This window comes from Burkholderia sp. IT-111MI5, assembly GCF_949752865.1.
Taxonomy (GTDB): Bacteria; Pseudomonadota; Gammaproteobacteria; order Burkholderiales; family Burkholderiaceae; genus Burkholderia; species Burkholderia pyrrocinia_C.
Window position 1 is genome coordinate 57,145 of sequence record NZ_CATKIF010000073.1, and the last position, 57,671, is coordinate 114,815.

The 57,671-nt window shown below is 66.6% G+C and carries 44 protein-coding genes and 1 pseudogene (1 of these 45 running past the window's edge); 19 read left to right on the forward strand and 26 right to left on the reverse strand.

What is annotated here, in order from left to right; genetic code table 11:
* Window positions 1-178 precede the first annotated feature (178 nt).
* The 3 genes from ACM6JT_RS34735 to ACM6JT_RS34745 all read left to right on the forward strand — a co-directional run bounded on the left by ACM6JT_RS34735 (window position 179) and on the right by ACM6JT_RS34745 (window position 4,316).
* Window positions 179-1,372: a porin gene (locus ACM6JT_RS34735; RefSeq protein ID WP_105390240.1), complete on the forward strand. Its 1,194-nt coding sequence runs from the start codon at window positions 179-181 to the stop codon at window positions 1,370-1,372.
* A 100-nt stretch (window positions 1,373-1,472) separates the two neighbouring features.
* Entirely contained in the window at window positions 1,473-1,904 is a 432-nt protein-coding gene (locus tag ACM6JT_RS34740; protein ID WP_414858167.1) for a GFA family protein, read from the forward strand.
* 486 nt (window positions 1,905-2,390) lie between these two features.
* Complete coding sequence (locus tag ACM6JT_RS34745) at window positions 2,391-4,316, forward strand: SMP-30/gluconolaconase/LRE-like region family protein (protein WP_414858168.1); 1,926 nt, start codon at window positions 2,391-2,393, stop codon at window positions 4,314-4,316.
* A gap of 34 nt (window positions 4,317-4,350) precedes the next feature.
* On the opposite strand, the gene ACM6JT_RS34750 is transcribed toward ACM6JT_RS34745, so the two are convergent.
* The 6 genes from ACM6JT_RS34750 to ACM6JT_RS34775 all read right to left on the reverse strand — a co-directional run bounded on the left by ACM6JT_RS34750 (window position 4,351) and on the right by ACM6JT_RS34775 (window position 10,976).
* Window positions 4,351-5,301, reverse strand: coding sequence for a c-type cytochrome (locus ACM6JT_RS34750; RefSeq protein WP_414858169.1), 951 nt, complete (start codon window positions 5,299-5,301; stop codon window positions 4,351-4,353).
* On the reverse strand, window positions 5,298-5,975 hold the full coding sequence (locus tag ACM6JT_RS34755; protein WP_414858258.1) for a c-type cytochrome: 678 nt from the start codon (window positions 5,973-5,975) through the stop codon (window positions 5,298-5,300). Before ACM6JT_RS34755 ends, ACM6JT_RS34750 begins: the two co-directional genes overlap by 4 nt.
* A gap of 66 nt (window positions 5,976-6,041) precedes the next feature.
* Entirely contained in the window at window positions 6,042-7,097 is a 1,056-nt protein-coding gene (locus tag ACM6JT_RS34760) for a substrate-binding domain-containing protein (RefSeq protein ID WP_414858170.1), read from the reverse strand.
* Between the two features lie 8 nt (window positions 7,098-7,105).
* Window positions 7,106-7,897 (reverse strand): transcriptional initiation protein Tat, encoded by a 792-nt coding sequence (locus ACM6JT_RS34765; protein WP_034180882.1) that lies wholly within the window; start codon window positions 7,895-7,897, stop codon window positions 7,106-7,108.
* A 208-nt stretch (window positions 7,898-8,105) separates the two neighbouring features.
* Window positions 8,106-9,380, reverse strand: coding sequence for an MFS transporter (locus ACM6JT_RS34770; protein ID WP_034180881.1), 1,275 nt, complete (start codon window positions 9,378-9,380; stop codon window positions 8,106-8,108).
* Between the two features lie 129 nt (window positions 9,381-9,509).
* Entirely contained in the window at window positions 9,510-10,976 is a 1,467-nt protein-coding gene (locus tag ACM6JT_RS34775; protein WP_414858171.1) for a mannitol dehydrogenase family protein, read from the reverse strand.
* A 158-nt stretch (window positions 10,977-11,134) separates the two neighbouring features.
* Between ACM6JT_RS34775 and ACM6JT_RS34780 the strand changes: the two genes are divergently transcribed.
* The 5 genes from ACM6JT_RS34780 (at window position 11,135) to ACM6JT_RS34800 (ending at window position 16,667) form a co-directional block, all read left to right on the forward strand.
* Complete coding sequence (locus tag ACM6JT_RS34780; RefSeq protein ID WP_414858172.1) at window positions 11,135-11,863, forward strand: GntR family transcriptional regulator; 729 nt, start codon at window positions 11,135-11,137, stop codon at window positions 11,861-11,863.
* A gap of 21 nt (window positions 11,864-11,884) precedes the next feature.
* Entirely contained in the window at window positions 11,885-13,093 is a 1,209-nt protein-coding gene (manD, locus tag ACM6JT_RS34785) for a D-mannonate dehydratase ManD (protein WP_414858173.1), read from the forward strand.
* A gap of 29 nt (window positions 13,094-13,122) precedes the next feature.
* Window positions 13,123-14,154: a Zn-dependent oxidoreductase gene (locus ACM6JT_RS34790; RefSeq protein ID WP_414858174.1), complete on the forward strand. Its 1,032-nt coding sequence runs from the start codon at window positions 13,123-13,125 to the stop codon at window positions 14,152-14,154.
* 82 nt (window positions 14,155-14,236) lie between these two features.
* A complete protein-coding gene (gene yiaK / locus ACM6JT_RS34795) occupies window positions 14,237-15,253 on the forward strand; it encodes a 3-dehydro-L-gulonate 2-dehydrogenase (RefSeq protein WP_414858175.1) in 1,017 nt (338 codons plus the stop codon).
* Between the two features lie 124 nt (window positions 15,254-15,377).
* Complete coding sequence (locus ACM6JT_RS34800; protein WP_414858176.1) at window positions 15,378-16,667, forward strand: MFS transporter; 1,290 nt, start codon at window positions 15,378-15,380, stop codon at window positions 16,665-16,667.
* 36 nt (window positions 16,668-16,703) lie between these two features.
* Here ACM6JT_RS34800 and ACM6JT_RS34805 read toward each other — a convergent pair whose 3' ends face one another.
* The gene (locus ACM6JT_RS34805) at window positions 16,704-18,893 is read right to left on the reverse strand and encodes a TonB-dependent siderophore receptor (RefSeq protein WP_414858177.1); all 2,190 of its coding nucleotides are present in this window, start codon (window positions 18,891-18,893) and stop codon (window positions 16,704-16,706) included.
* Window positions 18,894-19,305: 412 nt separating this feature from the next.
* Here ACM6JT_RS34805 and ACM6JT_RS34810 point away from each other — a divergent pair, with 412 nt between their 5' ends.
* Window positions 19,306-19,752 carry a hypothetical protein gene (locus ACM6JT_RS34810; protein ID WP_105390255.1) on the forward strand — a complete coding sequence of 149 codons (447 nt, stop codon included), beginning with the start codon at window positions 19,306-19,308 and terminating at the stop codon, window positions 19,750-19,752.
* A 20-nt stretch (window positions 19,753-19,772) separates the two neighbouring features.
* Here the strand turns inward: ACM6JT_RS34810 and ACM6JT_RS34815 are convergent, their stop codons facing one another.
* The 5 genes from ACM6JT_RS34815 to ACM6JT_RS34835 form a co-directional block, all read right to left on the reverse strand.
* Window positions 19,773-20,867 carry a porin gene (locus tag ACM6JT_RS34815; protein WP_034180873.1) on the reverse strand — a complete coding sequence of 365 codons (1,095 nt, stop codon included), beginning with the start codon at window positions 20,865-20,867 and terminating at the stop codon, window positions 19,773-19,775.
* A gap of 101 nt (window positions 20,868-20,968) precedes the next feature.
* Window positions 20,969-22,312, reverse strand: a complete 1,344-nt coding sequence (locus tag ACM6JT_RS34820) for an MFS transporter (protein WP_414858178.1) — start codon at window positions 22,310-22,312, stop codon at window positions 20,969-20,971.
* Window positions 22,313-22,468: 156 nt separating this feature from the next.
* The gene (locus ACM6JT_RS34825) at window positions 22,469-23,530 is read right to left on the reverse strand and encodes an aromatic ring-hydroxylating dioxygenase subunit alpha (RefSeq protein ID WP_034180871.1); all 1,062 of its coding nucleotides are present in this window, start codon (window positions 23,528-23,530) and stop codon (window positions 22,469-22,471) included.
* 48 nt (window positions 23,531-23,578) lie between these two features.
* A complete protein-coding gene (locus ACM6JT_RS34830; protein WP_034180870.1) occupies window positions 23,579-24,544 on the reverse strand; it encodes a PDR/VanB family oxidoreductase in 966 nt (321 codons plus the stop codon).
* Entirely contained in the window at window positions 24,541-25,620 is a 1,080-nt protein-coding gene (locus tag ACM6JT_RS34835; protein ID WP_414858259.1) for a Rieske 2Fe-2S domain-containing protein, read from the reverse strand. Before ACM6JT_RS34835 ends, ACM6JT_RS34830 begins: the two co-directional genes overlap by 4 nt.
* 198 nt (window positions 25,621-25,818) lie before the next feature.
* Here ACM6JT_RS34835 and ACM6JT_RS34840 point away from each other — a divergent pair, with 198 nt between their 5' ends.
* Window positions 25,819-26,304 (forward strand): MarR family winged helix-turn-helix transcriptional regulator, encoded by a 486-nt coding sequence (locus ACM6JT_RS34840; protein WP_414858179.1) that lies wholly within the window; start codon window positions 25,819-25,821, stop codon window positions 26,302-26,304.
* 72 nt (window positions 26,305-26,376) lie between these two features.
* On the opposite strand, the gene ACM6JT_RS34845 is transcribed toward ACM6JT_RS34840, so the two are convergent.
* Window positions 26,377-27,123: a TetR/AcrR family transcriptional regulator gene (locus ACM6JT_RS34845; protein ID WP_034180868.1), complete on the reverse strand. Its 747-nt coding sequence runs from the start codon at window positions 27,121-27,123 to the stop codon at window positions 26,377-26,379.
* Between the two features lie 170 nt (window positions 27,124-27,293).
* Here ACM6JT_RS34845 and ACM6JT_RS34850 point away from each other — a divergent pair, with 170 nt between their 5' ends.
* From ACM6JT_RS34850 to ACM6JT_RS34875, 6 genes are all read left to right on the forward strand, one after another.
* On the forward strand, window positions 27,294-28,475 hold the full coding sequence (locus ACM6JT_RS34850) for an isovaleryl-CoA dehydrogenase (RefSeq protein ID WP_034180867.1): 1,182 nt from the start codon (window positions 27,294-27,296) through the stop codon (window positions 28,473-28,475).
* A 31-nt stretch (window positions 28,476-28,506) separates the two neighbouring features.
* A complete protein-coding gene (locus ACM6JT_RS34855; protein WP_217590197.1) occupies window positions 28,507-30,114 on the forward strand; it encodes a carboxyl transferase domain-containing protein in 1,608 nt (535 codons plus the stop codon).
* 15 nt (window positions 30,115-30,129) lie between these two features.
* Window positions 30,130-30,915 carry an enoyl-CoA hydratase/isomerase family protein gene (locus ACM6JT_RS34860; RefSeq protein ID WP_034180865.1) on the forward strand — a complete coding sequence of 262 codons (786 nt, stop codon included), beginning with the start codon at window positions 30,130-30,132 and terminating at the stop codon, window positions 30,913-30,915.
* Window positions 30,916-30,954: 39 nt separating this feature from the next.
* Window positions 30,955-32,952 carry an acetyl/propionyl/methylcrotonyl-CoA carboxylase subunit alpha gene (locus ACM6JT_RS34865; protein ID WP_414858180.1) on the forward strand — a complete coding sequence of 666 codons (1,998 nt, stop codon included), beginning with the start codon at window positions 30,955-30,957 and terminating at the stop codon, window positions 32,950-32,952.
* Between the two features lie 322 nt (window positions 32,953-33,274).
* Window positions 33,275-33,478 carry a hypothetical protein gene (locus tag ACM6JT_RS34870; RefSeq protein ID WP_034180863.1) on the forward strand — a complete coding sequence of 68 codons (204 nt, stop codon included), beginning with the start codon at window positions 33,275-33,277 and terminating at the stop codon, window positions 33,476-33,478.
* A gap of 42 nt (window positions 33,479-33,520) precedes the next feature.
* Window positions 33,521-35,635: a phosphocholine-specific phospholipase C gene (locus ACM6JT_RS34875; protein WP_217590198.1), complete on the forward strand. Its 2,115-nt coding sequence runs from the start codon at window positions 33,521-33,523 to the stop codon at window positions 35,633-35,635.
* A gap of 84 nt (window positions 35,636-35,719) precedes the next feature.
* On the opposite strand, the pseudogene ACM6JT_RS34880 reads toward ACM6JT_RS34875, so the two are convergent.
* Window positions 35,720-35,912, reverse strand: a pseudogene (locus ACM6JT_RS34880) (galactosyl transferase GMA12/MNN10 domain protein); the annotation flags it as partial.
* A gap of 181 nt (window positions 35,913-36,093) precedes the next feature.
* On the opposite strand from ACM6JT_RS34880, the gene ACM6JT_RS34885 reads away from it, so the two are divergent.
* Window positions 36,094-37,236 carry a DUF2827 domain-containing protein gene (locus ACM6JT_RS34885; RefSeq protein WP_034180854.1) on the forward strand — a complete coding sequence of 381 codons (1,143 nt, stop codon included), beginning with the start codon at window positions 36,094-36,096 and terminating at the stop codon, window positions 37,234-37,236.
* A gap of 415 nt (window positions 37,237-37,651) precedes the next feature.
* Here the strand turns inward: ACM6JT_RS34885 and ACM6JT_RS34890 are convergent, their stop codons facing one another.
* Window positions 37,652-38,107, reverse strand: a complete 456-nt coding sequence (locus ACM6JT_RS34890) for a hypothetical protein (RefSeq protein ID WP_414858263.1) — start codon at window positions 38,105-38,107, stop codon at window positions 37,652-37,654.
* Between ACM6JT_RS34890 and ACM6JT_RS34895 the strand changes: the two genes are divergently transcribed.
* Together ACM6JT_RS34895 and ACM6JT_RS34900 are read left to right on the forward strand one after the other, a co-directional pair.
* A complete protein-coding gene (locus ACM6JT_RS34895) occupies window positions 38,021-38,824 on the forward strand; it encodes an EAL domain-containing protein (protein ID WP_034180853.1) in 804 nt (267 codons plus the stop codon). The two genes, ACM6JT_RS34890 and ACM6JT_RS34895, sit on opposite strands and share 87 nt — an antisense overlap.
* A gap of 92 nt (window positions 38,825-38,916) precedes the next feature.
* A complete protein-coding gene (locus ACM6JT_RS34900) occupies window positions 38,917-39,333 on the forward strand; it encodes a hypothetical protein (RefSeq protein WP_034180852.1) in 417 nt (138 codons plus the stop codon).
* 174 nt (window positions 39,334-39,507) lie between these two features.
* Here ACM6JT_RS34900 and ACM6JT_RS34905 read toward each other — a convergent pair whose 3' ends face one another.
* The 11 genes from ACM6JT_RS34905 to ACM6JT_RS34955 form a co-directional block, all read right to left on the reverse strand.
* Complete coding sequence (locus ACM6JT_RS34905; RefSeq protein ID WP_414858181.1) at window positions 39,508-41,481, reverse strand: FkbM family methyltransferase; 1,974 nt, start codon at window positions 41,479-41,481, stop codon at window positions 39,508-39,510.
* Window positions 41,482-41,504: 23 nt separating this feature from the next.
* Window positions 41,505-42,641 (reverse strand): DUF2827 family protein, encoded by a 1,137-nt coding sequence (locus ACM6JT_RS34910; protein WP_034180850.1) that lies wholly within the window; start codon window positions 42,639-42,641, stop codon window positions 41,505-41,507.
* Window positions 42,642-42,671: 30 nt separating this feature from the next.
* The gene (locus ACM6JT_RS34915; RefSeq protein WP_414858182.1) at window positions 42,672-43,139 is read right to left on the reverse strand and encodes a DUF4019 domain-containing protein; all 468 of its coding nucleotides are present in this window, start codon (window positions 43,137-43,139) and stop codon (window positions 42,672-42,674) included.
* Between the two features lie 25 nt (window positions 43,140-43,164).
* Entirely contained in the window at window positions 43,165-44,319 is a 1,155-nt protein-coding gene (locus ACM6JT_RS34920; RefSeq protein ID WP_105390268.1) for a DUF2827 domain-containing protein, read from the reverse strand.
* A 14-nt stretch (window positions 44,320-44,333) separates the two neighbouring features.
* Window positions 44,334-45,479, reverse strand: coding sequence for a DUF2827 domain-containing protein (locus ACM6JT_RS34925; protein ID WP_105390269.1), 1,146 nt, complete (start codon window positions 45,477-45,479; stop codon window positions 44,334-44,336).
* A 392-nt stretch (window positions 45,480-45,871) separates the two neighbouring features.
* Complete coding sequence (locus ACM6JT_RS34930; protein WP_407971969.1) at window positions 45,872-46,540, reverse strand: OmpA family protein; 669 nt, start codon at window positions 46,538-46,540, stop codon at window positions 45,872-45,874.
* A gap of 108 nt (window positions 46,541-46,648) precedes the next feature.
* Window positions 46,649-53,884, reverse strand: a complete 7,236-nt coding sequence (locus ACM6JT_RS34935) for an ESPR-type extended signal peptide-containing protein (protein ID WP_414858260.1) — start codon at window positions 53,882-53,884, stop codon at window positions 46,649-46,651.
* Window positions 53,885-54,938: 1,054 nt separating this feature from the next.
* Window positions 54,939-55,841 carry a hypothetical protein gene (locus tag ACM6JT_RS34940; RefSeq protein WP_034180844.1) on the reverse strand — a complete coding sequence of 301 codons (903 nt, stop codon included), beginning with the start codon at window positions 55,839-55,841 and terminating at the stop codon, window positions 54,939-54,941.
* Between the two features lie 95 nt (window positions 55,842-55,936).
* A complete protein-coding gene (locus ACM6JT_RS34945) occupies window positions 55,937-56,155 on the reverse strand; it encodes a hypothetical protein (protein WP_034180843.1) in 219 nt (72 codons plus the stop codon).
* Between the two features lie 263 nt (window positions 56,156-56,418).
* Complete coding sequence (locus ACM6JT_RS34950) at window positions 56,419-57,069, reverse strand: NADPH-dependent FMN reductase (protein WP_034180842.1); 651 nt, start codon at window positions 57,067-57,069, stop codon at window positions 56,419-56,421.
* Between the two features lie 311 nt (window positions 57,070-57,380).
* Window positions 57,381-57,671: the 3' portion of an NIPSNAP family protein gene (locus ACM6JT_RS34955; RefSeq protein WP_034180841.1), read on the reverse strand. Its footprint extends 15 nt past the window's final position; only the last 291 of its 306 coding nucleotides appear in the window; the start codon falls outside the window, past its right edge; it ends in the stop codon at window positions 57,381-57,383.

The following is a 57,671-nucleotide window of genomic DNA, read 5'->3' on the forward strand; positions in this document are numbered from 1 at the left end:
ATTATTGCGCTTTAGTCTGGGACCGGTTCCAACTACCATGGCGGCCGCAGCGGGCCTGCCCGCCGCGACGCCGCGCGCGGACGCCGCCGGCCTCGCACTGCCGGCGGATCTCGCCGCCCGCGCGCTACTCGCAACATCAAGCCAGAACAACGGGTTCACCGCCCGGAGACACAGAACCATGAACAAGCAACTGATCGCAGCACCGCTGCTGCTCTCGCTCGCGGGCATCGCTTCCGCGCAAAGCTCCGTCACGCTGTACGGCATCGTCGACGCGGGCGTGACCTATCGCAGCAACGAACGGGTCGGCTCGGCCGGCGCGTACACCGGGCATTCGAGCGTCGGGCTCACGACCGGCAACCTGTCCGGCAGCCGCTGGGGCATCAAGGGTTCCGAGGATCTCGGCGGCGGGATGCGCGCGCTGTTCGTCCTCGAGAACGGTTTCGACATCGCCAACGGCACGTCGGGCCAGGGCGGCCGCCAGTTCGGCCGGCAGGCGTTCGTCGGCATCGGCAGCGACCGCTACGGCTCGGTCACGCTCGGCCGGCAGTACACGTCGCTCGACGACTTCGTGAGCCCGGTCGGCCCGTCGTCGTTCATCGGCGGGTTCGGCGCACACCCGGGCGACATCGACGATCTCGACCAGACCGCGCGCGTCGACAGCTCGATCAAGTACACGAGCGCCAACTACGCGGGCTTCACGTTCGGCGCGCTGTACGGCTTCGGCGGCCAGCCGGGCAGCATGAAGCAGCGCAACACGTGGAGCGTCGGCGCGGCATACGCGGCGGGCCCGCTGCGCGTCGGCGTCGGCTACGAGCGCTCGGACAACAGCAAGACGGGCGCGACCGACCCGACGACGGGCAAATGGCAGAGCACCGACGACGGCCTGTTCAACTCGTCGATCAACGAAGGCTATGCGAGCGCGCAGTCGCAGCAGGTCATCGCGACGGGTGCGACGTACGACTTCGGCCCGGCCGTCGTCGGCGTGAACTACAGCAACGTGCAGTACCGCAGCGGCGACCGTTCGCTGTTCGCCGGCCACGCGACGTTCAACGTCGCGGGCGTGTTCACGCGCTGGAACGTGCGGCCGCAGACGCAACTGTTCGCCGGCTACAGCTATACGCGCGGCAGCGATGTCGATGGCGTCGACGACCGCGCGCAGTATCACAACGTCACGCTCGGCGCCGTCTACGACCTGTCGAAGCGCACCAGCGTGTACCTGCTCGGCGCGTACCAGCATGCATCGGGCATGACGCTCGATGCGCTCGGCCGGCCGGTGGCCGCGACCGCGTCGGTGTCAGACAAGGCGAATGGCCATTCATCGGACTCGCGGTCGCAGGCGATCGTCAGCCTCGGGCTGCGCCAGAAGTTCTGACGCGCAGCATTCGTTGCGGCCGCAACGTCGTTCGCAGCCGGTGCGGGCGACGTTGCACGCTGGCTCCTATACTGTCGCCTCTGTTCTTCGAGGAGACGACATGACCCGAACGCTTTCTGCGCGCTGCCTGTGCGGTGCCGTCACCGTCACGCTGCGCGGCGAGCCGGCGGCGCGCGCGAACTGCCATTGCGCGACTTGCCGCGATTTCTACGGCACGCCGATGCTGTCCGCGACCGCGTGGCCGCCGGAGCAGGTTGCCGTCGACGGCACCGGCGCAACGTTCCCGCACCCGTCGAAGTCGATGTCGCGCACATGGTGCGTGTCGTGTGGCGAGATCGTGTCCGGAACGAACCGGTTCGGCATGCGAGTCGTGCCGAACAGCCTGACCGCGCGTGCGCACGGCGGGCAACTGCCGGACGACCTGCAGCCGACGATGCACCTGTTCTATCGGCAGCGCGTGATCGACGTCATCGATGCGCTGCCGAAATACCTCGACGGCTGGGACGGCCCGACGCTCGACAACGCGAACTGAACGATCGCGACCGCGTGCCGGCACGGCCGACGCGCGGCTTGTTCCGCCGCATCCTTCTTCAGCTTTCCTTTCTTTCTTCCGCCCGCCCTTCCTCCCGCCGCGTTCGCGGCACGCCCGATACGCCAGTTTGCGAAACGCCGATTGCGCCGGATAATATTTTTTCTCTTTCATTTTAATTTCGATTTGTAATCATCGAGCCTCTTTCCGGCGAAATGAAATGGCAATGCGGGCATGTCAGAAAAAATGACGCATTCGCATTGGGCGACCCGGAAGAAAATGCCGGGGAAAGGCGCCGAAATCGCGCTGCCGGCGGGTCGTTTCGGTACGGCGAGCGGGTTTGACCATCATTGACGAAAAAGCGCCGGACGGCATAAAGCACGCGGTGAATAATTCGGGATGGCGACGAATGCGCTTTTGCCTGAATCACCAATATTTCATGCGTCGCGATTTACAGTGTCGACACACGATCGTCCGGGAGTATTATTCATGTCAATGAAACAAATTCGCGCGGCATTGCTGGGAATGTGCATCGCCGTGCTGGCGCCCGCGAGTCCCGCGCAGGCGCAATACTCGACGGACTGGCTCGCGAACACGTTCGGCACGCTGGCCGCGCACGTGGGCAACGGCGCGCGCTCGATGTGGGTTGCGCCCGAGGGCGTGATCTACACGGCGTCGCGCTGGGACGAGAACGCGGGCGGCGTCGCGATCTACCAGAACGGGCAGCCGCTCGGCACGATCGGCATCCACGACGAATTCCAGGGCGGCGCGATCACCGGCAATTCGTCGTCGCTGTTCGTCGCGCTCGGCTACAACCGCACCTTCGGCAGCGGCTCGGTGGGCCGCTACAACCGCGGCACGAACCAGCGCGACCTGCGCATCCCGGTCAGTGTGTGGACGGGCGTCCAGTACGCGGACGTGATCACGGGCCTCGCGACGGCCGGCAACCTGCTGTACGTGAGCGACTTCTACGGCAACCGCGTGCGCGTCTATACGACCGACGGCGTGTGGCAGCGCGACATCGGCGTATCGGGGCCGGGCGCGCTGGCGCTCGACGCCGCCGGCAACCTGTGGGTCGCGCGCAAGAGCGCGGGCGTCGTCGCGCAGTTCAGCGCGACCGGCGCGGCGATGAACACGATCCAGATGGCGGCCGGCGCGCGGCCGGCGTCGCTGTACTTCGATGCGTCGATGGGCCAGCTGATGGTGGGCGATGAAGGGCCCGACATGAACATCAAGGTCTACAGCGGGCTCCTCGGCCTGCCGATGCAGGTCGGCACGTTCGGCGTGCAGGGCGGTTATCTCGACACGACGACGGGCATCAAGGGGCAGGTCGGCGACAAGCGCTTCACGCGCGTCGCCGCGCTCGGCAAGGATTCGGCCGGCAACCTGTACGTGCTGAACAACGCATGGGGCGGCGGCTGGGATCTCGGCCGCAACGGCAGCACCGACCTGCATTCGTACAGCCCGACGGGCGTGCTGCAATGGAAGCTGCAGGCGCTGAACTTCGAGGGGATCGCCGCGCCCGATCCGGTGACGGACGGCGCGTTCTTCTACAGCGGCAACAACGTGTACACGGGTTCGGCGGGCGGCACGTTCGTCGCGAACACGGTCGACCCGTTCACCTATCCGAAGGACCCGCGCCTCGACATGAAAGACTATCAGCGCGGCCAGCACTTCGGCCAGCTCGTGATGGTCGGCGGCAAACGGATTCTCGTCGCGACGGGCCAGAATCCGGGCAACTTCAACTTCTATTACTTCAACACGGCGAGCGGCTATATCGCGATTCCGGCCGGCTCGCTCCCGGGCAAGCCGTTCAACACGACGCTGCAGGTGACGGCCGGTTTCGCGATCGACGACAACGGCGACGTGTGGGCAGGGCTGGACGGATCCAACGCGATTTCCCGCTACCCGATGACGGGCTTCGACGCGACCGGCAAGCCGTCATGGGGCAAGCCGACGACCACGCCCGTGCCGAGCACCGTGTCGCCTGTCACGCGAATCATCTACCAGGCGGACAGCGACACGATGATCCTCGCGCAGGGCCTCGCGGGCAATTGGGACTGGACCGCGATGAACGGACACATCGAGGTCTATCACGGCTGGAAGAACGGCAACACGAGCGCGCCGAATCCGGTGATCAACCTGACGAGCGCGAACCCGAAATCGATCGCGGCGGCCGGCCACTACCTGTTCGTCGGCTACGTGCACACGGTGCCGAACATCGACGTGTTCGACCTGAACACCGGTGCGCTCGTCACCACGCTGACGAATTCGAACACGTCGGCGATGGACGTCGGCAACGACGTCGACTCGATGTACGGCGTGCGTGCATACCTGCGCTCGACCGGCGAGTACGTGATTACCAAGGACAACTACAACGGGACGAGCATCGTCGTGTATCGCTGGCGTCCGTGACCGCGCCGGCCGAGCTGGCCGGTGCGGCCTGGCGTCATGGTGCGCCGAGCACGCGGCCGTTCACGCCGAGCCCGTACATCGAGTCGGGCGAATCGTGGAACTTCGCGCGCGTGTCCTGCACGGAGCCGGTGAAGCGCGGGTCCTGCGGACGTTCGTGGCTGTCCATGAAGGTTGCGACATCCCACGCTTCCTGATCGGTCAGCGTGCCGCCGAGCCCGAGCGGCATGTTGGCCTTGATGAAGCCGGCCGCGTTGCGGATGTCGCCCATCCCCGCGCCCCAGTTGAACGAACGCGCGCCCCACAGCGCCGGGAAGGCCGGCTTGCCGCCGCTCGACTGCCCCTGGCCGTCCGCGCCGTGGCACAGCGCGCAGTGCTGCGTGTAGACGGCGGCGCCGCGCGCGTAGTCGGCTTTTTGCGCGGGCGGCGGCAGTTTCAGGAAGCCTTGCCCCGGCAGCTTCGTGCCGATCGGCGCGCCCTTCGCGAGCCAGTACGAATAGGTTTCGAGCGCGACGAGGATCGGGTCGCCGGCCGGCGGCGCCTTGCCGTTCATGCTGTATTGGAAACACCCCTGCAGGCGTTCGGCGAACGTGTTTACGTGCCCGTTCTTGCTGCGGTAGGCCGGATACAGCAGGTACGCGGCCCACATCGGGCTCGAATCGGGCCGGCGGCCCGCGTCGAGGTGGCAGCTCGCGCAGGTCAGCTTGTTGCCGACGTACTTGCCCGCGAACTCGGGCGTGTGCAGGAAGATCTGCTCGCCGAGCTTCACGGTCTTGCCGAAGCCGTCGGCGGGCATCGCGGATTCGGCGGGCGGCGTGAACGGCTTGACCGCTGTCGCCGCGGTTGTGGCCGGTGCCGGTGTGGCCATGGGTGCGGAAGCGGCGGCCGGCGCGTCCTGCGGCGCCGCCGCGAACGCGAGCGCGGGCATCCAGGCCGCACCGAGCAGTGCGGTGCGTGCGCGGCGGATCAGCGTCGTGCGGTCGATCATCGCTGGTCTCCTTGTGCGGCGCCGCCGCGCGCGTAGTAAGCGGCCACCGCGTCGATGTCGGTATCGGACAGCTTGCCGGCGATCATCGGCATCAGCGCCATCGGCCCGGGCGGGCGCGTGCCGTGTTTCCAGCCGTTCAACTGGCCGGCGATATACGCGGCAGGCTGCCCCGCGAGCGGCGGAAACGCGGTGCCGACGCCGAGGCCGCCGGGGCCGTGGCACTGCGCGCATGCGGGAAGGCCCTGCGACCAGCGCCCGCGCGTCGCGAGCCACGCGCCGGTGTTCGCGGCATCGATCGACGTGTCGTCGGCGGTGAAGACGCCGGCCGGTGCGGGCAGGCTCGCGAAGTACGCGGATACCGCGTCGCGTTCGTGCGGCGTCAGCAGTTTCGACAGCGGCTGCATGACGGGATTCTGGCGGCTGCCGTCCGCGAACGCGGCAAGCTGCGCGGACAGATACACGGCGTTCGTGCCCGCGAGGCGCGGGAAGCCGGCCGCTGGGTTGCCTTCGCCCTGGCTGCCACGGCAGCCGATGCACGCGGCGACGCCCGTCGCCGAGCCTTGTGTCGCGAGCGTCTTGCCGAGCGTCGCGTCGTCCGCGTGCGCGTGGCCGGCCAGCAGTGCCGCTGCGGCAAGCAGCAGCGGTGCGATCTGGCGTCGCCGTGTGTCGACCATATCGTTCACGTGTCCCCTCCTTGTTGTATGTCGCGTGCGCGCCGCCATGCGGTCGGGCCTTTGCCGTCAGCCTGCGTCGGGCCGGTCCTGCCCCGGCGCGAGGTGCTGCACCGGGGTTGTCGCATCGTAGCGGCCGAAGCCGTAGTGCTGGAAAATCCGGAACGCTTCCGGCGACCGGATGAACGCGAGCCACGCGCGCGCGGCTTCCGGATGCGGCGCGTCCTTCACCATCGCGCCCGCATAGATCGCCGTCGTATTCTGCGCGGCCGGAATGTCGATGTGCATCAGCGGATGCCCGACCTGCTCCTGGAACGCCGCTTCGGATTGCCACAGCACGCCGGCGTCCGCGCGCCCCTGCATCAGGAACAGCGCGGTTTCCCGATGGTGGATGTGCGTGAGCTCGGTCGTGCCGGCGCGCACCTTGTCGTCATAGACGGTGCGCGCGAGCGCGTCGCCGCCGGCCTTCGCGAGCGACGCGTGGATCTGCCGCGCGACGCCCTCGAATTCCGGGTTCGGCATCGCGAGCTTCACGTCGGGCCGCGCGAGATCGTTCAGCGACGCGATGCGCTTCGGATTGCCCGCGCGCACCATGATCGTCAACTGGTTCGTCACGTACGGCACGGCGGGGCCCGCGAGCGTGCCGTCCGCGATCAACCCGTCGATCTTGCCGAGCCCCGCGAAATACGCGTCGGGCCTGACCGTCCACGTCATGTTGCCGACGGTGATCGTGCCGCCCGCGTGGATCTGCTTCACGAGCAGGCCGGGCGGGATCGTTTCCCAGTAGATGCGGCCGCGGTATTCGGGATGGTCTTCCTCGAACTTCGCGACGAGCGGCGCCATCGCGAAGAAGTAGTTGCCGCCGACGAACAGCACGAGCTTCGGCGCGGTGAGGTCGCCGTGGAAATCGGCGAGCACGTCGACCTGCGGCACCGTGAATTCGAGGCCACGATGAATCGCGTCGTTGTTGCGGCCGTCCTGCCAGGGCGGAAAGATGGTCGTGGCGGTGGCGGTGGCGGTGGCGGCGAGCGAAAGCGCGGACGCGCAGCACAGCCACGCGGCCAGCGCGGCGCGCAGCGTGCGCCGCCGGCGGCGCGACGGCGATTGCGAGTGGATCGAGGTCATCGTGGAGCTCATTTCGCGTACGTGAAACCGGCCTGCTGCAGCTCGGGCAGCGTTCCGACCGCGCCCGGCGTGACGATCGCCGACGGGATCACGTGGTTGGTCAGGTCGGCGGCGAGCGCGTCGAGCGGCAGCTTGTCGGGATTCGCGTTCGCGCCGTCGAGCCGTTCCGCGAGTTCCCAGATCGCGTTGTGGCACGACAGGAATACGACGCCGCGCTGCCGCAGCGCGGCGATGCTGTTGTCGTGCGACGAGAAGGCGCCGTCGGGCAACGCGTGATCCTGCGCGCCCTTCGATTGCGCGGGCTTCGCGTCGAGCAGCGTGTTGGCCGGGAAGGCGGCGCCGGCCAGTTTCGCGAGGCCATATTTGTCCCACGCGGCCTGGTCGAACAGCGCGAGATGCGCGCTGCCGTGCGTGGCCGACACGACGAGGAAATCCGGATGGCCGTACGACCAGATCTGCGCGTTCAGCGAATTGCGCATCAGGTTCAGCCACGGGCCGCCGAGCTCGGTGTTGTCCCACACCTGCTTCGGGCCGCCGCGATAGCCGATCACTTCGGCGAGCGCCGCGTGATCCCACTGGTCGGGGCGATCGAGGATCATCGGCACCGTCTTGAAGTCGCGCCGTCTGGGCACGGCCGCGAGGCGGCGCGTGAGGTCGGCGAGGCGCGCCGCGGCGCCGGGCAGCAGCGCGCCGGTTTCGGGCGCCGCCGCTTGAACGTGGCGCGTGGCCGCGAGCAGTGCGGTGCCGGCCGCGAGGCCGAGTGTCTTGAGCGCGCCTCGGCGCGCATGCCGGTCGGACATGGCTTATCTCCCGGGATCGTTTTTGTGGGGGCGTGTCGCGTTGCCGTGCAGCGGCGCAGCGTCGCCATCGCGTAGCCAGTCTAGGGGCGCGCGATCGATCCCGGAAATCGCGATATCGGATGGGAGATATTCGGGGGTCCGATGATTGGGCGGGAGGGGGCGACGCCGGCTGAAGCGGCGTCGCGTTGCGAATGTCGCGCGGCGGGCGTCAGTGCGCCGCCCGTTCGCGCAGGACTTCCGACGGCCGGCTGTTGCGCACGAATACGGCTGCCAGTACGGCGCCCGTCAGCGCGATCGCGCCGGCCAGCACGAATGCGGCCGCGAACGAGCCGCTGCGTTCGACGATGAGGCCGGTCACAGCCGGCCCGATCACGCCCGACAGGCTGCCCATGCAATGCAGGAAGCCGCTCACGCCGCCGACGCGCGCCGGGTGCACGACATCCTGCACGATCGCCCAGTAGATCGCGCCGGTGACGTACAGGAAGAACAGCGACACGGACATCAGCGCGACCGCGCCTTGCGTCGACTGCACGGTGCCCGCGATCGCGACGCATGCGCCCGCTCCGAGCAGGCAGGTGACGAGCACGATCCGGCGCGACAGCAGCAGGTTGCCGGTGAGCCGGTAGAGCGCGTCCGAGATCGCGCCGCCGCATGCCAGGCCGACCGTGCCGACGAGCCAGGGCACGACGGTGGCGATGCTCATCTCCTTGATGTTCAGGTGATGCGCGCGCACGAGATAGCTCGGGAACCAGCTCAGGAAGAAGAACAGCACGTAGTTGTAGCTGAAGAACGCGACCGCGGTTGCGAGGATGCGCGGCTGGCGCACGTAGTGCGACAGCGTGCGCGCGGGCGCCGATGCGTCGTCGTCACCCGCGCGGGCGGCGGCAGGCACGTTCGGCGCGTCGTTCACCGGCGTGGCCGGACGGTCCGACGTCGACGCCATCCATAGCACGACCCACGCGAGCCCGATCGCGCAGACGATCCAGAATGCCGGCCGCCAGCCGAACTGCGCGGCCAGCAGGCCGACGATCGGCCCCGCGATCGCGCCGCCGAGCGGCGAGCCCGCACTGAGCAGCCCCATCGCGGTCGCGGCGCCATCGCGCGGCAGCCAGTTGTTGACCATCTTGTTCGCGGCCGAGCACAGCGGGCCTTCGGCCATGCCGAACAGCAGCCGTACGATCAGCAGGCTCACGAAGCCGACGGTCAGCGCGGTCATCCCGCAGAAGATCGACCAGAGCCCGACCGCCAGCACGTACACGAGCTTCGGCCCGAGCCGGTCGGACGCGAGCCCGCCGATGAAATTGAACAGCGCGTAGCCGACGAAGAACGTGCTGAACACGATGCCCATCTGCGCGGCGTCGATGCCGAGATCGGTCTGCACGATCGGCGCGACGATCGACAGCGCGACGCGGTCGAGATAGTTGATGCCATACACGATGAACAGCAGGAATACCGTGAACCATGCCTGCGACTTCTGCTTCATGTCTGTCTCCTTCGTGCCGGTGGGCCGGCCGTCATGTCTTTTCCATCGTTCGCCGCGTCGACACCGACATCGGCGGGCAGGGGCGTCACGCGGTTCGCGTCGGCGACGGCCAACCGGCCGTGCGGGCGGTCAGCGTGCGTGCAGCGGTGCGAGCAATGCGTCGGTGCCGTGCGCGCGCAGCGTCGACAGATGCGCGCCGACGCGCGCGACCAGCGCGTCGGGCCATGCGACCGGGCCGGCGAGCGCGGGACTGGCGAGCGCCGCACGCACCGCGCCGTTCGCGTCGCCGGCCGCGCCGAGCGTCGCGGCGAGCGCGGCCGCGCCCGGGTCGCTGATCGTCAGCGGCCGGCCGCAAGCGTCGCGCGCGGTGGTCAGGTAGTACAGCCAGAGCGCAAGCGCACGCTCCAGATACGGGCGCTCGACGCCCGCCGCAGCGCTTTCGGCGAGCGCGGGCAGCCAGCGCAGCGGCACCTTCTGCGTGCCGTCCATCGCGATCTGTTCGGTGCGGTGCGCGAGCGTCGGATTCCGGTAGCGCCGCACGAGCGTCGCGCAATAGTCGTGCGCGTCGAAGCCGGACGGCACGTCGACGGTCGCGAGCAGGTCGTGCGTCATCACGCCGTCGACGAACGCCGCGATCGCCGGATCGGCCATCGCCTCGGACACGGTCGCGCGGCCGCGCAACTGCCCTGCATACGCGATCGCCGAATGCGAGCCGTTCAGCAGTCGCAGCTTCATCGTTTCGTACGGCCGCACGTCGGCGACGAGGCGTGCGCCGGCGTCTTCCCAGCGCGGGCGCGGGCCGGCGAAGCGATCTTCGATCACCCATTGCGAGAACGGTTCGCAGACGATCGCGGCCGCGTCGCGCGCGCCGAGATGCGCTTGCGCCCAGTCGAGCGACTCGGGCGTGGCAGCAGGCACGATCCGGTCGACCATGCTGTTCGGGAACGCGACGTCGTCGCGGATGCGCCGCACAAGCGCGCCGTCGTCGATGCATGTCGCGTAGTCGAGCAGCAGCGCGCGCAGCGTGTCGCCGTTCGACGTCATGTTGTCGCAGCAGACGACGGTGAGCGGCGCGCCGGCCGGCCGCTGCCGGAGGCCGGCGGCGATCACGCCGAGCGCGGTGCGCGGCGTGTCGGGCGCGGCGAGGTCTGCGCGGATCGCGGGATCGTCGTCATCGAGGCCGCCGCCGGGCCGGCGGCAATAGCCTTTCTCGGTCACGGTCAGGCTGACGATCGACACGCGCGGATCGGCGATCAGCGCGAGCAGCGCGGGCAGCGATTCCGGCGCGAACAGCGCGTCGTGCACGGCGCCGACGATCCGGGTGCACGCGCCGTCGCCGTCGCGTTCGGTCACCGTGTACAGGTGGTCCTGCGCGGCGAGCAGGTCGACGGTATGGCGCCGCCGCAGCTCGACGCCGACGATCCCCCAGCGCAGGTCGCCCTGTTCGAGCACCGTTTCCGTATGGATCGCCTGATGCGCGCGGTGGAATGCGCCGAGGCCGAGATGGACGATGCCCGTGCGGACCGCGTGCCGGTCATAGCGGGGGCGGCGCGTGCCGGGCGGCGCGGTGCGCAGGAAGTCGGGTGCGGGTGGCATGACGATCGGTAACGGGTTGTACCATGGTAGATATCGGAGTGAGTGAAGGTTATTGCGGGTTTTTGCGAGAAGTTATTGGTGTAAACGCCAGTTCGATCAATTTCTTTGTGTTGTGTACCATGGTAGCTATCGAAATCGAGTCGGATGCATCGGCAAACATGAGCGAAACGGCAGCATTTGAGGAAGACGTCGTCGTCACGGCGTTGCATGGGTTCTCGCTGGACGAGAGCCGGTCTTATACGGAGCAGGTGCACGCGCTGCTGCGCCACGCGATCGTGCGGGGCGCGCTGCCGCCGCATACCGCGCTGTCGGAGGCCGTGATCTCGACGACGATCAAGGTCAGCCGCACGCCCGTGCGCGAGGCGTTCGCGCAACTGGCCGACGAGCGGCTCGTGCAGATCCACCGGAAGGTCGGCACGTTCGTCGCGCCGATTCCGGTGTCGATCCTCGAGGAAGGGCGGTTCGCGCGCAGCACGCTCGAATGCGCGAACCACGTCGAGCTCGCGCAGAAAATCACGGCGGAACAACTCGCGGAGCTGTCGCGGATCATCGACGCGCAGCGCGCCGCGGTGGCCGCGCACGATGTCGAGGCCTTCTTCGAACTGGACGAAGCGATGCACGGCCGGATGTTCGCGTTCGCGGGCCGGCCGCACGTGTGGGAAATGCTGCAGCCGATGAAGCGCCAGTTCGACCGCGTGCGCTGGCTGCTGCTCGACCGCGTCGAGGATCATGCGCGCCGCGCGCTGCAGGAGCACGAGCAGATCCTCGCGCATATCGCGTCGCGCAACATGGCGCTGCTCGGCGCATCGGTCGCGACGCACGTCGACCGGATCGGCTCGCATCTGCCGGACGTGCGCAGCCGCGCGCCTCATTACTTTGTCGACTGAATCGCCCGCTGGAGGAGCGCAGTGAAAATCGAACGCTTGCAGACCATCGTCACGTGTCCGGGCCGGAACTTCGTGACGGTGAAGATCGTGACCGACGAAGGCGTCTACGGTCTCGGCGACGCGACGCTCAACGGGCGCGAGCTCGCGGTGCGCGCGTACCTGGAAGACCATGTATTTCCCTGCCTCGTCGGCCGCGACCCGCGCAACATCGAGGACATCTGGCAATACCTGTATCGCGGCGCGTACTGGCGGCGCGGGCCCGTGACGATGACGGCGATCGCCGCAATCGACATGGCGTTGTGGGACATCAAGGGCAAGCTCGCGGGCATGCCTGTCTACCAGCTGCTCGGCGGCAAGAGCCGCGACGGCCTGATGGTGTACGGCCACGCGAACGGGCGCGATCACGAGGAAGCGGTCGATGCGGTGCGTGCGCATATCGAGGAAGGCTTTCGCGCGATCCGCGTGCAGTCGGGCGTGCCGGGGCTCGACAAGGTGTACGGCGTCGGCAAGACCGCGGGCGCGTACGAACCCGCCGAAAAGGGCCTGCCGCCTGAAGAGCCGTGGGATACCGCGCTCTACCTGCGCCATACGCCGGACCTGTTCCGCAAGGTGCGCGACGCGGTCGGCGATGCGCCGCACCTGCTGCACGACGCCCATCACCGGCTTACGCCGATCGAGGCCGCGCGGCTCGGCCGCGATCTCGAGCCGCATCGTCTCTTCTGGCTGGAAGACGCGACGCCCGCCGAGAACCAGGACGCATTCCGCCTGATCCGCCAGCACACGACGACACCGCTCGCGGTCGGCGAAGTGTTCAACTCGATCTGGGATTGCAAGGACCTGATCCGCGATCAGCTGATCGACTACATCCGCGCGACGATCGTGCACGCGGGCGGGATCACGCACGTGCGCCGCATCGCCGACTACGCGGCGATGTACCAGGTGCGCACGGGCTTTCATGGTGCGACCGACCTGTCGCCCGTCTGCATGGCGGCGGCCGTGAACTTCGGGCTGTGGGCGCCGAACTTCGGCATCCAGGAACTGATGCCGCACAGCCCGCTAACTGATGAAGTGTTTCCGCACAGCTATCGGTTCGAGGACGGTTATCTCGTGATGGACGACGTGCCGGGCCTCGGCGTCGACATCGACGAGGCGCTGGCCGCGAAGTACCCGTACGAGCGCGCGTACCTGCCGGTCGCGCGGCTGCGCGATGGGTCGATGTGGAACTGGTGAGCGGCGAAGAATCGAAGGAGAGAACCGAAATGTTGAGCGTCGTTGTCGATCGTCCGAACAGCATGGGTGTGCGCGAGGTGCCGCTGCCCGTGCCCGCCGCCGGCGAAGTGCGCGTGAAGGTCCGTTATGCGGGCATCTGCGGGTCGGACCTGCATATCTTTCACGGCAAGAATCCGTTCGTGTCGTATCCGCGCATCATCGGCCACGAATTCGTCGGGACGATCGAGTCGGTCGGCGAGGGCGTCGATGCGGCGCGGCTCGGTGAGACCGTCGCGGTCGATCCCGTGATCAGCTGCGGGCATTGTCATGCGTGCACGATCGGCCGGCGCAACGTGTGCCGGCACCTGACCGTGCTCGGCGTGCATCGCGACGGCGGCTTCAGCGAGTACACCTGCGTGCCGGCCGGCAATGCATACCGGATTCCGGCGGAGATCGCCGACACGTGCGCGGCGATCGTCGAGCCGTTCGCGGTCGCCGCGAACGCGACGTCGCGCACCGGCGTGCTGCCGGGCGATGTCGCGCTGATCTACGGCGCCGGCACCGTCGGGCTGACGATCCTGCAGGTGCTCAAGCGCGTGTACGGCATCCGCGCGTTCATCACCGATCGGCTCGACGCGCGCCTGCAGCTCGCGCGCAAGTGCGGCGCGGCGGAGGACGAGATCATCAACACGAGCGTCGAGTCGTTGCCGGACGCGCTGGTGCAGCGCGGCGTCGACGGTGGCCCGACGCTGATCTTCGACGCGGTCTGCCATCCGTCGATTCTCGAGGAAGCCGTGCGGATCGCCGCGCCGGCGGGCCGGATCGGCGTGCTCGGCTTCTCGTCGGAGCCGTCGGCGATCGTGCAGGCCGAGCTGACGAAGAAGGAACTGACGCTCGCCGCGTCGCGGCTGAATTGCGCGATGTTCCCGCAGGTGATCGACTGGATCGGCCGCGGGCTGATCCAGCCGGAGCATATCGTCACGCACAAGGTGGGTTTCCGCGACGTCGCGCAGGCGTTCGAGATGGCCGAGCAGCGGCCTGCCGAGAGCTGCAAGATCCTGCTCGATTTCGCGGGCGGCTGATACCGGTTCGCGCCGCGAGCCGGGGCGGCGGCATCCGGTTCCGCATCGAACCGCACCACAAGAACTTCAGGAGACACGCAAGATGATCCGAATTCCGTTCGAGGAGTTGCAGGGCGCCATTTATCTCGCGCTCCTGAATGCGGGCATGAACGAGCACGACGCGGGCGTCTGCGCACGGGTTCATGCGGAGGCGACCTGCGACGGCGTCAATTCCCACGGCATCAATCGCGTCGCGCGCTTCGTCGACTACGTCCGCAAGGGCTGGGTGAATCTGCAAGGCGCCCCCACGCCGGTCAAGCGCTTCGGCGCGATCGAGATCCTGGACGGCAATCGCGGCCCCGGCATTCTCAATGCGTTGTCCGCGACCGAGCGCGCGATGGCGATCGCCGACGAGCAGGGCGTCGGCATCGTCGCGCTGCGCAACACGACGCACTGGATGCGCGGCGGGACGTATGGCTGGCACGCGGCGGATCGCGGCTACATCGCGATCTGCTGGACGAATACCGAATCCTGCATGCCGGGCTGGGGCGGCAAGAAACCGCGCGTCGGCAACAACCCGTTCGTGATGGCGGTGCCGCGGGACAAGGGCCCTATCGTGCTCGACATGGCCATGTCGCAGTACTCGTACGGCAAACTGCAGGCGACCCGCCTCAAGGGGAGAAACATGCCGTTTCCCGCCGGTTTCGACAGCGAAGGGAAACTGACCGTCGAGCCCGGCCCGATCGAGGCGTCGATGCGGATCCTGCCGATGGGGTACTGGAAGGGCTCGGGATTCGCGATCATGCTCGACGTGCTGGCCGCCGTGCTGTCGGAGGGGCTGGCGACGAACGGGATCGATGCCGTGCAGCAGGGAAGCTGCACCGGCTGCTCGCAGGTGTTCATCCTGATCGACCCGCGCAAGCTGGGCGGGGAAGCGTTCACGAACGAGGTCGCCGACGGCGTGGCCGATTACGTGAATACGTCGGAAGTCGCGGAAGACAGCGACGAGGTGCTGTATCCCGGGCAAAGCGCGCTGCGAACCCGCATCGAACAGCGGCGGCACGGCGTTGCCGTCGACGACGGAATCTGGGCCGACGTGCTCGCGCTGGCGGAGCGATGAGGCCGCCGAATCCGTGACGCGGCGCCGGCAGGCGACCCGGCCCGCCACGAGCATGCGAAACGTACCAGCGTACGGATCGATCCCGTCGCCGTCGATGTTCCTGTATTAATCCGGAGAACTGATCATGAAGGCGGACGTCACGCTTGCGCTCGGCGCAAGCACCGAAGCACTGCACGAAGATGCGTTGTACCGGAAGGTGATACTGAGGATCGTCCCGCTGTTTTTCCTCGGGTTCATCATGTCCTATCTGGACCGCGTGAACATCGGCTTTGCCAAACTGCAGATGGCGGCCGATTTCGGCCTGACGAATGCGTCCTTCGCACTCGGCGCGAGCGTGTTCTTCTGGGGCTACATGCTGTTCGAGATTCCGAGCAACCTGATCCTCCGGCGGGTCGGCGCACGCGCATGGATCGCGCGGATCATGATCACGTGGGGGATCGTGTCGACCCTGATGATCTTCTCGAGGAACGAAGCCGCGTTCTACTCGCTTCGCTTTCTGCTTGGCGTATGCGAGGCCGGGTTCGTTCCGGGCGTGATGTATTACACGAACACGTGGCTGCCCGTCCGGCGCCAGAGCGGCATGTATTCGCTGTTCCTGATGGCGTTGCCGATTGCCGTCGTGTTCGGTGCGCCGTTGTCCGGCGCGATCATGGAGACGATGGACGGCGTGGCGGGCGTCAGGGGATGGCAGTGGCTGTTCCTGCTCGAAGGGCTGCCGTCTGCAGTGCTGGGCGTCGTCATCCTGGCGCTGCTGCGGAACCGGCCGGCCGACGTCGATTGGCTGACGCCGCGCGAGAAGCAGATCATCGAAGCGAATGTCGCGAAGGAGGCGGCGTTCAAGTCGCATCGCGTCGCGGATGCGTTCCGGACACCGAAGATCTATGCGCTGATCGTCGTGATGATCCTCTTCAACACCGCATTCTATGGACTGACATTCTGGATGCCGACGCTGTTTCATGATGCCGGCGTCGCGAACAGCCTGGATGTCGGGCTGTTCACGGCCATCCCGTTCGGCGTCGCGGCGATCTGCATGTACATGAACGCGAAGGTCGCGGAGCGGTCCGGGCGGCTGCGCAGGCACGGCGTGGTGCCGGTCGCGCTGGCCGCCGTCGGCCTGTTCGTCGCGACGGTGGCGCACGACAGCTTCTGGCTCGCGCTGATCATGCTGACCGTCGCGACGTCGGGCATCCTGTCGCTGATGCCGATCTACTGGACGCTGCCGGGACGCGTGCTGTCCAGTGCGGCCGCGGCGGCCGGCCTCGCGCTGATCAACGCGTGCGGGAGCCTGTCGGGGATCCTCGGCGCGATGATCATCGGCTATGCGGGCATCCGCACCGGCATGGCGATCCTTGCCGGCTTCCTGTTGCTATGCAGCGTCGTGTTCTACCGGGTCTGTCCGCCGACGGCGGAATGACGTCGAGCCGGGCCCGGCTTCCGACTGCCCGGGCCGTCAGAACGACACCGTCGTCGTCAGCGTGACGAGTCGCGGCTCGCCGACCGCGACGATCAGGTTGTTGTTGCTCGACGGGTAGTAGGTCTTGTCGAGCAGGTTCTTCACGTTGAGCTGGAAGCGCGTCGGGAACTTGCCGATCGTCGTTTCGTAGGCCGCGAACGCGTCGACGGTCACGTAGCCGGGCAGCGTGAAGCTGTTCGCGGTGTCGCCGGAGCGTGTGCCGACCAGGCGTGCGCCGCCGCCGAAGCGCCAGCGGCCGGGCAGGTTCGCGATCGCCGTGTCGTACACCGCGAACAGGCTGCCCGTGTGGCGCGCGACGTTGACGAGCGGCGTATTGCTGTCGCGATCGGTCGCGTTCGTATACGCATAGCTGCCGATCACGCTCAGGTGGCGCGTGATCTGCCCCGCGACGTCGAGTTCGATCCCGCGCGAGCGCGCGGTGCCGATCGTCGACGTGATGTCGCCGTTCGTGACCGCGACGTTGCGCTTGTCGATCTGGTAGACCGCGAGCGTGCCCGTGATCGCGGGCTTCAGGCTGAACTTCAGCCCGGCCTCGAGCACGCGGCCGTATTCCGGTGCGAGCGGTGCGGCGACGTTCGTTGCGACATTCGGCTTGAACGAGCGGCTCACGTTCGCATACGCGGTCAGCGCCGGCGTGAGCGCATACGCGAGCCCGAACTGCGGCAGCCAGACATTGCCGCGCGAGCGGTCGGCGAACACGAACGGCCGGCCCATCCCCGATTCCTGCTGCCAGTTTTCCCAGCGCAGCCCGCCGACCGCGGTGAGACGCTCGGTGAGCTTCACCGAGTCCTGCACGACCATCGAATATGCGTGCACCACCGAACGCGAATCGCTTTGCTTCGGGTTGGGTATGCCGCCCGGTGCGAGCAGACCGTACACGGGATCGTAGAGATTGAAGCCCGTCGTTGCCTTGCCGCGGATCGTGTCGCCGCGGAAGCTGCGCTGCCGCTCGTATTCGCCGCCGAGGTAGATCGCGTGGTTCATCCCGGCAAGCGTCACGTTGCCGAGCAGGCCGAGCGTCGCGATCTGGTCGGAGTCGTTGCGCCCGAGGTTGGCATCGGACGAGCGCGTCATTGCGCCCGTCTTGCTGTTGAACGAGTTGCCGCGGGTAATGTACTGGTCGTAGCGGTCGCGGCCCCAGCCGTAGGTCGCGCGCACGCGCCACGCGTCGGAGAAGCGGTGCTCGATGCGCGCACGCAGCGTTTCCTGGATGCCGCTGCTTTGCGACCATGCTTCCTCGTAGCGGCGATAGCGTAGCGCATCGTCGAGCTGGCCGTTCACGAGCACGGTGCCGCGATCGAACGGCGTCGTGTAGTCGACGTACTGGTAGCTGACGTCGACCGACGTGTTCGCGTCGTGCCACGACAGCGCGGGCGCGATCAGCGCGTCGCGCTGGCGGCCGAAGCTGCGCCAGTAGCGGCTCGTGTCGTATTCGCCGGTCAGCCGGAACGCGAGCGTGCCGCCCGCGACCTGGCCGGGCTTGCCGAGCGGGCCCGTGAGATCGAACAGCGCGCTGCTGCCGCCGTGGCTCGTGCGCGATGCGGAGATCGAGCCGCCGAACGTGTCTTCCGGCTTGCGCGTGACGAGGTTGATCACGCCGCCCGGGTCCTGCATCCCGTAGAGCAGCGAAGCAGGGCCCTTCAGCACTTCGACGCGGTCGATCGTCGCGAGATAGCTGTGCAGCACCGGCGTGCGCACGCCGTCGACGAGCACCGAGCCGTCGTTGTTCGATCCGAAGCCGCGCTTGGTGAACGCGTCGCGCGTGCCGCCGAGTGTGTTGGTCTGCGTGACGCCGCTGATGTTGCCGAGCACGTCGTCGAGCGAGCGCGCCTGCTGGTCCTGCATCACGCTGCTGCTGACCACCGCGACCGATTGCGGAATCTCCTTGAGCGGGCGGTCGTTGCCGCCCGCGATGCTGGTGGTGCGCGGCTGATAACCGATCGTCGGATCGACGGCCGCCGATGCGTTGACGCTGATGGCCGGCAGTTCGTGTTCGGCGGGCGTCGTGGGCGTCGATGCGGATGCGGACGCAACGGGTTTGGCGTTGGCGGGTTCGGCGGCGTCTGCATGCGCGCCGCTTGCGACGCAAAGCGTGATCAGGGCAGGCAGGCTCGTGCGCCACGGACGAAGGGTCCGGGCGCGGCGGGTGGTTCGACGGGATGGCATGAATCGATGCAGGACGGCGTGCTAAGGATCGTGTCGCGGGCCGCAGCACTGCGCCGCAACCGGGATGCGGATGATATATGTAATGAGAATTATTTGCAATTGTAATGAGATGGTCGGCGGCGGGCGGGCCTTGGTTGCCGGGCCGTCGACCGTCTGCTACCGTAGCGGCCAAAATCAGACGCAGTGAAATTCAATGAGAGCCGGGGGCCGCACCATGTCATCTTCCTGTCACGTCGCGTTCGGCGCGACGCAACGTACCGCACTCGACCATGCGGGTGGTGAAGTGATCGCAGCCGTGTTCCGCCATTCGAACGATTAAAACGGAAGCGAATTCATCTGGCGTTATGCCGGGCAGCCGGCACCGCGCCGCTTTCAATCATTTCAACCACCAAGCCTGACGGGAGACCACCCAATGAAAAAGATTTCCGCGCCGTTCGCGACGGCCGCGCTTGCGGCGTGCGTGATGCTGGCGGGCGTTCACCAGAACGCCTGCGCCGCATCGTCGGACGAGCCCGCGATCGATGCGCGCTACAGCGTCGTGATCGAGGCCTATACGCAGGACATGGCCGCCGCGAAGACGAAATACGACGGCAAGCGCCTCGCGTTCGTCGGCGCGGTGATCCGGATGGGCAGCGATCCGGGCGGCACGTACTTCGGCGCGCTGACGACCGACGGCGGGCAGTTCGACACGCATTTCGACGTGGCCGACCAGGCCGCGCTGAAGCCGAAATTCCCCGGCGGCGAGATCAAGCCGTTCACGGCATCCGCGAACTTCCGCTTCAGTTGCGTGAACGAAGGCTATCTCGACGCGCCGGTGCTGCCGGGGTTGAAGCTCTCGCACTGCCGGCTCGCCGATTGAGGTAGTGCGGGGGCCGGCATTCAGAACTTCTGCTGGATGCCGGCCATCACGCCGAGCTGATTCATCCCGGTGCCGACCGTCCCGCCGGCGGCGACCGCGTTCGCGGCCAGCGTGCTGTTGAACATGTAGCCCGCCGACGTATAAACGGTCGTCCGCTTCGACAGGAAATAGCTCGCGCGGCCGACGAGCAGCGTGGCGTTCGTGCCGCCTTTGCTGTTTTCGCGACGCTGCAGGTAGCGTACGCCCTGCAGGTCGAGCGCGAGGTAGGGCGTCGCATAGTACGTGCCGCCGGCGAACACGATGTCGGCCTGCAGGTGTTCGGCCGCCGCGAGGTTGCGGCGGATCCACCCGGCGCCCAGTTTCGCGGGGCCGATCTTCACGTAGCCGGCGACGATGTCGCGCGTGTCGGTGTACGCCGGATTGTTCAGCGGCGCGAGCGCGCCGCCGCCGCCGCGCATCACGTCGTGCGATGCGGCCAGCCCGAAATTGCTCGCGTCATAGGCGAGCATCGCCGTGTATTGACGACAGGCGACGATGTCGCCGGGCACCTGTCCGGCGCAGCCCGTCGCCGACGGTCCTGCCGGCCCGGCCGCGTCGCGGCCGAAACTGTAGGTGGCGCCGAGCGTCACGCCGTGGAACGTGCCCTTGTAGCCGATCGCATTGTCGCTGCGCGCGTTCGGCAGATAGGAGTCGAAATCCGCCATCGAATGAATCGACGGACCGATCACGTCGGCATTGGTCAGCACGATCATCGACATGTTCATCTGGCGGCCGAGGGTCAGCGCGCCGAAGGGGCTGTTCACGCCCACGTTCGCCTGCCGCCCGAACAGGCGCCCGCCGTAGTTCAGCGCGCCGGTGCCGGGCTGGAAGCCGTTTTCGAGCACGAAGAAGGCCTGGTAGCCGCCGCCGAGATCCTCCGTGCCTCTCAGGCCCCAGCGTGACGGCACCTCGCCGGTCAGCGTCGGCATCCCGGTGAACGACCCGCCGTGCGCGGCGTTGTTGTAGTAGGACACGCCGGTATCGATGATCCCGTACAGCGTGACGCTGCTTTGCGCGCAGGCCGGTCCGGCCAGCGCCGTCGCCGTCGCGAGTGCGGCGCCCAGTTTCGTTTTCATTGCTGTCTCCAAACGTTATGTAGATATACTTATCGATTTTTTTATGCCCCGAACACGTCCGGGATACTGACGGGTATCGGCAAGACTGCGGGCGTCGCGCGTTACGACATCGCCGGATCGCGTTGCCGGTGCGGTGCCGCGGCACGCGCGCCCGCCACGGCGACGGCGATCGCCGCGCCGACCATCGGAACGAGGAACGCGAGATAGAGATGAGGCACGGACCAGCCGTCGTCCAGCAGCGCACCGACCGTCATCGGCGACAGGATCGCGCCGAGGCGGCCGATGCCGACCGCGAGGCCGATGCCGGTCGTGCGGATCTCGGCGGGATACGGTGTCGGTGACAGCGCATACATGCCGGCCACGCACGCATTGATCACGGCACCGAGGAGCACCGCGACGGTCATCCCGATGCCGAGGGAGCCCGTGTTCGCACCGAACACGACCATCAGTGCGCCGCCCAGCAGCAGCGTCGCGCGCAGCAGGTTGCGCAGGCCGAACCGCGTCGACAGCAGGCTGAACAGCGAGGCGCCCGCAATGCCGCCGAGATTGAGCAGTACGCCGCCGGTCACGCCCTGCGACGCCGACAGTCCGGCCTGGACCAGCAGCTTCGGCGTCCAGCTCACGACGAAGTAGAAGCTGCCCATCACGAGAAAGAACGCGATCCACAGTGCGATCGTGCGACGCGTGAGCGGTGCGCGCAGCACGGCGGTCCAGCTCGACGCGGGGTTCGCCGTGTCGACGGAAGCAGTCGCAGCCGGCAGCGTGTCGATCGGTGCGTGCTTCATTCTCGCGAGGATGCGGTTGATTTTCTGCAGCGCGTTGTCCGGACGCCGCGCCAGCAGGAAGTCGAGCGATTCCGGCAGCAGCGCGAGCACCATCGGGATCGACATCAAGGTCAGGATGCCGCCGAACGCGAACACGCTGCGCCATCCCCACACCGACAGCAGGTAGCCGGCGACGACGCCGCCGGCGGTGGCGCCGATCGCGTAGCCGGTCGACTGCATGCCGATCGCGGCGCTGCGCCATTTGTTCGATGCGTACTCGCCGCTGATGACGGTCAGGCTCGCCAGCATGCCGCCGATGCCGAGCCCCGTATAGGCACGCGCGATCGCGAGTTGCAGCGTGCTGTGCGTGGCCGCACAGGCAAGCATCCCGGTCGAGATCACGGCGAGGCAGAGCAGGATGATGCGGCGGCGGCCGACCCGGTCGGCCAGCGGCGCGATCAGCACCGAGCCGATGCCCATGCCGGCCAGCCCGGCACTCAGCAGCAGGCCGATTTCCTTGCCGCTCAGTTTCCATTCGGCCGCCAGGTGCGGCGCGGCAAACGCGATGGCCAGCACGTCGAACCCGTCGAGCATGTTCAGCACGACGCAGGCTGCGACAGCCGTCGTCTGGAACGCGCTCATCGGGGATTCGTCGAGCGTATTGCGGATATTTGCGCTCACGTCAAAGATCCTTCATAAAAAATAGTATGACTAATTGAATAGGACGAAATCGAAGCCGGCAGTAGCGAATGGGACGAAAGCGAAGGCGTGGGTTGACGGGCAACCAGGGAGCACCCGCCGCGACCGGCAGGCGTCGTTCGCGCGCCGGCGCGAGGGTTACGCGGGTTCGGGTTGCAGCAGCAGCCGCTCGATCACGCGCCGTGCGCGATTGGGTCCCGCGTCGACGTGAATGTCGATCTGGTGGCGGCCCGGAAACCGCATCTGGTTCCGGTATTGCGCTTCGATCACGGTCTTGTCCTCATCGAACGTCGCCGCGGATTGCTCGATGACCGTTTGCGCGACGCGTTCGACATCGTGTCGCGGATTGGTCGCGACGGTCCAGAAGTAGTGCGTCGTGGTGTCCGTCTCGGGCGTGATGCCGTGGAAGCCGCGCATGTGAAAGCCGCCGCGCGCCGGATCGAGCAGGTCGCCGGTGCCGGCGTCCATCGCGCCGGTCCAGATCCGGATATGCGACACGTGGAATTCGATTTCCTGCCAGCGATCGACGCGGCCCGCGAACGGCCATGCGGCGGTGTAGGTCGGCGGCGGGTCGGAATCCGGCATCCGGCGGACCAGCGTCACCGTGTCGCCGTCGGTGCTGACGCGGGTTTCCGCGCCCATGTGCAGCGGCGCGTTGCCGCCGATCGTTTTCAGATGGACATAGCCGAGGTGGCTCAGGTCCATCAGGTTGTCGTGAATCAGCTGATATGGTGCGTCGTAATGGTAGTTGCCGCCGCCGAACCGGTATTGCGGATCCGTGTGGAACGCATAGCGCGGCGGCGCGCAGGTCGGTTGGGCGTGCGCGTCGGCGCCGATCCAGATCCACACGATGGCGTCCTGTTCCTGCACCGGATACGCCGATACGCACGCCTTCGCCGGAATCCGGTCCTGGCCGGGAATCTCCACGCAGGTGCCGCCGCGGTCGAACAGCAGCCCGTGGTAGCCGCAGCGCAGGCCGCGCGCTTCGAGCGAGCCGCACGACAGCGGTAGCGACTTGTGGCAGCAGCGATCCTCCAGCGCGCCGACTTCCCCGGACGGCAACCGGAACAGGACGACCGGGCGGCCGAGCAAGGTGCGGGCGACGGGTTTGTCCGTCAGTTCGGATGACAGCGCGGCGACCCACCATCGGTCGATCGGGAATTTAGTTGTATTGATCGGTGGTCGGGCATCTTGCTCCATTGATCGTCTCCGGTATTGTGGTTGGCCGCCGCGTGTCGGGCGGTCCGTCTACAGATCGAGTACCAGCAGGTCGGTTCGGGATCGCGAACAGCACGGCATGAATTGGTCGCCGGCCGCTTGTTCCTCCTCCGTCAGATACGAATCGCGATGATCGGGCTCGCCTTGCAGCACGCGCGTCACGCAGGTCCCGCATACGCCTTGCTCGCACGACGTCAGCACGTCGACGCCGTTGGCCGCCAGCGCCGCGACGACCGTGCATTCGGCCGGCACGTCGATCACCTTGCCGCTGCTCGCGATCCGGACCTGGAACGCGCGATCCGCGCCGGACGTCGCAACCGCGCCGCCGAAGAACTCGTAGTGCAGCCGCTCGTCGGCCCAGTTGCGCTCGCGCGCTGCGTTCAGCACCGCATCCATGAAGCCGCGCGGGCCGCATACGTACAAGTGCGTGCCGTCAGGCGCGGCGGCGAGCACTGAGGCCAGGTCGAAGCGTTGCGCGGGGTCGCCGTCGTCGACATGGAAGCGGGCGCGGTCGTTGAACCCGGCTGCGTTGATCCGCTCGACGAAGGCCATGCGATCGGTCGAACGCGCGCAGTAGTGCATGTCGAATGGCATGCCGGACGAGAACAGCCGTTCCGCCATGCAGAGAATCGGCGTGACGCCGATCCCGCCCGCGAGCAACAGATGGTGCGGTGCGTCGGGGGCGAGCGGGAATTGATTGCGCGGCATGCCGATCCGCACGGTGTCGCCTTGCCGGACTTCGTCGTGAATGGCGCGCGACCCGCCGCGGCCCTCGGCATCGCGCAGCACGGCGATCTGATAGCGATCGCCGTGCTCCGGGTGATTGCACAGCGAGTACTGGCGCACGAGCCCGCCCGGCAAATGCACGTCGATATGGGCGCCGGCGTCGAAGCGCGGCAATGGCGAACCGTCATCGCTGACGAATTCGAAGCCGCAGATGTCGCGCGCTTCCTGCCACTTGCGGGCCACCCGGACCGTCAGCGTCGCGGCGCTCATGACGCCTCCTTGATGTGCGCGAGCGGAATCACGGGCCGCTGCGGGTTCGACGCGTTTTCGTCGGCGAGCAGCCGTTCGATCACCTTGCGCGACAGCACGCCGCCGGCGTCGATGTTGAGCTTCAGCAGCTTGCGGTCCGGCCACTTCTCGAGATTGAGCTGCTGGCGCTCGAGCATCTCGAGATCCTCGGCGAAGATCTTGCCCTGGCCCTCGCGGATCTCGGCGGTCAGCGCGTGATCGTCGGGCCGGAAGTTGCGCGCCATCCCCCAGAAGTACCAGATCGAGGTGTCCGTCTCGGGCGTGATGAAGTCGACCACGATCGACGACGCCTTCAGGTCGGCCGGCGCGTCGTAACCGCCGTGTCCCGCGTGCGCGACGCCCACTTCGATCATCACGTGGCTCGGCGGCGTGAAGCGGCAGATCTGCCAGCGGTCGACCGGCACGTCGTCGGCGAGGCCGTTGCCGCGCAGCGCCATCCGCCAGAACGGCGGCGGCATCACGTTCTCCATGAAGCGGCTCGTGACGACTTCGTCGCCGTGGCTGGTCGTCTTCGGCGGCGCTTCGTCGATTTCCTTCTGGCCGATGCTCGTCGCATGCACGTAGGTCTCGTGCGTGAGGTCCATCAGGTTGTCGATCATCAGCCGGTAGTCGCAGCGGATGTGATACAGGCCGCCGCCGTGCGCCCAGGCCGGATCTTCGGCCCACGACAGCGCGGGCAGCTTGCCGGGATCGGCTTCGGACGCATCGCCCGGCCAGACCCAGACGAATCCGTACCGCTCGACTACCGGGAAGCTGCGGATCGACGGGAATCCGCCGACGCGCTGGCCCGGCATGCCGGCCGTCTTGCCGTTGCAGCCCATTTCCAGCCCGTGATAGCCGCACACGAGCACGCCGTCGCGCACGAATCCCAGCGACAGCGGCGCGCCGCGGTGCGGGCAGAAGTCCTCGAGCGCGGCGACCTGGCCGTTCGCCGCGCGGTAAAACACCATCGATTCGTTGCAAATCTTGCGGCCCAGCGGCTTGCCGTCGATTTCATCGGGCGTGCACGCCACATACCAAGCGTTCTTGAGAAACACGTTCATCGTCTCCTTCGGGGCGGTGCCGCTGGTACGCGGCAGTTCTTCATTCCGTGTACTGAATGAGATTCAGTGTACTCATTGAGATTGGCCGGGGCAAGGCGAGCGGTATACTGGTTTTCCCGGGAAATGGCGCGAGGCAGCGCCATGCCGTGGGCGCACGCAACAGCGTGCGCCGCCTATGTCATCGACTCATTCATGGAAAAAACGAATCCCGCCGACGCACCGGCTTTCCCGCTCGATCTGTACGACGAACCCGGGCACCTGATCCGGCGCGCCCATCAGATCGCGGTTGCGATGTTCTACGAGAAGCTGGGCCGGGACGTGACGCCGGTGCAGTACGCGGTCCTGCGGATGCTGTACGAGTGTCCGGGGCTCGATCAGGTGACGCTCGCGCAGCGGGTGGCGCTCGACACGTCGACGACCGCGGACCTCGCGGTCCGGCTCGAAGCGAAAGGATTGATCGTTCGCGAAGTGCTGCCGCGACGTCAGCGGCGCTTGCTGCTGACACCGGCGGGCGTCAACCTGCTTACGCACCTGATTCCGTCGGTGCAGGAGCTGCGTGCCGGCCTGTTCGACGGCATGGGCGAGGACGATTCGCAGGAACTGATGCGCCTGTTGCGCAAGTTCGTCCACTTGAACAACGAGCAGAGCCGCGCGCCGCTGCGGGTCGGCGAGGAGTAGTAGCGGCTGATTTCCGCGCGATGGAAGAGGGCATGCGGCAACGCGGCAGCAGCTTCGCGCCGCCTGCCTGCATTACGGGCGTGACGCTTCCCCTTCCAGCCGCCGCACCGCTTCCGCGACCTCGTTCCTGAAGCGCACGAGCGCCGCCTGTTCCGGCGCGGGCGGCTGCACGGCGGCCCACAGCATGTCGATCAGCTGCGTGGCCGTGGTTTCCGTATCGAGCTTGCGGTGCCCGAGGATCGCATCCCACAGCACGTGCTCGATCGGCCCGAACACCATCGAGCGCAGCAGGCTCAGCGGCAGGTCCGCGCGGACCTGCCCGGCCGCCTGGCCGCGCGCGAGCACGTCCATCAGCGGCGCCGTATAGCGGCGCTGCAGCGCGGTGAGTTCGTCGCTCAGCGCATGCTGCTTCGCACGGCCTTCCGACAGCACCAGCGCGCACAGCCCCGTGCCGTTCACGAGCATCAGCCGCAGGTGGGTGCGCACGATGAACGCGAACTGCTGCTGCACCGACGCATCCTGCGGCATCCCGTGCTCGAACGCGGCGATGATTTCGTCGTACCAATCCGCGATGACGCGCGCGCACAGCTCGCGCTTGCCGCGGAAGTAGCTGAACACCGTCGCCTCGGATACCCCCACGCGCTGCGCGATCTCGGCGGCCGTCGCATGCTCGTAGCCTTTTTCGGCAAACACTTCACGACCGGCGCGCAGGATGTCCTGCACGCGCTGCTGGGATTTGCGCCCGGCGGGCGCGCGCGGCGTGTCGGCGCGGTCGGCTTTGACGGTGGCGGTCATGGTGTCGGCGGTAGCGGCTGTCATGTCGGCATGATATCTGAGTGTCACTCAAAAAACTATTGACGCCGAACCGGACGAGGCGCGAAACTGTGCAAAATTTCCGCTGTATTGGTCAATGAATCGACGCATTCATTCGATTTGAGCGAAACTCAGAAATCGGTGCGTGCGACACACTTTCTGGAGACGGAGGAGACATGATCAACCTGCCCGGCGTGCAATTCATGCTCGGTGAAGACATCGAGATGCTGCGCGATGCCGTCGCGACGTTCGCGGCGAAGGAAATCACGCCGCGCGCGGCGGAGGTCGACCGCACCGACCAGTTTCCGATGGATCTGTGGAAGAAGTTCGGCGATCTCGGCGTGCTCGGCATGACGGTCGCCGAGGAGTACGGCGGCGCGAACATGGGCTACACCGCGCACATGGTCGCGATGGAAGAGATCTCGCGCGCATCGGCGTCGATCGGCCTGTCGTACGGCGCGCATTCGAACCTGTGCGTGAACCAGATCCACCGCAACGGCACCGAAGCGCAAAAGCAGAAATACCTGCCGAAGCTCGTGTCGGGCGAACACATCGGCGCGCTCGCGATGAGCGAACCGAATGCCGGCTCCGACGTCGTCAGCATGAAACTGCGCGCCGACAAGCGCGGCGACCGCTACGTGCTGAACGGCACGAAGATGTGGATCACCAACGGCCCCGATTGCGACACGCTCGTCGTCTACGCGAAGACGGACGTCGAAGCGAATGCGCGCGGCATCACCGCGTTCATCGTCGAGAAGGGGATGAAGGGCTTCTCGGTTGCGCAGAAGCTCGACAAGCTCGGCATGCGCGGCTCGCACACGGGAGAGCTGGTGTTCCAGGACGTCGAGGTGCCGGAAGAGAACATCCTCGGCCAGCTCAACGGCGGCGTGAAGGTGCTGATGAGCGGCCTCGACTACGAGCGCGCGGTGCTGTCGGGCGGCCCGACAGGCATCATGGCCGCATGCCTCGATGCGGTCGTGCCGTATATCCACGACCGCAAGCAGTTCGGCCAGGCGATCGGCGAATTCCAGCTGATCCAGGGCAAGGTCGCCGACATGTACACCACGTTCCAGGCGTGCCGCGCGTATCTGTACGCGGTCGGCCGCCATCTCGACTCGGCGGGCAGCGACCACATTCGCCAGGTGCGCAAGGACTGCGCGGGCGTGATCCTCTATACGGCCGAGAAGGCGACGTGGATGGCCGGCGAGGCGATCCAGATCCTCGGCGGCAACGGCTACATCAACGAATACCCGGTCGGCCGCCTGTGGCGCGATGCGAAGCTCTATGAAATCGGCGCCGGCACGAGCGAGATCCGCCGGATGCTGATCGGCCGCGAGCTGTTCGCGGAAACGATGTAACGCCCCACGTCACGCGAACGGAGCCCCGTCGATGCCGATCATCGAATCCAGACTGAACCCGCGTTCGGAAGACTTCCGCGCGAACACCGAGGCGCTCGAGGCGGTCGTCGCCGACCTGCGCGCGAAGATCGAACAGCTCGCGCAGGGCGGCGGCCAGGCCGCGCGCGACAAGCACCTGTCGCGCGGCAAGCTGCTGCCGCGCGACCGCATCGCGCAATTGCTCGATCCGGGCGCGCCGTTCCTCGAGCTGTCGCAGCTCGCGGCGAACGGCATGTACAACGACGACGCGCCGGGCGCGGGCGTCATCACCGGGATCGGCCGGATCGCGGGCCGCGAGTGCGTGATCGTGTGCAACGACGCGACGGTCAAGGGCGGCACCTACTACCCGATCACCGTGAAGAAGCACGTGCGCGCGCAGGAAATCGCCGCGGAAAACCGGCTGCCGTGCGTGTACCTCGTCGATTCGGGCGGCGCGAACCTGCCGAACCAGGACGACGTGTTTCCCGATCGCGACCACTTCGGCCGCATCTTCTTCAACCAGGCGACGATGTCGGCGGCCGGGATCGCGCAGATCGCGGTCGTGATGGGCTCGTGCACGGCGGGCGGCGCATACGTGCCCGCGATGAGCGACGAGTCGATCATCGTGAAGGACCAGGGCACGATTTTCCTCGGCGGGCCGCCGCTCGTGAAGGCCGCGACCGGCGAGGAAGTGAGCGCCGAGGACCTCGGCGGCGGCGACGTGCACACGCGCCTGTCGGGCGTGGCCGACCATCTCGCGCAGAACGACGCGCATGCGCTGTCGATCGCGCGCAACATCGTCGATCATCTCGCACCGAAGATCGCATCGCCGGTGGCGCTGCGCGAGCCGAAGCCGCCGCGCTACGACGCGAAGAGCCTGTACGGCGTGATTCCCGTCGATACGCGCAAGCCGTTCGACGTGCGCGAGGTGATCGCGCGCATCGTCGACGATTCCGAGTTCGACGAATTCAAGGCGCGCTTCGGCACGACGCTCGTCACGGGCTTCGCGCACATCTGGGGCCATCCGGTCGGGATCGTCGCGAACAACGGCATCCTGTTTTCCGAATCGGCGGTGAAGGGCGCGCATTTCATCGAGCTGTGCTGCCAGCGCAAGATCCCGCTCGTGTTCCTGCAGAACATCACGGGCTTCATGGTCGGTCGCAAGTACGAGAACGAAGGCATCGCGCGGCACGGCGCGAAGATGGTGACGGCCGTGTCGAACGCGAAGGTGCCGAAGTTCACCGTGATCATCGGCGGCTCGTTCGGCGCCGGCAACTACGGGATGTGCGGCCGCGCATTCGGGCCGCGCTTCCTGTGGATGTGGCCGAACGCGCGGATCTCGGTGATGGGCGGCGAGCAGGCCGCGTCGGTGCTCGCGACCGTGCGTCGCGACGGTATCGAGGCGAAGGGCGGCGAGTGGTCGACCGACGAAGAGGAAGCGTTCAAGCAGCCGATTCGCGACCAGTACGAGCGCCAGGGCCATCCGTATTACGCGAGCGCGCGGCTGTGGGACGACGGCGTGATCGATCCCGCGCAGACGCGCGACGTGCTCGGTCTCGGCCTTGCCGCATCGATGAACGCGCCGATCGACGATACGCGCTTCGGCGTGTTCCGGATGTAACGAGGAGAGCGGACGATGCGATACGAAACCATCAAGGTCAACGAAGCAAACCGCGTCGCGACCGTCACGCTCGCGCGTCCCGACGTGCGCAACGCGTTCAACGAGACGACGATCGCCGAGCTGACCACCGCGTTCGAATGGCTCGACGCGCACGAAGGCGTGCGCGCGATCGTGCTCGCGGCGGAAGGCACCGCGTTCTGCGCGGGCGCGGACCTGAACTGGATGAAGAAGATGGCCGGTTACTCGGACGACGAGAACCGTGCCGATGCGCGCAAGCTCGCGCGGATGCTCGAGGCGATCCATCGCTGCGGCAAGCCGGTGATCGCGCGCGTGCATGGCGACGCGTATGCGGGCGGCGTGGGCCTCGTCGCGGCGGCCGATATTGCGATCGCCGCCGACGGCGTGAAGTTCTGCCTGTCGGAAGCGCGGCTCGGGCTGATTCCCGCGACGATCGCGCCGTACGTCGTGCGCGCGATGGGCGAGCGCGCGGCGCGCCGCTACTTCACGACGGCCGAGGTGTTCGACAGCGCGCGCGCCGCTTCGATCGGTTTCATTCACGACGCGGTGCCGGCCGATACGCTCGACGAAACGGTCGCGAAGCTGGCCGCGACGCTCGTCGCGAACGGCCCCGACGCGGTGCGTGCGTGCAAGCAACTCGTCGCCGACGTGGCCGGCCGCGCGCTCGACGCGACGCTGATCGAGCAGACCGCCGACTGGATCGCGCGCACCCGCGCAGGCGCGGAAGCGCGCGAAGGGATCGCGGCCTTCCTTGAGAAACGCACGCCGTCGTGGCGTGAATGACGTCGTCGTGACCCACTCTTTCCGGACGAAACCGAAGCCATGTTCGACAAGATTCTGATCGCCAACCGCGGCGAAATCGCGTGCCGCGTCGCCGCGACGTGCAAACGTCTCGGGATCGCGAGCGTCGCCGTCTATTCCGACGCCGATGCGAACGCGAAGCACGTGGCCGCATGCGACGAAGCCGTGCATATCGGCGGCTCGGCGGCCGCGGACAGCTATCTGCGCATCGAGCGCATCATCGAAGCCGCGCGCGCGACCGGTGCGCAGGCGATCCACCCCGGCTACGGCTTCCTGTCGGAGAACGAAGATTTCGCGCATGCGTGCGAAGCGGCCGGCATCGTATTCATCGGGCCGCCGGTCGACGCGATCGCGGCGATGGGCTCGAAGGCTGCCGCGAAGGCGCTGATGCACGCGGCCGCCGTGCCGCTCGTGCCCGGCTATCACGGCGACGACCAGGACACGGGCAACCTGCATCGCGAAGCCGACGAGATCGGCTATCCGGTGCTGCTGAAGGCCAGCGCGGGCGGCGGCGGCAAGGGGATGCGCGTGGTCGAGCGCTCCGACGATTTCCCGGCGGCGCTCGCGTCGTGCCAGCGCGAGGCCGCGAGCAGCTTCGGCAACGACCGCGTGCTGATCGAGAAATACCTGACGCGCCCGCGCCACGTCGAGGTGCAGGTGTTCGGCGACACGCACGGCAATACCGTCTACCTGTTCGACCGCGACTGCTCGGTGCAGCGCCGTCACCAGAAGGTGCTCGAGGAAGCGCCGGCGCCGGGCCTGCACGACGACGTGCGCCGCGCGATGGGCGAGGCGGCCGTCGCGGCCGCGCGCGCGGTCGGGTACGTCGGCGCGGGCACCGTCGAATTCATCATGACGGGCGACGCGTTCTACTTCATGGAAATGAACACGCGCCTGCAGGTCGAGCATCCGGTCACCGAGATGGTCACCGGGCTCGATCTCGTCGAATGGCAACTGCGCGTCGCGTCCGGCGAGCCGCTGCCGTTGCAGCAGGACGAACTGCGCGTGCAGGGTCACGCGCTCGAGGCGCGCCTTTATGCGGAGAACCCCGCGCGCGGCTTCCTGCCGTCCACGGGTACGCTGAAGCACCTGCGGCTGCCGAACGGCGTCGAGTTCGACATCGGCGCAGCGGTGCGTGTCGACAGCGGCGTGCGCGAAGGCGATGCGATCACGCCGTTCTACGATCCGATGATCGCGAAGCTGATCGTCCATGGCGCAGACCGCACGGAAGCGCTGAGCCTGATGCTGCGCGCGCTGCGTGCGTGCGAGGTGGTCGGCCTGCATACGAACGCCGCATTCCTGCAGCGGATCGTCGCGTGCGAGCCGTTCGCGACGGCCGATCTCGATACGGGCCTGATCGAGCGCAACCACGACGCGCTGTTCGCCCCGCAACAGCCGCCGCGCGCGACGCTCGCGCTCGCTTGCGCGGCGCTGCTCGCGCGCGAACGCGGCGCGGCCGCGCAGGGGGCATCGCCATGGGGCGCGCTGCCGGACTGGCGATTGAACGGCGGCTATCGCCGCACGCTCGAATGGCATGCGGTCGATCGCGAAGCGGACGTGACGGTTGCGTATGAAGACGACGGCGCCGTTGCGCGCATCGCGGCCGGCGACGCGGCCGCGCAGCCGTTCGCATGGACGCGCGGCGCAACGCCGCTCGATTTCGACGTGACGCTCGGCGGTGTGCGCAGCAGCGGCCGCGTGTATGCGGACGGCGACACGTTCCATGTGTTCACGCAGGGCGCGGCCGAGACGTTCGAATGGCGCAACCTGCTCGCGCATGCTGGCGACACCGAACAGGGCGGCGGGCGTTTGACCGCGCCGATGCCCGGCAAGGTGATCGCGGTGCTGGTCGAACCGGGCCAGAAGGTCGAAGCCGGCACGCCGCTGATCGTGATGGAAGCGATGAAGATGGAGCACACGATCGGCGCGCCGAGCGCGGGCGTAGTCGCGGAAGTGCTGTACGGCGTCGGCGACCAGGTCGCGGATGGCGCGCAGTTGCTGATGATGGCGGAAGGCTGATCGACGCTTTCGCTGTGCGCGGGTCGGCGGCTGCCGGCCCGTGAAAACCGCTTCGCGCATCACCGCACGCTGGTGGTTGCGACAGGTGCTGCTTCGATTGCATCGACACGCCGGCGCCGCACGAATCTTTCGATCGAATTACGTTTTGCCGGCGAAATCCATACTTCCATCGAACGCGTGGCCCGTTGCGCCACACCCTCCCGCCGCACGTCCATCTCCACTCGACACCGTCGTGTAACAAGTCGAACATAGCATCTCGCCGTCGATATGACCGGCGCGGGTTCGCGTCCGTGTCACTTCATCACGTCCACGGAGATACGTTATGCGAACGTCGGCCCTACGGCCTTTCGCGGTCGCCGGCCTGGTCGCGCTGATCGCACTCCTCAGCGCCTGCGGCGACGACCTGAATGCAGACCCCGCGCCCGTCGCGCAGCAGAAGGCCGCCTGCGGCGGCGCCGCCGTCGCCACCGCGCAGATGCGTTGCCCGCCGGGTTTCACCGCGCCCGCATCTTCGCCCGCTTCCTGATACCGGTCGTTCCAACCAGAAATCCAATCAAGAGCAACCAGCATGGCCACTCATTCACGACGCGATTTTCTGAAGTTCTCCGCCGGCCTCGCCGGTGCGACCGCCGCCACCGCACTGCTTCCCGAATCGATCCGCAAGGCGCTCGCGATCGAGCCGAATACCGTGACGGGCACGATCCAGGATGTCCAGCACATCGTCGTGTTCATGCAGGAAAACCGCTCGTTCGACCACTACCTCGGGCACCTGAGCGGCGTGCGCGGCTACAACGACCGCTTCCCGGTCACGCTGCCGAACGGCAAGCCGGTCTGGTTCCAGCCGCGGCAGGAGGACAAGGCGAGCGTGATCGCGCCGTTCCGCTACGACACGACCGACCCGGGCGTGAACGCGCAGTGCATCGGCGGCCTGCCGCATACGTGGGCGACGACGCACGGCGCGATCGACGGCGGCCGTGCGGATCAATGGGCGATGCAGAAGTCCAACATGACGATGGGCTATCACGTCCGCGACGACATCCCGTTCCACTACGCGCTCGCGGATGCGTTCACCGTGTGCGACAACTACTTCTGCTCGATCCCGGGCAACACGCACCCGAACCGCATGTACCTGATGACGGGCATGGTCGATCCGCTCGGCACGGGCGGCGGCCCGCTGCTCGACAACACCGACTACATCGACAACCAGTTCGACAAGATCAAGTTGCCGCCCTTCAGCTGGACGACCTACCCGGAGCGGCTCGAACAGGCCGGCATCTCGTGGCAGGTCTACCAGCAGGGCACCGGGTTCGACAACTTCACAGGCAACTACGGCACGAACATGCTCGCGTGCTTCAACAACTTCGTGAATGCGCCGGCCGGTTCGTCGCTGCAGACGCGCGGGATGAGCACGCGCCCGATCACGCAACTGAAAGCCGACGTGCAGGCGAACGCGCTGCCGCAGGTATCGTGGCTGCTGCCGCCGGCCGCGTATTCGGAACACCCGAAGTTCACGCCGCTGTACGGCGCCTACTACCTGTCGACGATCCTCGACGCGCTGACGTCCAATCCGGACGTGTGGAGCAAGACCGTGCTGCTCGTCATGTACGACGAGAACGACGGCTTCTTCGACCATGTCGTGCCGCCGCAAGCGCCGACGTTGCCGGGCTCCGGCATGAGCACGGTGGACGTGTCGCTCGAGCGGCACAACGTCGTGACCTCGACGCAGACCGGCACGTATACCGCCGACAACCTGCCGTACGGCCTCGGCCCGCGCGTGCCGATGTTCGTCGTGTCGCCGTGGTCGAAGGGCGGCTTCGTCTGCTCGCAGGTCTTCGATCACACGTCGGTGCTGCAATTCATCGAGAAGCGCTTCGGCGTGATGGAAACGAACATCTCGCCGTGGCGCCGCGCGATCTGCGGCGACCTGACGTCGGCGCTCGACTTCTCGAAATCGGATGCGACGTTGCCGACCTTGCCGAGCACGCAGGCGTATGTCGCGCAGGCGGACCTGCAATGCTCGCGTGCGTCGTCGCAGACCGCGCCGACCAGCACCGCGCAGCAGGTCGTGACAGCGCAGGAATCCGGCACGCGGCCGGCGCGCGCGCTGCCGTACGAACTGCACGTCACCGGCCAGCTCGGCGCGCAAGGCTATGCGCTGACGTTCGCGAATACCGGCACGCAAGGTGCGCACTTCTGGGTCTATACGGGCGACGCCACCGCGATGCCGCGCCGCTACACGGTCGAAGCGGGCAAGCAGTTGACCGATACGTGGGCGCTCGACGCGAACGGCAACTACCTGGTGAGCGTCTGGGGGCCGAACGGCTATTTCCGGCGCTTTGCGGGGTCCGCCGCCGCGGACGCCGCCGCGAAGCCTGAAATCACCGCGTGCTATGACGCCGCGAACGGCGACGTCTATGTGACGTTCGCCAATGCGGGCAGCAGCGCGCTGACGATCACGGCGACCGATGTCGCGTACGGCGGGGCGGCGCGCACGCTGACGATTCCGGCAGGGCAGCGCGTCGAAGCGCACTGGGATCTGTCGTGCAGCAGCCACTGGTACGACCTGCAGTTCGCGGTTGCGGGGAATGCGGGCTGGATGCGTCGCATCGCGGGGCACGTCGAAACCGGCAAGGCCAGCATCACCGATCCGGCTGCCGTGGCGCCGACGATTACGGCGATCTGACGACAAGAGGCGTGCGCTGCCGGCTGGTTGGAGCCGGCCGGCGCACGCGCATGCGATGTCGAGGTTGCGGTAGCGGTAGCGGCGTCAGGGCATCAGCCTGTCGTCGTGCGCCATGATCGGCGCGCAGCATCGCGGGCCACATGCCGTAGTAACGCACGATGTAGCTGTCCGCGCGGCGAAACAGCCAGAGCGTGTCGAAGCTGACGAGATCGACCACGCCTTCGCCGTGCAACTGCCCGTCGCGCTCCATCGCGCGAATGAAATGCAGCTGGTTGCCGGAGTATCGCAGAACCGGTTCGCGGATTTGCGCTCGCCAGCCAGGTGCTAACCATCCATGACAGTGTGCCCGCCAGCGGTTCGCTAGAATGCCGGATCGCCGCCGCCGCTTGACGCGGGCGGCGCTTCGCGCGCTACACTGCGTTCATTCCATTCCCATCCAACCTCCCATCCCGCCGACGATGACGTCTCCTGTCCTGAACGGCCTGCGCATCGGTATCACGATCGGATTGCGTGCCCCCGACGAAAGCCTGTGGATCAACGGCATCAAGCAGAACGCGCTGTTTCTCGCGAAGCTGCTGATGGCTTCGCCGTACGGCTATCGCGTGACGCTGGTCAACACGACCGACGTGCCGCTCACCGACGCGCTGCCGTGGGATCGCGCCGTGTACGACACGCGCGCGTTCGCCGACATGAAGGATTCGCTCGACGTGGTGATCGAGCTCGGCGGGCAGATCGACGCCGAGCAGACGGCCTACCTGAAAGCGCGCGGCGCGAAGCTCGTCAGCTATTGCTGCGGCGTCGAGTACATCAACGCGATGGAGTCGATGCTGTTCGGCCGCCGGCTGTGGGACACGCTGTTCATCAACCGCGGCTACGACGAGGTGTGGGCGATTCCGCAGATCGCGCCGTCGTCGCTGCCGTTCCTGCAGTCGCTGCGCCGCTGCCCGGGGCGCGTCGTGCCGTTCGTGTGGGATCCGATGTTCCTGAGCGCACGCGCGCAATCGCTGCCGGAGCACGGCGAATACCGGCCGCGCAGCGAGCCCGGCAAGCGACTGACGGTAATGGAGCCGAACCACAACGTCGTGAAGTTCTGCGTGTATCCGATGCTGATCATCGACGAGGCGTATCGCCGCGACCCCGATGCGATCTGCTTCACGCACGTGACGAACGCCGATCGCCTCGCGCACGACAGCCCCGAGTTCGTGATGCTGATGAACTACCTGGACATCGTGCGCGCGGGCAAGGCGAGCTTCGTCGGGCGCTTCGATACGCCGCTGTTCCTGGCCGACCTGACCGATATCGTCGTGTCGCATCAATGGTCGAACCCGCTCAACTATTTCTATTTCGACGTGTGCTGGCAGGGCTATCCGCTCGTGCACAACGCGAGCCTCGCGCCCGATCTCGGCTACTACTATCCGGACAACGACGTGCAGCAGGGCGCCGATGCGCTGCTGCGCGCGCTGCATACGCATGACGACGACTGGGAAGCGTACACGCGACGCCAGCGCGACATCCTCAGCCGCTATACGTCGGCGAATCCCGCGCTAGTCGCCGAATACGATGCGCTGCTCGCGAACCTGATCGGTGCGACGGCCGCATAACGCCCGATTTTTCGAGGCGCTTGCCCGTTGCGCCGCGGGCCGCCATCGGGGTTGTCCCACCCTAATGTCTGATGAATTGATGCCGTTAAAAAGAAACCGTCGAACCCGTTCGGGTCGACGGTTTTTTGAAGGCACGAATTTGACGGCTCCGAGGGAAGTCCGTCGAAAACAAGTTTATAGGTTAACAAGTCGGAAAGATTGTTAAATTTGTTTCGATCGGCAATCATCATATAATTAAACTTGATATTATCGATTCAAGGCGGTTCGATTCCGTTTTGAAATTCAATAATTTCGTTTGAGGCGGGAAATTGAATGCTGCGATGATCGAATGACTCGCGGCGGCAGGTTTTCAGCGAGTGATGGTCCGGGCAGCCGGCCACGGCGGCGTGGCTTGGCATCGAATGCGGGCGGTGCATCACGGGTCGGTATTTATCTGATCAATTGAAGGATTTTCGATTTTAGAAGCTGGCATATCGCGGAAAATCGATTCGGATAAAGTTGTTTGAGCAAAAAAGATGAGCGATTTCCGGATTGTGTTTCCGTCATTCGCGTTGTGTAACCTGTCGCACTGTCGGTGTCGTGCGTACATGGTGTATTCCCAGTAATTGAATATCGTTGAAAATATCGAATTTGACGGCGCGCCGAAGCGATAAGTACGCTCCCGGAAAAGATCGACATAACAGGATGGGCCGGGTAGGCGGCGGAGCGCGTCATGGTCGGTTCGCTCCGCATGTTTGTTGAGGTCGAGCCGTCTTCGGCGGCTCGCCATTTGCCGGAGCGCCGGATGAATGCGGTCGAAGCTCGCCTGGAGGCGAATCGGGAAGCGAATCGTGACGAAATCGATCTCGTGTTCGGCGCCCCTGACGATCATCCCGACCTCGCGTCGGTACGCAGTTTCGTGGAAAGCCGGCTCGGGTTCGCGCACGAGCCGGTGTGCCGATCCGACCTGTCGGGCGGCGTGCTGTATCAGGAATGCCTGGCGCGGTTGCGTTGGGGCGAGCGCGACGTGCTGCCGCCGGTCGCGTTCCTGCCGCGCCTCGAGGCGCTCGGGCTGATGCGCTGGTTCGACCGGCTCGTGGTGAGCCGGACGATCGACGGGCTGCGCGCCGATCCGGGCGCCGTCTACGGGTGCAACGTCGCGGCGGCGAGCGCGGTCGTCGACGATGCGTGGCTGGCGATTTTCAGGCGGCTCGAGCGCGAACCGTCGGTCGCGGCGCGTCTGGTGGTCGAGATCACGGAGACGGGGCCGCTGAATCCCGTCGCGGGCCGGTCGTTCGTGAACCGCTTCCGGCAAGCCGGATGCCGGATCGCGATCGACGATTTCGGCGTCGGCTTCAGCGCGTTGAACAATCTGGTGGTCGGCAATCCCGACATCGTGAAGCTCGACCGGTCGGTCCTGTCGATGATCAAGCGCAACGCGATCGGGCGATACCAGTTCCGCAGGCTGATCGCGTTCGCGCATGAAGGCGCGCGGCACGTCGTCGTCGAAGGCGTGGAGAACGAGATCGACCGGCAGATCATCGTGGATGCCGGCGTCGCATGGGCGCAGGGCATCCGTTTTACATGGCGGCCGCCGGCCGCCGCGTGACGGCGCGGGAACAGGCGGGCGGCGTGCGTGATGCGCGCCGGAGTCGGGCGGGGCCGGCGCGTGGCCGGGATGAATCGCAAAGGGGCGTGGGCATGGCGGAGACGAAGACTGGAGGCGGAACGAGCACGCAGGCGACCGATGCGCGCGACTTGGTCGCGCTCGCCGAGCTGGCCGACATGCTGTGGCAACTGGGCGCCGAATCGACCGATGTGCCGATCGACGTCACGCCGTATCTCGACGGCCTGAAGGCCGTCGCGCGCCGTATTCAGCGGATGACGCCGCTCAACGCCAACAGCCGCGAGCTGGCGGCGCAGCACTATTACGCGGGCGTCATCGCGGGCGCGTGCGGCGACGATTCGGCGATCGCGCGCGGCGTGTCCGACAGCCTCGTGAAGCAATCCGGCGGCGCAAGCCGGCTGGCGGCCCGTTGCTTCGCCATGCTCGCACGCACGGGGCGGCGGCATGGCCGCGCATTCGCCGCGCAAAGCGGCGCTCGGGTGCTGGTGTAGGGCGCGATCCCCTGTTTCGACAAAATCATTCGTGAGGCTGGCCACCAGAAGGTGCCGTCATTGGCGTGAGCAGGCCCGGGCGCATCCGGTGCGCGTGCGGGCCGGCACGCGGTTTCGACATCGCGCGGGCGTAGCGGCCCGGCGGCCCGGCCTCCCGGACGCACTGCAAATCGATCAATCCCTCCCGAAACCGCCGAGCACCAGCGCCATCGCGCGGTCGATCGCGTCGTCCCATTGCCCGACGTGTGTCGCGCGCACGATCCGGATGCCCGGGTAGAGCGCGGTGCGCGAGCCGGTCTCCCAGCGCGCATCGGCTTTCGGGCTGAGCAGCAGCACGGCCGGCACACCGAGCGCGCCGGCGAGGTGGATGTGCGCGGTGCAGGTGGTCACGACGGCATCCATCGCGAGCATCAGCGCCGCGAGATCGCTGAAATCGCCGATCGCGTGATGCGGGAACGTGACCGGCAGGTCCGATTGCTCGGACTGCGCGGACAGGTCGCGGTTGATGCAATACGCGGCGTAGCCCTGCATCCGTGCAAGCGGTGCGAAATCACGCAGGCTCGCCGCGCGATGGAAGCGCGCGTCGCTTTCGTCGCGGCCGCGCCAGTTGAGCCCGATGCGGCGCGTGCCGGGCGCGTGGCCATCGCGCGACACGCGCTCGCGCCATGCGGCCGCGTGCGCGGGCGGGCACGACAGGTAGGCGGCCGGTGCGCCTTCCGGCGCCGGCGCGTAGCCGAACAGGGCGGCGAGCATCAGGAACGAACACCAGTAGTCGTGTGCGATCTGCGACGTATCGGCCCATGCGCCGTGCACGCCGATGAATTCGATGCGCGGGAACGTATGGCGCAGCAGGCCCGTCAGCGCATCGGGGACGACGACGGTCACGCCCGCATAGCCGAGCGCGTCCAGCGCGTGCAGGTAGCGTGCGTACTGGAACTGGTCGCCGGCGCCGCCGTAGCTGACCACGAGCAGCCGCTTGCCGTGCAGCGGCTGGCCCTGGTAGAGCCGCTCGGTCGGCAGTCCGAACTGCGCGGCCGTCAGCACGTTTTCGCTGGCGACGGTGGCGCGGGCGGCCTCGTCGCGCCGGCCGGCGCGCAGCAGCAGCGCCGAGCGCGCCAGTTCGATGCGTCCGCGCGTTGCGTCGGGCAGCGCGGCCGGATCGCCGAAGCGGTCGAGTGCCGCGAGCCCGGCGTCGGGCGCGCCGGCGAAGCCATAGCACGACGCGAGCTGCAGCGCGATCGCATCGTCGTCGAGCCCGCGGCCGCGCGCGCGTTGCCAGCGGTCGATCGCATGACCCCACTCGCAGCGCGATTCGTGGTCGAGCGCGCGATTCCAGTTCGTTTCGGGTGCGTCGGCGCCCACTGTGCCGGCGGTCGCATGATTCGCGTTGCTTTCGGCCGTCGATGCGGTGGCGAGCGGCTCGCCCGAGATGAACAGCCGCTGCCGGTCCCAGCGCGGGTTCGGCACGCAGAGCATGTTCAGCCCGTCGATCCGGTAGAACGTGTAGTCGAGGCCGGCGAATGTATCGATGATCGGCGCTTCGCCGACTTTCCAGTATTCGATCCAGCACCACGGCAGATGCGTCTCGATCAATCGGCGCGCGCCGCGCAGCGCGTCGATCTCCATCCCTTCGATGTCGAGCTTCAGGAAATCCAGCCGCGGCAGGCCGAGCGAATCGAGCCTGGCGACCGGCGTCGGCGTGCCGCCCGCCGCTTGGCCGTCGACGAGCGATACCGAACCGAAATCGGCATCCTGCCCATAGTCGATGTCGGGCACCTTCATCGTGCCGTTGGCGCTGGCGAGCCCCATGTTCAGCAGATGGAGGTTGTCGAGCTCGTTGAGCGCGATGGTGCCGCCGAGCGCATGGAACAGCGTGCGCTGCGGCTCGAACGCGTACACACGGCCGCTGCGCGCGCGCAGCCGGTGCGCGATCGGCACGCACACGAGCCCTGCGTTCGCGCCGCCGTCCACCGCGATCGCGCCGTCCGGCAACTGGTCGATCACCTGCAGGATCGTGTCGAGCTCGGCCTGGATATGCGGCCGGCCGGTCTTGATCAGCGCCTCGGCCTGCAGCGCGCAGTGCCGGTTGATGACGAACGGGCCGTGGATCGAATCGATCACGACGAAATTGCGGACGGTCTGATTCATGGGCGGGACGTGTGCGAAGGAGGTCAGCCGAGTGCGCGGCCGGCGAACAGCTGCTGGATCTGCGCGGAATACGCGCGGACGTTGTGTTCGGCGAGCGTGTCGACCTGGTGCAGGCAGCGGCGGGCGGCCGCCGCATAGTCGTCGAGCCGCGCGTCGTGCGTTTGCGCGGCGGTCGCGATCGCGCGCGCCGCATCGAAGATCTCGAAGTCCGGATAGTAGTAGCCGACGTCGCGCAGGAACGGCGAGTTGTGCACGAGCGGGTAGTTGCCGTACAGCGCGTCGTACAGCAGGTAGTTGAGGCCGTTTTCCCAGTGATGCGACACGACGATGTCGGTGTGATGCGCGGCCCACGCGACGAACGGCGCGCGCACGTCGGCCGTCGCCTTGCCGTCGCGCACCATCTCGAGCCCGAGCGCGAGATGCTTGAAGGCGACGTTCTCCTTCTTGTCGAACGTGTTGGTCATGTACACGTGCTCGACGAGTTCCGGATGCTCGACGTAGCACGCGTTCGCGGCGAGCATCGGCACGATCGAACTCTTCACGACATTCAGGTTCGGTTCGAAGAACGCGATGCGCTTTGCCGGGCCGTGGTTCCGGTAGCCGAAGCGGGCCTTCAGTTCGGGATCCGCGTCGAGGCTGCGCTCGATGAAATACGGCGACCAGATGTGCGGCAGTTCGATCACCGGCGCGCGATACACGGCCTGGAAATACGCCGCGCACGTATGCATGTGCTGCGGGTTGGTCCAGATCTCGTCGAACTGCACGCGGTGCGGGTTCGGCCGCCAGTCGTTCTTCTCGAAGTTGATCGTCTCGACCGCGATCACGTAGTCGTTGCCGAAGCGGTACGACACGCACTTGCCGCCGCGCCGGCGCACGACGTCCGTGTGCGACGGGTCGATGAACGCGTTCATCTCGATCAGCAGGTCGGTCTGGTGGACGATCGACGACAGCGGCCGCAGCGCGGCGCCGAACGCGTCCATCATCAGCGCCTGCGGATAGTCGGTGATGCCGTCGTCGTGCGCGAGCCAGACCTCGCCGATCAGCGGCGACTGCTTCAGCAGCATGTACAGGTACACGCAATGCTGGTTCGCGCCGTTGTACCAGATCGACTGCGTCGCGTCGCGCTGCACGTTCATCGTTATCGCGACATTGAGTTTCATGGCAGCTCCGTGAGGCGGGCGGGGCGCGGCTTACTGCACGGCGCCTTGCGACCGGCGCGGCACGTAGCCCGTCAGATGCCAGCGGCCGTCGTCGTCGAGGCGAAAGCTCAGCTTCTCGAACACGGTCGCGCCGTTCGTCAGCGTGGTTGCATAGTCGACGTTCGCGTAGAGCCCGTCGGGCGTCGTCGATGCATTCGTATAGCGGATGCGCGTGATCTGCGCCCAGCCGCGATGGCTGACCGCACCGACCGACTGGCGGGCTTGCTGCATGTCGGCCGCGAACTGGTCCTGCTTGATGCGCGCCTTCACGAATGCGGCGGCATCGCTCCACACCGCACCGTACTGGCCGGCGTCGAGCTGCTTGAACACTGCGTCCGAATCGCGGAGCAGCGAGTCGGCCGATTCGCCGGCCGATTGCGCGTGCGCGCCGATCGCGATCGAAGCGACGGCGCAGCCGATCATCCATTTGGCGCGGGTGAAGGGCGTGCGTGCATTCATGTCGGGATCCGGAAAGGGCGGCGCGTCACGCGTCGCGATAGAGGGTGGCGATCGCGTCCGTATAGGCGGCGACGTTCTCGGGGTTATAGATGCTGACCGAGTCGAGCACGTGCTTCGACTGCTCGCGGTACGCTTCCAGGTTCGCGTCGTGTTCGGCGAATGCCTGCAGCAGCGCGCGGCCACCGGCCTGGCAGTCGAAGTCCGGATAGAAATACCCGGCCTTGCCGAGGAACGGCGAGTTGTGGATCAGCGGATAGTCGCCGTACAGCAGCTCGTAATACAGGTAGTTCTGCGCGTTTTCCCACGTGTGCGACACCACCGCATCGCCGTACGCGGCCATGAACTCGTACACCGCATAGCGGCTTTCGAACGTCGTGATGCCGTGGTTCACGATGTCGAGGCTCTTCGCGAAGTGGACGAAGGTTGCATGCTCCTTGATGTGGATCGTGTTGCATACGCGCACGAATTCAAGGAATTTCGGATCGGCACGGTATGCCTCTTCCGTGACCAGCATCGGGATGATGCTCGTCTTCACCATGCAGATGTTCGGTTCGAACATCGTCACGCGCCAGCGCGGCTTGCCGGGCCGATAGCCGTACGACAAACCGGCGCCGAGCGTCGCGCGCGCCTTGTCGAACAGCATCGGGTGCCAGATGTGCGGGACGATCGTGACCGGCGCGCGCAGGCCCGTCTGGTAATAGTGCAGGCACGAGCGCTCGAATTCGGGAATCGTCCATACCGCGTCGTACGGCGCGCCCGAGAACAGGAAGCCCGACGGCTTGTTGAACATCGCGCGTTCGATGTCGATCACGTAGTCGTTGCCGACCCGCATCGTGACGACCTTGCCGCCGCGCTCGCGGAACGCACGCAGGTAGTCCGCGCCGAACTGCGCGCTCATTTCGATCAGCACGTCGCAGCGTTGCAGCGCTTCGTCCATCGACAGCAGCGGCACGTCCCATTCGCCGAGCATCATCTGCGGATCGGCGACCTGTTCGCCGCCGTTCACCATCACGGCTTCCGCGACGAGCGGCGACTGGCGCAGCAGCAGGATCAGCAGCAGGCAGTTCTGGAAGATGCCGTTTTCCCACAGCGACTGGCCGGCGCCGCGCACGAACAGCGATACGCCGACGACGAGACGCTTGCCCTCGCCGGGCGCTTGACGGGCATTGGAGTCCGACATGCGTATGCTCCGGTTCAGGCGACCAGACGCGAGACGAACGCGTCCAGGTTCGCGGGGTTGTCGATCGAGACCGACTGCAGCAGCCGGTTGGCTTTCGCGCGGTAGTCGTCGAGGCGTTCGTCGTGATGCAGCCACGCGTCGAGCAGCGCGCGGCCGCCCGCGGCCGAGTCGAAGTCCGGGTAGTAATAGCCGGCGTCGCCGAGCAGCGTCGAGTTGTGGAGCAGCGGATAGCCGCCGTGCAGCACGTCGTAATACAGGTAGTTCTGCCCGTTTTCCCAGTGGTGCGACACGACCGCATCCGCATGGTGCGCCATGAAGCCCGGCAGGTCGATGCGCGGTTCGAAGGTCGCCTTGTGCTGGCGCACGAGATCGAGGCTGTTCGCGAAGTGCACGAAGGTCGGATGCTCCTTCATGTGCATCGCGTTGACGACGAACATGTGTTGCACCGCGTCCGGCCGCGCGCGATAGAACTCGTCGCACGCGAGCATCGGGTAGTGGCAGGACTTGACGACCGAGATGTTCGGCTCGAGCATCGCCAGGCGCCACGGGCGGTGGCCGGGCCGATAGCCGAACGTCGCGCCTTCGCTCGCCAGCGCGGCGACGCGGCGATCGAGGAAGTACGGCGACCAGATATGCGGCATCAGGTGCACCGGCGCGCGCAGGATGGTCTGCAGCATCGGCGCCGCGGTCTTGTCGTATTGCGGCAGCAGCCACACTTCGTCGAACGGTGCGCCGTTGAAGATGTGCCCCGACGGTTTTTCGAAGATCGGGGTTTCGCACAGGCCGGCATACACGTGCCCGCAGAAGAACGCGGCGATTTTCTTGCCGAGCGCCTTCATGTGCCTGAGCCATTCGACCGGCAGCTGCGCGCCCATTTCGATTACGACGTCGAGTTCGTGCGTGACGTCGGCGGGATTCACGAGCGGGATGTCGAGGCCATCGAGTTCGAGGCCGGCCGGCAGTGCGTTGGCGTCGCCGCCGTTCAGGAAATAGACGGGGCCGACGCGATCCGAGCGCTTGAGCATCATCGCGAGGAACGCGATGTTCTGGTGAATGCCGTTTTCCCAGATCGCCTGGCCGTCCCGCGCAAACAGCGAGATGCCGACTGCCGGCCGTTGCTTGCGGGTGCCGCCCGCGGCGGCTTCATTGATGTCCGTCACCGGTTGGTTTCCTCTGCGGCGTCGTGCGTCCGGGCATGGCGTCGAGCGTCTGGCCCGGAAGCGGCGCGCCGTGGATTGTCATGGTTGCATTCGCGCCGGTGCGCCGCGGCACGCGAATCGGGCGACGTGGTTCGCGGGGGCGGCAGCCGGGTTCCGGCGTGTCGCCGGGCACGCCTGGCACGGCGTGCGATTCGGGCAGGCTGCCCCGGCGACTGTCTGCGGCGATTGTGGCACGGAAATCGCCGGTTTGTGGAGGCACGTGACGAACTTTGACATAGCCGGCGGCCAGCGGAAACGGGGCGCCGGCGCAGCGACGCGCGCGTTGATCGGCGGATGTCCGGCGCGGCGCTGGCGGCCTGCCGGATCGGCCGCCGCGCGCGGCGGTCGTCCGCTCAGTGCTGCAGCGTGATTTCGACGCGGCGGTTGCTGGCGCGGCCTTCGGGCGTTGCGTTGGACGCGACCGGATCGGCCTTGCCGCGGCCCGTGACCGTCAGCGTGTCGGCCTTCAGCCCGTGCGCCTTCAGATAGGCGGCGACGGATTCGGCACGGCGCTTCGACAGTGCGAGGTTGTAGTCGTCGCTGCCCACCGTATCCGTAAAGCCGGTGATCGTCACCTGCGAGTACGTGCGGTCCGCGCGCTCGCTCAACAGCCGGTCGAGCGATTCGCGTGCGGTCGGTGCGAGCGTCGCGTGGTCGGTCGCGAACAGCGCGTCGCCCGACAGGTTCACGCGTTCGACGGTGGCAGGCGCCGGCGCCGGCTCGGCTGCCGCGGCCGCTTCGGCCGGCGCGGCGCCGCACTGGAAGACCAGCGTCGCGGGATCGGATTTGTCGCGCAGCGCGCGGGCCGAGTCGACGGTGCGCACCGGCTGGTCGCCGCAGATCTTGCGGGCAGCTTTCATGCAGGTCTGCGGGCCGGACAGCAGGCCGTGGCAGTCCACCTGGAACGTGCGCACGCCGTCGCGCGGCTGCAGTTCGGAGGCGCTGAAGGTCGGGCCGGATGCGGTCGAGCACGCGGCGAGGGCCATTGCGGAAAGCGCGAGCGCAAGAGCGAGTTTGTTCACGGTTACGTCCTCAAAGCTTGGGTTGACAGAAGCCGGCCGCGGGCTGCGCGGCCGGCTCGTCCTGCCGTCGGGGCCGCCGCGGGCCGGCCGGCCTGGCGGCGCGACGCATTACTTCCACTGGTACAGCATGCCGGCGCCGATCACCTTCTGACCGCCGCTGAAGCCGCCGTTGATCGACGCCTTCAGGTTCTCCGTGATGCGGGCCTGCATGTTGACCGCCATCGCCTTCTGGCCGAGGAAGGTCGACGTGCCGACACCCATCCCGAAGTTGGCGTCGCGATCGAGCTGCGGGATCGACGCCATCGCGCCGACGGCCGCGATACCCTGCTTCGCCATCTGGTCGGTCTGCTGCAGTTGCGAACCCAGCGAGTTGATCTGCGCCTGCTGGCCCGACAGTGCCGTCGACAGCGTCGTCTGCACCTGCGTCAGCTGGTTCACGTTCACCGCGTCGGTGCCTTGCGTACCCGGTGCGACGTTCACGATCTGGCGCTGCTGCGTGTCGCTGCCGACCGAGACGACGTTCTGGCGGCCGCCGTCCGTCGAATTCGCGCCGATCGCCACCGAGTTCGAGCCGGCGGTGACGGTAGGCTTGTCGGAGCCGGTTCCGTTCATGTCGGCCGCGATGCCGTTGGAATTGAGCGAGCGCGTCGTGTTGTTGTTGAGCGTCGTCGACAGCGAGTTCAGCGTGTTGTTGATGTTCGTCACGCCGGTCGACAGCGAGGCGACCGTGCTGTTCGTCGAGCTCAGTCCGGTGGACAGCGAACCGATGCCGGTCGACGTCGACGTGGACAGCGACGACACGTTGCTGTTCGTCGAGCTGAGGCCCGTCGACAGCGAGCTGATCGCGGTCGAGGTCGACGTGGACAGCGACGTCACCGAGCTGTTCGTGGTGCTCAGTCCGGTGGACAGCGAGTTGATGCCGGTCGACAGCGACGAGATGTTCGACGCGGTCGACGTGGACAGGTTCGTGATCGCCTGGTTCGTCGCGTTGAGCTGGCTGCCGTTGATCGCGTCCGTGCTGCTGGCCGAGATCCGGCCGGCGGCGACGTTCGTGATCTGGCGTTCCTGGCCCTGCGCGCCGACGCTCACCACGCCGACCGGCGAGCTGCCCGCGAAGAAGTACGTGGCGCCGCCGATCGTGGCGCTCGACGTCGGGTTCGCGGCACTCGTGACCGAGTTCGCACCGAGCGCGATCGAGTTGGCGACGTTGGCTTGCGCGTTCGTGCCGAAGGCGAGCGCGTCGGCGGCCGTGGCCTTGGCAGCCGAGCCGTAGGCCTGTGCGCCGGTGGCGCTGGCCGTGGACTGGCTGCCCAGCGCGATCGTGTTGTCCGCGGTGGCCTGGTTCGAGCTGCCGAGTGCGAGTGCGCTGGCGCCGTTTGCGGTGTTCGCGTTGCCGAGCGCCACTGCGCCGTTGCCGGTCGCCGTGTCGTTCGCGCCCATCGCTACCGCGCCGGTGCCCGTCGCGATGCTCGGATCGCCGATCGCGACCGCGCCGTCGCCGCTCGCGGTGTTGCCGGAGCCGATCGACACGGCCTTGCCGCCCGTTGCCGATGCGTTCTGGCCGATCGCGACCGCGCCTGCCGACTGCGCGTTCGAGCCGTCGCCGACTGCGACGCTGCTTGCGCCCGCCGCGCTGGCGTTGACGCCGGCGGCGAGGGCGTTGGTGCCGGTTGCGCCGTCGTTGGCGTAGTTGCTTTGCTGCGTGCCGTTGTCGTTGACGCTGTAGTAGTGCGTCTTCGCAGCGTTGATCGCGGTTGAGGTCGACGTGGACAGCGACGCCACCGAGCTGTTGGTCGACGAGAGGCCGGTGGACAGCGAGCCGATGCCGGTCGACGTCGACGTGGACAGCGACAGGATCGTGCTGTCGGTCGAGCTCAGGCTGGTCGACAGCGAGTTGATGCCGGTCGAGGTCGACGTGGACAACGACGTGATCGAGCTGTTGGCCGACGAGAGGCCGGTCGAAGTCGACGTCGACAGGGAGCTGATCGAGCTGTTAGCCGAGGACAGGCCGGTCGACGTGGACGTCGACAGCGACGCCACCGAGCTGTTGGTCGAGCTCAGGCCCGTGGACAGCGAGTTGATGCCGGTCGAGGTCGAGGTGGACAGTGACGTGATCGAGCTGTTGGCCGAGGACAGGCCCGTCGAGGTCGAGGTCGACAGCGACGTGATCGAACTGTTAGCCGAGGACAGACCGGTCGACGTGGAAGTCGACAGCGACGACACCGAGCTGTTGGTCGAGCTCAGGCCGGTGGACAGCGAGTTGATGCCGGTCGAGGTCGACGTGGACAGCGACGTGATCGAGCTGTTGGCCGAGGACAAGCCCGTCGACGTGGAAGTCGACAGCGACGTGATGGAGCTGTTCGCCGACGACAGGCCGGTCGAGGTCGACGTCGACAGCGAGTCGATCGAGCTGTTGGCTGAGGACAGACCGGTCGAGGTCGAAGTCGACAGCGACGTGATCGAGCTGTTGGCCGACGAGAGGCCGGTCGAGGTCGAGGTGGACAACGAGGTGATCGAGCTGTTGGCCGACGAGAGGCCGGTCGACGTCGAAGTCGACAGCGACGTGATCGAGCTGTTGGCCGACGAGAGGCCGGTCGACGTCGAAGTCGACAGCGACGTGATCGAGCTGTTTGCCGACGAGAGGCCGGTCGACGTGGAAGTCGACAGTGACGTGATCGAGCTGTTTGCCGACGACAAGCCGGTCGAAGTCGACGTGGACAACGACGTGATCGAGCTATTCGCCGAGGACAGGCCCGTCGATGTGGAAGTCGACAGCGAAGCCACCGAGCTATCGGTCGAGCTCAGACCGGTGGACAGCGAGCTGATGCCGGTCGAGGTCGAGGTGGAGAGCGACGTGATCGAGCTATTCGCGGACGACAGACCCGTCGAAGTCGACGTGGACAGTGACGTGATCGAGCTGTTGGCCGACGAGAGGCCTGTCGAGGTCGAGGTGGACAACGACGTGATCGAGCTATTCGCCGACGAGAGGCCCGTCGAAGTCGACGTGGACAACGAGGTGATCGAGCTGTTGGCCGAGGACAGGCCCGTCGACGTGGAAGTCGACAGCGACGCCACCGAGCTATCGGTCGAGCTCAGACCGGTGGACAGCGAGCTGATGCCGGTCGACGTCGACGTGGACAGTGACGTGATCGAGCTATTCGCCGACGACAGACCCGTTGACGTGGAGGTGGACAGCGACGTGATCGAGCTGTTCGCGGACGACAGCCCCGTCGACGTGGACGTCGACAGCGAGGCCACCGAGCTGTCGGTCGAGCTGAGGCCTGTGGACAGCGAATTGATGCCGGTCGAGGTCGAGGTGGACAGCGACGTGATCGAGCTGTTTGCCGACGACAAGCCCGTCGACGTCGAAGTGGACAGCGACGTGATCGAGCTATTCGCCGACGACAGGCCGGTCGAGGTCGAAGTGGACAGCGACGTGATCGAGCTATTCGCCGACGACAGACCGGTCGAGGTCGAGGTGGACAACGACGTGATGGAGCTGTTGGCCGACGACAAGCCCGTCGAGGTCGAGGTGGACAACGACGTGATGGAGCTATTCGCCGACGACAGACCGGTCGAGGTCGAGGTGGACAACGACGTGATGGAGCTATTCGCCGACGACAGGCCGGTCGAGGTCGACGTGGACAGCGACGTGATCGAGCTGTTCGCGGACGACAGCCCCGTCGACGTGGAAGTCGACAGCGAGGCCACCGAGCTGTCGGTCGAGCTCAGACCGGTGGACAGCGAGCTGATACCTGTCGAGGTCGAGGTGGAGAGCGACGTGATGGAGCTGTTAGCCGACGACAGACCCGTCGACGTGGACGTCGACAGCGAGGCCACCGAGCTGTCGGTCGAGCTGAGGCCCGTGGACAGCGAATTGATGCCGGTCGAGGTCGAGGTGGACAGCGACGTGATCGAGCTATTCGCCGACGACAGACCGGTCGAGGTCGAGGTGGACAACGACGTGATCGAGCTGTTGGCCGACGAGAGGCCCGTCGAAGTCGACGTGGACAACGACGTGATCGAGCTATTCGCCGACGACAGACCGGTCGAGGTCGAGGTGGACAGCGACGTGATCGAGCTATTCGCCGACGACAGACCGGTCGAGGTCGAGGTGGACAACGACGTGATCGAGCTGTTCGCCGACGAGAGGCCCGTCGAGGTCGAGGTGGACAACGACGTGATCGAGCTATTCGCCGACGACAGACCCGTCGACGTCGACGTGGACAGCGACGAAATGGCACTGGTCGCGGTACCAACCTGTTGGGCAACCGAATAAAGCTGGCTGCCGTTGATCGCGTCGGTACTGGTCTGCGTCACCTGGCCGGCGGCGACGTTGGTGATTTGTCGCTCGTTGCCCGGGCTGCCGACGCTGACGGTGCCGACTGGCGCGGCGCCTGCGAATCCACCGAACGTGACGCCGTTGACGGTCGCGCTGCTCGTGGGATTGGCTGCGGCGGTTTGCGAGTTGGCGCCGAGCGCGACGGAATTGTTGGTGCCGGCGGTGGCACCGCTGCCGATGGCGACGGCGTCGGTGCCGGTCGCGACGCTGTCGGCACCGGTCGAGTTCGCGTGGAAGTACTTGATACCCTGGCTGTTGATGTTGTTGATCGCCGAGCCGACGCTGTTGGCGGTCGACGTCGTGCCGTTCGCGTTGTAGGTCGTATACGCCGGCGCGGAGACCGTCCCGGTCGTCGGGTCGTACGTGGAGCCGCCGCCAAGTGCCGACGCCGTGCTGTTGCCGAGGTTGTCCGTCTTGGTCGTGACCGTGCTCAGGCCGGTCGACAGCGAGCCGATCGAGCTATTGGCCGACGAGAGGCCGGTCGAGGTCGAGGTCGACAGCGAGCTGATCGAACTGTTGGCCAAGGACAGGCCGGTCGACGTGGAAGTCGACAGCGACGACACCGAGCTGTTGGTCGAGCTCAGGCCGGTGGACAGCGAGCTGATGCCCGTCGAGGTCGAGGTGGACAGCGACGTGATCGAGCTGTTGGCCGACGACAGCCCCGTCGACGTGGAGGTGGACAGCGAGGTGATCGAGCTGTTGGCCGACGAGAGGCCGGTCGAAGTCGAGGTGGACAACGACGTGATCGAGCTATTGGCCGACGAGAGCCCCGTCGACGTCGACGTGGACAGGGAGCTGATCGAACTGTTGGCCGAGGACAGGCCCGTCGAGGTCGAGGTGGACAACGACGTGATCGAGCTGTTGGCCGAGGACAGGCCGGTCGACGTGGAAGTCGACAGCGACGACACCGAGCTGTTGGTCGAGCTCAGACCGGTGGACAGCGAGCCGATGCCAGTCGAGGTCGAGGTCGACAGCGAGGTGATCGAGCTATTCGCCGACGAGAGGCCCGTCGAAGTCGAGGTGGACAGCGAGGTGATCGAGCTATTGGCCGAAGACAGGCCCGTCGACGTGGAGGTCGACAGCGACGACACCGAGCTGTTGGTCGAGCTCAGGCCGGTGGACAGCGAGCCGATGCCCGTCGACGTGGAGGTGGACAACGACGTGATCGAGCTGTTTGCCGACGACAGACCGGTCGAGGTGGAAGTCGACAGCGAGGTGATCGAACTATTGGCCGACGAGAGGCCCGTCGAGGTCGACGTGGAGAGCGAGGTGATCGAACTATTGGCCGACGAGAGGCCCGTCGACGTCGACGTGGACAGGGAGCTGATCGAACTGTTAGCCGACGACAAGCCCGTCGACGTGGAAGTCGACAGCGACGCCACCGAGCTGTTGGTCGAGCTCAAGCCGGTGGACAGCGAGCCGATGCCGGTCGACGTCGACGTGGACAGCGACGTGATCGAGCTGTTCGCCGAGGACAAGCCCGTCGACGTGGACGTCGACAGCGAAGCCACCGAGCTGTTGGTCGAACTCAGGCCGGTGGACAGCGAGCTGATACCGGTCGAGGCCGAAGTCGACAACGACGTGATCGAGCTATTCGCCGACGACAGACCCGTCGAAGTCGACGTGGACAGGCTGGCAATGCTCGACGTCGTCGTGCTGGCGACCGCAAAAAGCTGGCTGCCGTTGATCGCGTCCGTGCTGGTCGCGCTGACCAGGCCGGCGGCGACGTTCTGGATGCGCCGCTCCGCCCCGGCCGCGCCGACGCTGACCACGCCGGCGGCGGAACTCGCGCCGGCATAGGTGCCGAACGTCTGACTGCCGATCGTCGTGCTGCTGACGGTACCGGTGCCGCCGGTGGCGGTGTTCGCGGTGCCGGTCGTGACGGCATTGGAACCGAGCGCGACCGAGCCGGCGACGTTCGCATTGGAACCGGAGCCGAAGGCCAGGGCGTTGGTGGCGCCGGAAACCGCGGTGTCGCCGATCGCGACGCCGCCGGCCGCGGTGGCCGTGCTGCTGTTGCCCAATGCGACCGAGCCTTGACCGGTCGCGGAATTGGCATTGCCGATCGCGATGGCGCCTTGGCCGTTCGACGAGTCGTTCGCACCGAGCGCGACGGCGCCCGTACCGATCGCCGAGTTCGGGTCGCCGATCGCGACCGCGCCGTTGCCCGTCGCCGTCTGGCCGCGACCAATTGCAACCGCGCCGCCGGCAGCCGTGCTGCTGTTTGCCGTCGTGCCGCTCGAGCCGATCGCCACGTTCTGCCCGGTCGCGCCAGACACGACACCGTCGCCCTGGGCGATGCCGTATGCGCCGTTGACGGTCGCGCCGCGGCCGACTGCGATACCCGACGTCGCGGTCGATGCGACGGACGACTGCCCGCCGATCGCGATGCTGTCCGAAGCGGCCGACTGCGCGCCCTTCGTTGCGTTGCTGCCGATGGCGATCGAGCCCGCGCCCGACGCGATGGTCGAGTTCGCTTGCGACAGCGGCGTCGTGCCGTTGCCGCCCGCACCGCCGATCGCGACCGAGTTCAGCGCGTTTGCCGTTGAGCCGAAGCCGAGCGCGGTGGCGCCTGCGCCGCTCGCGGTGGTTTCGAGGCCGGCGGCGACGCCCCACAGGCCGGCCGACGACTGCATGCCGGTGGCGACGGCGCCGTTGCCGGTCGCTTGCGCGAAGGAGCCGTAAACCGTGACGCCGGTCCAGCCGTTGCCGTTGGAATTACAGCCGGCCACGACCGAATACGTACCGGAGCCGTCGCCAGCCTGGTTCGCCGTGCCGCCCGGGTTGACTCGGCCGACTGCGCCGTTGCTTCCCGTAAAGCAGGTCTGTTGTGTGTTGAGCGTGTTGGCCTCGGCGAGCCCCGGCAGGCCGATCGCCAGTGCTGCGACTGCGGCGACCACGACGGCCGACTTGTTCGGCTTGCCCCGTGCCGAATCGATTTCCGATGCCGCGACCCAGGCGCCAAGAGCTTCGTTCCAGATCGAGCGGTATGTGCGGTTCATGTCCTACTACCTCCAAATGTGCACGCTACACACCGGTCTCTTTTGTTAGAGGAATACTCCGTGCGCTCGCGCGAATCTCAAAATTGATGGGCGGAGTTTATTGGAGGTGGATTTTATTAATTGCTAAATAGTGATAAATGGAGGGTTTGAAAAGTTAAAAGATGGTCAATGGATCGTGTTTTTATGTATCCAGGAAGAATGAATATGAAAGGTGTAAGAATGTTACGTGTAGGGCTTTGGTTTTCCTCGGTCACGTCGTTAATATCTATAAAAATCAATGACTTGCGTGTGTTTTGTGCGGTAGATGACACAAGAAATGGGCGAATACGTAAGACGAATGAAATAGCAAACGTTTGCGCGCGAGATCATTCTTTCATTTTTGTAATGTCAGATGGCGCGCGGATTGATAATGTATTGAATGTCTTGTTTTCTTATTAAGTTGTGATTTGATGATTGATTGATTTTTGTTTTATTTGATTTTGTATAAATCAATTTAATTCGAAATGACGAATATCGGTCTGTGCCGATTTGCGCATCTCGTCCGCCGTCGCTGCCCGTGCGGCGGGCGTTCCGGGCCGGCTGGGTCGTCGAATTTGTAAAAAATTGCTACGAAAATTGCTACAAAGCGACAGATTGGAGTCTTGGAGTCCAACTATCGGATTTGTCCTATTGACGATATCGGTGATGCCGGTTTCCGAGCGAAATTGAGAGGCATGCCGGACAGCCGGGGAGACGGCCCCGCAGCGGTGTCCCGCGTGGCGTCTCGACAGGGGCGTCAAAGACCATTGGTCAGCGCCCTCACGCCGTGGGCGCGCCGAATCGTCGGAGGAAAAAAGGCGGGAGAAGATGTATCGGGCGCGCCACATTCGGTCCACGGATGTGAGCCGAAGCGGTCGCTCACCGCATGCAATGAGCCGGCTTCGAGCAGGAGGGGCGTCGATTCGTCCGGAGTGCGACGCAAGCGTTCCGGATCGAATCGGCCGCAGCGGCGACGATCAGCCCACGCCCAGCACGAAGAGGCTTGCCCGCATGCCGGTGGCCGCGCCCCTCGACCTTACTTCTTGAGAAACCGCAGCGCGAACCGCGCCATCCGCGGCACGAACATCGGGCGCAGCAGGCGCTTGTCGTAACCGGCCATCCGCCGGTCGTTCTCGACGAGACATAGCTCGATCAGCTCGCGCGGGTTCAGCGCATCGCCGATGTCGGCGGTGCCGGTTGCCGGGAAGTTCGCGTCACGCGCGACGCCGTCGGCATCGATGCCGCGTGCGATGCCGATGCGGTCGCGGATCAGGTGCACCCACACGGCCGCGACGCGCGCGAAGAACCACGGCCGGCGCCACCACGGGATCGTGCGCCAGTACCACGCGTACCAGTTCGCGAAGAACAGGATGTGGCGGCCTTCTTCCTGGATCACCGGCTCGAAGGTGTCGACGAGTTCGGGCGGGAAATAACCGGAGCGCTGCGCGGAGCGGAACAGGCCGAACGCGAAGAAGCTGTCGATACATTCGCTGAAGCCCGTCATCATCCACGACCACTCGGGGTCCTTCGGCGCCGGGTAGGCTGGCTCGGGCGCGAGCCGGATGCCGTAGGCCTCGACGAGCTTCGACAATACGACCTTGTGGCGCGCTTCCTCGCCGCCGTCCATCTCGAGCGCGCGGCGCAGCAGCGGATCGTCGATCGTCGCTGCGTAGGTCGCGACGCGAATCGATGCACGGCCTTCGGTTTGCACCGCGATGTCCCAGATCGGCAGCGACGTGAGCCGCCTGAGCTCGTCGGGCTTGAGCGCCGGCCAGTCGATCACGGCCGGCTTGTACGGGTTGTGTGTGTCGAGCAGCATGCGACAGAACATCTGCTTGTGCGCATCGGAACCGATCCTGACCGGACCTTGACTCTCGAAGGTCCAGTTGCGCATCGCGTGATCTGCGGCTGCGTGCTCTTCCTGCAGCGTGTCAGTCATGGCTGTTGTTATGCGATTACGGGTCGAAAGATTCTTGCATAGCTTCCGTAAACGCGTATTTTCGTGCGGCCATGCGCACGCCGGCCACGCGTGCGTCACGCGTGCGTGTCGACCCAGAGGCGGCCCCAGCGGGACGCATAGGCGAGCGCGTGTTCCTCTTCGAAGAAGAAGTCGATCGCGTCGAACGAAACGGAGCGCGGCGACGGGCCGCCGCCCGCCCGCTCGATCGTCAGGTTGGCGGCGAACAGCCCGTTCGGCAACCGGGCGGCGGCGGGGGCGACTTCATAGCCCTTGTAGCGGATCGTACGGTTCATGGCGTGCGCGGAGAAAGTTCGGACTTTCAGCGTACGAAAACCCGCAGGCCGCGTGAACCAATCTTTCGGCCAATGCAAATCACGCGGCGGGCCGAATCGATATCGACGGGGCATGCCGGGGAAGGGGATTCGACGCGAAGCGTCGGTGTGGTTTGTGCGTAGCGCGGTGCCGGCGCGCGCTGCACATCGCCGCGCGTCCGAAGACGCGCCGCCCGCGCACGGCGAACCTTGTCGGCCGGGCGCGGGCGGCGGAGTGAACGGGATTACTGGTTGGCGACCTTCAGCACGGGGGCGAGCGCGTCGACCGATGCCGCGTGCGTGGTCGCGCGATGCGACGCGAATGCGAGTGCGAACTCGGCGGCTTGCGCGCCGACCGTCTCGAGCTGTGCGACGACCTTCGGATCCGAGCAGCTGTCGGCGCTTTCGAAACGCGTTTCGAGCGTGTTCACGGTCGCGCCGAACGGCGTCGGCCAGCCGCGCAGCGCATGGACGATCGAACGCAGCGACGTCAGCACGGTGCCGGCTGCCTGCCAGCCGTACGCGGTGACGATCAGGCCGACCGCGCGGCCGTCGAGATAGGGGCGCTCGTCCGCGCGCAGTTCCTCGAGCGTGTCGAGTGCGTTCTTCACGAGGCCGGAGACGCCGCCGTGATAACCGGGCGTCGCGATGATGATCGCGTCGGCCTGGCGCACGGCGTCGATCAGTTCGCGCTGCGCGTCGGTCAGCGTTTTGTGTTCGGGTGCGTAGTGCGGCAGCGTATGCAGGAACGGGCCGTCGAACAGGCGCGTGCGTGCGCCGGCGGCTTGCGCACCGCGCAGCGCGAACGACAGCGCGCGTTCGGTCGACGACGCTGCTCGGGTGGTACCGCCGATGCCGACGACGAACGGGCGGCGGTGTTGATCGAATGCAGTCAAGGGGCGCTCCTCGGGGATGGCTTGCCCGGCTAAGCACAGGCTTAAAACCAGATGGTAACGACCCCATCGCCACTCTGAAAACGACTTTTCGTTCTATCGATATGCCGCGCGGCGGGGGCAATCGTGTGCGCGGCCGCGCAGATCGATAGCAGAAATGCTTGGTTGGGACGGTGCGCCGCGGTCGATAAGATGGGCCCGTCTCCTCCATGAATGTCTCTACTGACATGGGTTGGCCCCGCCGCGCGGATGCAGGCGGGGCTTTTTTTCGTCCCGGTCAGGAAAAGGGGCGCGATGCCGGCGGACGTCGCCGGTTACTCGAATACCGGCCGGAAGAAGCTGCGTTCGTAGCTGACGATGCAGCGCGTTTCCTCCGCATAGCGGAACGCGGCCTGGCATGCCGGATCATCCTTCGAGCGTTCGCGGTAGCGCTCGTACTCGGCGAGGCTCGGGAACGAGAACATCGCGAGCGCGATGTCGTTCGCACCTTCGGACGGCAGGAAATAGCCGTGATGCGTGCCGCCGAACTTTTCGACGAGCGGAATCCACATCTTGCCGTAGGTTTCGAACTGGTCGAGCTTGTACGGATCGATGACGTAGCGGAG

What these genes read in the sequence shown, in the direction of transcription:
- ACM6JT_RS34790 (WP_414858174.1), top strand. Translation starts at nt 13,123, where the DNA reads ATGTTGAGCGTCGTTGTCGATCGTCCGAACAGCATGGGTGTGCGCGAG.
- ACM6JT_RS34845 (WP_034180868.1), bottom strand. Translation starts at nt 27,123, where the DNA reads ATGACAGCCGCTACCGCCGACACCATGACCGCCACCGTCAAAGCCGAC.
- ACM6JT_RS34850 (WP_034180867.1), top strand. Translation starts at nt 27,294, where the DNA reads ATGATCAACCTGCCCGGCGTGCAATTCATGCTCGGTGAAGACATCGAG.
- ACM6JT_RS34755 (WP_414858258.1), bottom strand. Translation starts at nt 5,975, where the DNA reads ATGGTCGACACACGGCGACGCCAGATCGCACCGCTGCTGCTTGCCGCA.
- ACM6JT_RS34780 (WP_414858172.1), top strand. Translation starts at nt 11,135, where the DNA reads ATGAGCGAAACGGCAGCATTTGAGGAAGACGTCGTCGTCACGGCGTTG.
- ACM6JT_RS34735 (WP_105390240.1), top strand. Translation starts at nt 179, where the DNA reads ATGAACAAGCAACTGATCGCAGCACCGCTGCTGCTCTCGCTCGCGGGC.
- ACM6JT_RS34800 (WP_414858176.1), top strand. Translation starts at nt 15,378, where the DNA reads ATGAAGGCGGACGTCACGCTTGCGCTCGGCGCAAGCACCGAAGCACTG.
- ACM6JT_RS34765 (WP_034180882.1), bottom strand. Translation starts at nt 7,897, where the DNA reads ATGTCCGACCGGCATGCGCGCCGAGGCGCGCTCAAGACACTCGGCCTC.
- ACM6JT_RS34750 (WP_414858169.1), bottom strand. Translation starts at nt 5,301, where the DNA reads ATGATCGACCGCACGACGCTGATCCGCCGCGCACGCACCGCACTGCTC.
- ACM6JT_RS34745 (WP_414858168.1), top strand. Translation starts at nt 2,391, where the DNA reads ATGTCAATGAAACAAATTCGCGCGGCATTGCTGGGAATGTGCATCGCC.
- ACM6JT_RS34825 (WP_034180871.1), bottom strand. Translation starts at nt 23,530, where the DNA reads ATGGAGCAAGATGCCCGACCACCGATCAATACAACTAAATTCCCGATC.
- ACM6JT_RS34805 (WP_414858177.1), bottom strand. Translation starts at nt 18,893, where the DNA reads ATGCCATCCCGTCGAACCACCCGCCGCGCCCGGACCCTTCGTCCGTGG.
- ACM6JT_RS34775 (WP_414858171.1), bottom strand. Translation starts at nt 10,976, where the DNA reads ATGCCACCCGCACCCGACTTCCTGCGCACCGCGCCGCCCGGCACGCGC.
- ACM6JT_RS34830 (WP_034180870.1), bottom strand. Translation starts at nt 24,544, where the DNA reads ATGAGCGCCGCGACGCTGACGGTCCGGGTGGCCCGCAAGTGGCAGGAA.
- ACM6JT_RS34885 (WP_034180854.1), top strand. Translation starts at nt 36,094, where the DNA reads ATGACGTCTCCTGTCCTGAACGGCCTGCGCATCGGTATCACGATCGGA.
- ACM6JT_RS34910 (WP_034180850.1), bottom strand. Translation starts at nt 42,641, where the DNA reads ATGAAACTCAATGTCGCGATAACGATGAACGTGCAGCGCGACGCGACG.
- yiaK (WP_414858175.1), top strand. Translation starts at nt 14,237, where the DNA reads ATGATCCGAATTCCGTTCGAGGAGTTGCAGGGCGCCATTTATCTCGCG.
- ACM6JT_RS34770 (WP_034180881.1), bottom strand. Translation starts at nt 9,380, where the DNA reads ATGAAGCAGAAGTCGCAGGCATGGTTCACGGTATTCCTGCTGTTCATC.
- ACM6JT_RS34740 (WP_414858167.1), top strand. Translation starts at nt 1,473, where the DNA reads ATGACCCGAACGCTTTCTGCGCGCTGCCTGTGCGGTGCCGTCACCGTC.
- ACM6JT_RS34890 (WP_414858263.1), bottom strand. Translation starts at nt 38,107, where the DNA reads ATGATCGTCAGGGGCGCCGAACACGAGATCGATTTCGTCACGATTCGC.
- ACM6JT_RS34945 (WP_034180843.1), bottom strand. Translation starts at nt 56,155, where the DNA reads ATGAACCGTACGATCCGCTACAAGGGCTATGAAGTCGCCCCCGCCGCC.
- ACM6JT_RS34905 (WP_414858181.1), bottom strand. Translation starts at nt 41,481, where the DNA reads ATGAATCAGACCGTCCGCAATTTCGTCGTGATCGATTCGATCCACGGC.
- ACM6JT_RS34940 (WP_034180844.1), bottom strand. Translation starts at nt 55,841, where the DNA reads ATGACTGACACGCTGCAGGAAGAGCACGCAGCCGCAGATCACGCGATG.
- ACM6JT_RS34855 (WP_217590197.1), top strand. Translation starts at nt 28,507, where the DNA reads ATGCCGATCATCGAATCCAGACTGAACCCGCGTTCGGAAGACTTCCGC.
- ACM6JT_RS34860 (WP_034180865.1), top strand. Translation starts at nt 30,130, where the DNA reads ATGCGATACGAAACCATCAAGGTCAACGAAGCAAACCGCGTCGCGACC.
- ACM6JT_RS34760 (WP_414858170.1), bottom strand. Translation starts at nt 7,097, where the DNA reads ATGACCTCGATCCACTCGCAATCGCCGTCGCGCCGCCGGCGGCGCACG.
- ACM6JT_RS34935 (WP_414858260.1), bottom strand. Translation starts at nt 53,884, where the DNA reads ATGAACCGCACATACCGCTCGATCTGGAACGAAGCTCTTGGCGCCTGG.
- ACM6JT_RS34870 (WP_034180863.1), top strand. Translation starts at nt 33,275, where the DNA reads ATGCGAACGTCGGCCCTACGGCCTTTCGCGGTCGCCGGCCTGGTCGCG.
- ACM6JT_RS34875 (WP_217590198.1), top strand. Translation starts at nt 33,521, where the DNA reads ATGGCCACTCATTCACGACGCGATTTTCTGAAGTTCTCCGCCGGCCTC.
- ACM6JT_RS34810 (WP_105390255.1), top strand. Translation starts at nt 19,306, where the DNA reads ATGAAAAAGATTTCCGCGCCGTTCGCGACGGCCGCGCTTGCGGCGTGC.
- ACM6JT_RS34920 (WP_105390268.1), bottom strand. Translation starts at nt 44,319, where the DNA reads ATGTCGGACTCCAATGCCCGTCAAGCGCCCGGCGAGGGCAAGCGTCTC.
- ACM6JT_RS34840 (WP_414858179.1), top strand. Translation starts at nt 25,819, where the DNA reads ATGGAAAAAACGAATCCCGCCGACGCACCGGCTTTCCCGCTCGATCTG.
- ACM6JT_RS34900 (WP_034180852.1), top strand. Translation starts at nt 38,917, where the DNA reads ATGGCGGAGACGAAGACTGGAGGCGGAACGAGCACGCAGGCGACCGAT.
- ACM6JT_RS34915 (WP_414858182.1), bottom strand. Translation starts at nt 43,139, where the DNA reads ATGAATGCACGCACGCCCTTCACCCGCGCCAAATGGATGATCGGCTGC.
- ACM6JT_RS34865 (WP_414858180.1), top strand. Translation starts at nt 30,955, where the DNA reads ATGTTCGACAAGATTCTGATCGCCAACCGCGGCGAAATCGCGTGCCGC.
- ACM6JT_RS34895 (WP_034180853.1), top strand. Translation starts at nt 38,021, where the DNA reads ATGAATGCGGTCGAAGCTCGCCTGGAGGCGAATCGGGAAGCGAATCGT.
- ACM6JT_RS34815 (WP_034180873.1), bottom strand. Translation starts at nt 20,867, where the DNA reads ATGAAAACGAAACTGGGCGCCGCACTCGCGACGGCGACGGCGCTGGCC.